Origin of the sequence: Stenotrophomonas sp. AS1, assembly GCF_048957655.1 — a bacterium.
GTDB lineage: Bacteria > Pseudomonadota > Gammaproteobacteria > Xanthomonadales > Xanthomonadaceae > Stenotrophomonas > Stenotrophomonas bentonitica_A.
This window is the reverse complement of sequence record NZ_JARVXM010000002.1, coordinates 1-55,097: the sequence shown is the minus strand read 5'-3', so window position 1 is coordinate 55,097 and position 55,097 is coordinate 1. Positions and strand designations below refer to the sequence as shown.

Genomic DNA, 55,097 nt, shown 5'->3' with positions numbered 1-55,097 from the left:
GTCACCCGGCTGGTGCATGACTTCTATGCGCGCGTCCGCGAGGAGCCGCGGCTGGGGCCGGTCTTCGCGGCACGGATTCACGACTGGGATGCGCACCTGGCCCAACTGGTCGATTTCTGGTCGGCGATGCTGCGCGGCACGCGCCGCTTCAAAGGCGCGCCGATGCCCAAGCACATGGCCATGGATGAGCTCGACCGCGATCTGTTCGACCGCTGGCTGGCCCTGTTCCGGCAGACGACCGCCGAATGTGGCAATCCGCCGATGCAGCGGCTGGCCGATGACGTTGCCGGGCGGATCGCCGATACGTTCTGGCGTCGCTTCCAGATGCTGCGTTGGCCCAGCCTGCCGCTGGTCGGCCGCCAGGGCCTGAATTGATCTGACGCAATGCGTGCGCGCCCGCGCGCGTGCACGCTGGTGGCATGGATACTTTCTCGCCTGCCGCCGCCGGGCTTGCCTGGCACTTCGACCCCGAGCTGCTGCGCCGCCACGACCGGCCCGGGCCGCGCTACACCTCCTATCCGACCGCGCCGCACTTCCATGACGGGTATGGCGAGCTGGCCCTGCGCGAGGCCATCGCCGGCAGCAACCGGCTCGGCCGGCCGCTGTCGCTGTATGTGCACGTGCCTTACTGCAGCAGCCCATGCTTCTACTGCGGCTGCAACCGTGTCATCACCCGCGACCACAGCAAGGGCATCAGCTACGTCGCCCGCGTGCTGAGCGAGGCGGACCTGATGGCGCCGCAGTTCGATCCGGCCCGCGAAGTGATCCAGCTGCACCTCGGTGGCGGCACGCCGAACTTCCTCGCGCCAGCACAGATGCGTGAGCTGCTCGAGGGGCTGCGCGAGCGCTTCAATTTCAGCACTGCGGCCGCACGCGATTTCTCCATCGAACTGGACCCGCGCTTCGTCACCCGCGCCGACATCGCCGGCTTGGCCGCGCTGGGCTTCAACCGCGCCAGCCTGGGCGTGCAGGATTTCGATCCGGACGTTCAGAAGGCGATCAACCGCGAGCAGGGCGTGGAGGCCACCCTGGACATCCTGCGCGCGTGCCGCGAGTACGGGCTGCGTTCGGTCAATGTCGATCTGATCTATGGCCTGCCGAAGCAGACGCTGGCCGGCTTCGCGCAGACACTGGAAACGGTGTTGCGTGAGCGCCCCGATCGCCTGGCGGTTTACGGCTATGCCCACCTGCCGCACCTGTTCCGCGCGCAGCGCCAGATCGCCGATGCGGATCTGCCCGGTCCCGACCAGAAGCTCGCCCTGCTCGGCCTGGCGGTGCAACGGCTTTCCGAGGCGGGCTATCAGTACATCGGCATGGACCACTTCGCATTGCCGGAGGAGGATCTGTCGCGGGCACAACGCGCGGGCCAGCTGCACCGCAACTTCATGGGCTACACCACGCATGCCGATACTGATCTGGTCGGCCTGGGCGCCAGCGCGATCAGCCACATCGGCGACACCTACAGCCAGAACCCGCGCGAGCTGCCGGCCTGGGAGGCGGCCGTCGATGCAGGGCGCCTGCCGGTCTGGCGTGGCCTGCAGCTGGACGAGGACGACGTACTGCGCGCCGAGCTGATCGGCCAGCTGATGTGCCAGGGCGAAGTGGATGGCGCCGCGCTGGCAGCACGGCATGGCGTGGACTTCGAGGCGTATTTCGCCGACGGGCTGCGCGCGCTGGCCACGCTGCAGGCCGACGGCCTGGCCGACTACGCGCACGGCGTGGTACGCGCCAGCGAACGCGGGCGCCCGCTGCTGCGGCTGCTGGCGATGTGCTTCGACCGTTATCTGGCGCAGCCGGACCAGCCGGTGCGGTATTCCAGGGCGATCTGAGTGCCATCGCCCCGGCGTGCGTGCATTCCAAAACCGGGCGCGATCAGGCACCCTATGCGCGCCGTTGCCCGGGTGGCGAAACTGGTAGACGCATCGGACTTAAAATCCGCCGGGGGCGACCCCATGCCGGTTCGATTCCGGCCCCGGGCACCAAGGCTTCCCCTTGGCGTGGGTTCTGATCGCGCCGCGATCGACGCACGCCGGTGATGATTCCACGCGAGGGCAGCCAACCGGCTGCCCTTGTTCGTTGCAGCCGGCGTTCCGGTGCAACGCAAACTTTACGCAGCCGGCCGCGCGCCGCCGTACGCTGCGCAGCAACTCACTTCGGAAAGGTCACATGGCCAACGCAGGACGTGCAGGGAACGCACTGGTGTGGGGCATGGCGGTGCTGCTCGGCGGCGCGGTCCATGCCAATGCCCAGGTCCATGCGCCGGCGCAGGAACCGGTACCGGTACCGGCGCAGGCGGCGGGCGAGGTGATCGACCTTGCCCCGGTGCTGGTCTCCGGCGTGCAGCCGGGGCCGGGCATGTGGCAGGTCCGCAACAGCCAGGGGCACACACTGTGGATTCTCGGCACCGTCTCGCCGCTGCCGGCCAAGCTGGACTGGCGCGCCGACGAGGTGCAGGCGGTGATCGCCAGTGCCCAGGAGGTGCTCGGCTCACCCGGCTGGACGCTGGATGCCGATGTGGGGTTCTTCCGCCGCCTGACCCTGGCGCCTGCGGCGATGAAGGCGGCGCGCGATCCGGACGGACGCACGCTGCGCGAGGTACTGCCGCCCGATCTCTATGCACGCTGGGCGCTGCTCAAGCAGCGTCACATCGGGCGCGACAATGGCATCGAGAAAGACCGCCCGCTGGTGGCGGCCACGCAGTTGTACGCCGCCGCCCTCAAGGATGTGGGGCTCGGCCGATCCTCGCCGGTCTCCAGGATCATCGAGAAGGCCAGCAAGACACACGGCCTCAAGCCGGTGTCGACCCAGGTCACCATCAAGATCGCCGACCCGCGGCAGGCGTTGAAGGAAGTGCGCGGGACGGCCCTGCAGGACGTGGAATGCTTCCGTCGCACGCTGGAGGTGATCGAGCACGGGCTGCCGCTGCTGGCCGAGCGGGCCAATGCCTGGGCCGTGGGTGATATCCAGGCGCTGCAGCGCCTTGCAGTGAAAGGGCAGTACGTGGCCTGCGTGGATGCGGTGGCCAACAGTGACTTCGGGCGCCGCCGCGGCCTTACCGACGTCGATGCCCAGGCTCACCGCAAATGGATCTCCATGGCCAGCGACGCGCTGGCACGCAACGCGGTGACCTTCGCGACGGTGCCGGTGACCTCGCTGGTCACGCCCGGCGGCTACATCGATCAGTTGCGCGAGCGTGGATTCGAGGTGCAGATCCCGGAATGAGGCGTGCGCCGACGCGCTTTTCCGGAACGGGATGGCAGACACAGTCGATGTCTACCCAGTGCGAATACTTCATGGCATAGTCAGCTTCAGTTCATTCCGGAAATCCTTCATGCCGCTGCATGCGGTCGCTTATGTCAGCGACGCTGTCGATGGAATCGAAACGTCTGATATCGATCAGATCCTGCGCGCGGCATCGGGATTCAATAAAGTGGCCGGCGTCACCGGCGTGCTGATGTTCGACGGGCGTCGGTTCCTGCAGTATTTCGAAGGTCCGGAGGATGGCGTGGATTCGGTATTCCAGCGTGTGTTCAACGCGCGCATCCATACCAACCTGCGCGAGCTTGCGCGCGGGTCGGTCGGTGCCCGCCACTTCCCCCGCTGGACGATGGCCTCCGCAGCAGTGGAGCCCGAAGCACTGGCGCGCATCATCGATGCGCCCTGGCACGGATTTCTGGCCGGCCTGCCCGCGGCGGGCGACACGCCTACGGGGTTTGGCTGTCTGCTTGCGGCGTGGACCGGTGTCTCCGGCGAGTTGGAACCGGCTGCGGTGACGCTGGGTTCGTAACGCAGAACAACGCTGCCCGTAACACAATGATCACGGTTGCCCGCCTATCCTCTTCCTACCAGCTGTGACCAGTCTTGCGGGGTTTGCCCTTGGAGGCTGTCTGAAAGGGTAGTAACCGCAGCTGGACCATTATTCCTTTGGCCGTCGTCCGTACTCTCCGCGGGCGGCGGCTTTGTTCTTTGTGGGGCAGGGGCAGGCGCGTTAGGCTTGCATGACCTGTATCCCGGCTCCGTATCGCATGACGTATCCCCTGATGACGCCCCGCCTGCTGGCAGGCCCGGTTCCGCGATGCGGAGCCGAGCGATGACCCAGGCCATTTCCGCCGCGGCCGCGCCGCGCATCGGCGTCATCGGGCTCGGCTATGTCGGGCTGCCGTTGACGGTGACCTTCGGCCGGCAGCAGGCCACGGTGGGCTACGACATCGATACCGCGCGGGTCGCCGAGTTGCAGCGCGGCCTGGACCACACGCTGGAACTGGAGGCCGAGGAGCTCGCTGCCGCTGTGCATGCGCGTTACAGCGCCGATCCCGCCGATCTGGCCGCCTGCAATGTGTACATCGTGACCGTGCCGACCCCGATCGATGCGCATGAGCAGCCCGATCTGGCGCCGCTGCGCAGCGCCAGTACCTTGATTGCCGGCCTGCTCAAGCGCGGCGACATCGTGATCTATGAATCCACGGTCTATCCCGGTACCACCGAGGAAGTCTGCGTCCCCCTGCTCGAGGAAGGGTCGGGGCTGCGCTTCAACGAGGATTTCTATTGCGGTTACAGCCCGGAGCGGATCAACCCGGGCGACCGCGAGCGGCGGCTGCCGGACATCCGCAAAATCACCTCCGGCTCGACGCCCGAGGTCGCCGCGGTGGTCGATGCCCTGTACAAGAGCATCATCACAGCAGGCACGTGGCCGGCACCGTCGATCCGCGTGGCCGAAGCCGCCAAGGTGATCGAGAACATCCAGCGCGACGTCAACATCGCCCTGGTCAACGAGCTGGCGCTGATCTTCGATCGGCTCGGCATCGATACCCAGGATGTGCTGGACGCGGCCGGCAGCAAGTGGAACTTCCTGCCGTTCCGGCCCGGCCTGGTCGGCGGCCACTGCATCGGCGTGGATCCGTACTACCTGCTGCACAAATCCGAGAGCGTGGGCTATCACCCCGATCTGATCCACACCGCGCGCCAGGTCAACAACCGGGTCGGCGAGCACGTCGCGCAACGCGTGCTGGCGCTGCTGGCATCGCGCCGCATCGATGTCGCCCAGGCCCGGGTGCTGGTGCTGGGCGTGACCTTCAAGGAGAACTGCCCGGACCTGCGCAACAGCCGCGCGCTGGAACTGGCGCAGCGCCTGCAGGCCAGTGGGGCCCGGGTGGACGTGCAGGACCCGTGGGTCGGTCCGGCGGCACTGGCCGATGCCGGCGTGCGTTGGGTCGAAGCCCCGGATGCGGGCGGGTATGACGCGGTCGTGCTGGCCGTGGCGCACGATCGTTTCCGTGCCCTGGATGCGGCGCAGGTGCGCGCGCTGTTGGCGCCGGGCGGCGTGGTGTACGACGTCAAATCCGTATGGCCCCGGGAAGTGGTGGACGACCGCCTGTAGACTCGTTGGCAGCTATTGATTGAGGAAAGCCATGCACCGCTATCTCGCGTATCTGCTCGCCATCCTGCTGTTCCCGGTCTGCCTGTGGTTGGCCACGATCTGGCCCGCCTGGTACTGGGGAGTGGGGGTGACGGCCCTGCTGGTGGTGCTGGGCACGTGGGACATGCTGCAGAAGCGCAGCACGCTGCGGCGCAACTACCCGGTGATGGCGCACTTCCGCTACGGGCTGGAATCGATCGGGCCGGAGATCCGCCAGTACTTCGTGCAGAGCGATCTGGAAGACGTGCCGTTCTCGCGCCAGCAGCGTGCCCTGATCTACCAGCGCTCCAAGAATGAAATGGACGTGGTGCCATTCGGTACGCTGCGCAGCACGTATGCGGTGGATTACGAATGGATCAACCACTCGCTGGCGCCGACCGAGATCGGCCACCACGATTTCCGCATCCAGATCGGGCCCAACTGCGCCAAGCCGTACTCGGCCAGCGTGTTCAACATCTCTGCGATGAGCTTCGGCTCGTTGTCGGCCAACGCGATCCGCGCACTGAACGAAGGCGCGCGCCGCGGCAGCTTCTACCACGACACCGGCGAAGGGTCGATTTCTCCCTACCACCGCGAAATGGGCGGCGATCTGGTCTGGGAAATCGGCTCGGGCTATTTCGGTTGTCGTGATGAGGCTGGCGGTTTCAGTGAAGAGAAGTTCGTCGCCAACGCGAACCATGATCAGGTCAAGATGATCGAGATCAAGCTCTCGCAGGGCGCCAAGCCTGGCCACGGCGGCGTCTTGCCGGCGGCCAAGGTCAGCGAAGAGATCTCGATCACCCGTGGCGTGCCGATGGGCGTGGATTGCGTGTCGCCCTCCAGGCACAGCGCGTTCAATACTCCGGTCGAGCTGCTGCAGTTCGTCGCGCGGCTGCGCGAGTTGTCCGGCGGTAAGCCGGTCGGGTTCAAGCTGGCCATCGGCCACCCGTGGGAGTGGTTCGGTATTGCCAAGGCGATGCAGGAAACCGGGCTGCTGCCGGACTTCATCGTCGTTGACGGCGCCGAGGGCGGGACCGGCGCCGCACCGGCCGAGTTCATCGATCACGTTGGCGTGCCGATGCACGAAGCCCTGCTGCTGGTGCACAACACCCTGGTCGGGCTGGACCTGCGCGACCGCATCCGCGTGGGTGCGGCCGGGAAGGTGACCAGCGCGTTCGAGATCGCGCGCACCATCGCGCTGGGCGCGGACTGGTGCAACGCCGGCCGTGGTTTCATGTTCGCGCTGGGCTGCATCCAGTCGTTGAGCTGCCACAGCGACAAGTGCCCGACCGGCATCGCCACCCAGAACCCCAATCGCTGGCGTCACCTGGATGCGGCCGACAAGGCCACGCGCGTGCACAGCTACCACGAGAACACGCTGCGCGCGTTGCGCGACCTGCTGTGCGCGGCCGGCCTCAACGATCCCTCCGAGCTGGGGCCGGAGCACATCCTGCGCCGGGTCTCGCCGGTGGAAATCCGTTCGCTGGCCTCGTTGTATCGCTATCTTGCGCCCGGTGAACTGCTGCGCAAGGTGCCAGACCACGCGGTCTTCCACGATTACTGGGCCGATGCGCGCAGCGACTCGTTCCAGCCACCAGCGCGCATCCAGGCGCTGCGCGCGAGCAAATCGCGATGACGGGCGATCGTGCAGTGCGCTTGCGGGTCGGCCGCGCCGACGAGGCGGACCGGCTGTGGGTACTGCGTACGCGCTGCGTCCGCGAACTGTGCAGTACGGCGTATCCGCCGGAGGTAATTGCCCCATGGTCGGCCTCGCCACCGCCGCAACATTACCGCGCGCTGCTCGCCGGCGGTGGCGGTGTGATTGCCGAAGACGCCGAGGGTGCGCTGCTGGGCTACGGCGTGATCGATCTGGCCGGCAACGAGATCGATGCATTGTTCGTCGATCCCGACTGCGGCGGCCGTGGCATCGGCCTGACCTTGATGCAGGCGATGGAGGCGTTGGCCGACCCTGCGCGGCCGCTGGTGCTCTCGGCCTCGCTCAACGCGGTGCCGTTCTACCAGCGCTGTGGTTTTGAGGCGCTGCGCGAGGAGAGCTACCCACACCCCAGCGGCGTCGCACTCGCGTCGGTGCGGATGCAGCGCACGCGTTGATGCCGGCCAGTGGCCGGCACCACCCGGATGCCGCGCTGAGCCGCGCCGAGCGCCTGTCAGGGCACGTCACTGGTAGTGCCGGCCGCTGGCCGGCACCTCGCGATCTATCCCTGCGCCAGCCAGGCCACCACGCCACGCCCGGCGCGCAGCCCGCTGGCGTAGCACGCGGTGAGCAGGTAGCCGCCGGTCGGTGCTTCCCAGTCCAGCATCTCGCCCGCACAGAACGTGCCCGGCCGTGCGCGCAGCATCAACTGCGTATCCAATGCCTCCAGGCGCACGCCACCGGCGGTGCTGATGACTTCATCGATCGGACGCGGTCGTTCCAGGGCCAGTGGCAGCCGCTTGAGCGCGTGCGCGATCTGCGCCAGCGGCAGCTGCCCGGCCTCGCGGCCCAGCACCTCGAACAGCAGGGCGGACTTCACCCCGCCCAGCCCGAGCTGGCGACGCAGGACCTCGCCGAAACTGCGGCCCTGGCGCGGCTTGCCCAGCTTCTCCAGCACCTGCGCTTCGGTCTGGCCCGGCAGCAGGTCCAGCTGCAGTTCCACCTGGCCGTCGCGGGCCAGGCTGTCGCGCAGATCGGCCGACAGCGCGTAGATGAGGCTGCCTTCGATGCCGGTCGCCGTGATCACGCACTCGCCCTGCAGTGAGCGCGGTTCGCCCTTCAGGTCGGTCCAGTGCGCCACCACCGGCTTGAGCGGGGCGCCGGCCTGGCGTTCGCTGAAGTAGGGCGTCCAACCGATGTCAAAGCCACAGTTGGCTGGCTGCAGCGGGGCGATGTCGATGCCGGTGGCGGCCATCGGCGCCACCCACGCGCCATCCGAGCCCAGTTCCGGCCAGCTGCCGCCGCCGAGCGCGAACACTACCGCGTCGGCCGTCACCGTCGTTTCGCCATCGGGCGTCTGGAAGCGCAGCGCGCCCGCGTCATCCCAGCCGGTCCAGCGATGCTGCACGTGGAAGCGCACGCCCTGTTCCTTCAGCCGGCGCACCCAGCCGCGCAGCAGCGGCGCGGCCTTGCGGTCCACCGGGAACACACGGCCGGAACTGCCCACGTAGGTTTCCACGCCGAAGTCCAACGCCCAGGCGCGCAGCGCCTCGGCATTGAAATCGGCCAGCCACCCGCCCACCGCCTCCGCGCGCTCGCGGTAGCGTGAAACGAACACGTCAGGCGCGTCGGAGTGGGTCAGGTTGAGGCCGCCCTTGCCGGCGATCAGGAACTTGCGACCGGGCGAGCCCTTGGCCTCGTACAGATCGACGGCGTGGCCGGCAGCGCGCGCGGTTTCAGCCGCCATCAGGCCGGCGGGTCCGCCGCCGATGATCGCGACCCGGCGTGGGGTGGTCAGGGCAATGCTCATGCAGGCAGGATCAACGCGGCTTGACGTCGAGCAGCTCGACATCGAACACCAGCGAGGAGTTCGGCGCGATCGGGCCGGCGCGACGGGCGCCATAGCCGTACTCGGCCGGAATCATCAGCGTGCGCTTGCCGCCCACCTTCATGCCCGCGAAGCCTTCGTCCCAGCCCTTGATGACCTGGCCCTGGCCCAGGTCGAAGCTGAAGGGCTCGCCACGGTCCACCGAGCTGTCGAACTTGTCACCGTGCTTGTCGGCGGTGCGCTCGTCGTAGATCCACCCGGTGTAGTGCACAGTGACCTTGCTGCCCGGCGTGGCCTCGGCGCCGGTGCCCGGCTGGGTGTCGATCTTCTCGAACTGCGCGATGCTGCCACCGGGCGGCGGGCCGGGCGGGGTGCAGGCGGCCAGCAGCGACAGCATCAGGGGGGCGAGCAGGTAACGCGGCAGACGGCGCATGGGCGGGCTCCGGATCCAAAAAACGGGGACGCAAGGGTAGCGCATCGCCGGGCGCTATCATGGGCGCATGTCGAAACTGCTGCTCAACCTGCGCAATGTCGCGGACGATGAAATCCAGGATGTCACCGCCCTGCTGGACAAGGCGGGCATCGCCCATTACCGCACCGAGCCCAGCCCGTGGGGCATCTCCTTCGGCGGCATCTGGGTGCGCGACAACGAGGATCACCCGCGGGCCAAGGCCTTGATGGCCGACTACCAGCAGGCGCGCGGTGAGCGCGTGCGCGGCGAGCGTGAGGCCGCGCTGCGCGAGGGCACAGCCGAGACCTTCGGCAGCCTGATCCGGCGCCGCCCGGTGTTCGTGGTCACGGTGCTGGTCGGGATGGCCGTCGCGGCGGCGCTGGTGCTGCTGCCGTTCGTGCTGCTGCGCGGCTGATTCCGGCGCGGCTCAGGCGTCGCGGCCGCCCAGCGGCTAAAATGGCGTGATGATCGCCAATACCGCCGCCTACCACTTCACCCCCGTCGCCGACCCGGACGCGCTGTGCGCGACCCTGCTGGAGCGGGCCACCGCCGCGCAGCTGCGCGGCACGATCCTGGTAGCGGGCGAGGGCATCAACCTGTTCCTGGCCGGGGCGGAGCAGGCAATCGATGGCTTCTACACCGCCCTGCGGGCCGATGCCCGGTTTGCCGGGCTGCGGGTGAAGACCAGCTACAGCCACATGCAGCCCTTTGCCCGGCTCAAGGCCAAGGTCAAGCCGGAGATCATCAGCTTCCGCATCGACGACGCCCAGCCGCTGGCCTACCCGCGCGCGCCGTCGATCGACCCGGCCACGGTGCAGCGCTGGTTGCGCCAGGGGCATGACGACGCCGGCAAGCCGGTGGTGATGCTGGACACCCGCAACACCCAGGAGATCGAGTACGGCACCTTCCAGGACGCGCTGGTGCTGCCGATCACCAAGTTCACCGATCTGCCCGACGCGCTGGCCCCGCACCGTGAGGCGCTCAAGGACAGCACCGTGGTCAGCTTCTGCACCGGCGGCATCCGCTGCGAGAAGGCGGCCCTGTGGATGTGCAATGACGGCATGGACAACGTGCTGCAGCTGGACGGCGGCATCCTGGGCTATTTCGAGGCCGTGGGCGGCGAGGGCTATGACGGCCGCTGCTTCGTGTTCGACGAGCGCGTGGCGCTGGACGCGGCCCTGCAGCCGCTGGTGGACCAGGACGCCGACGCCGCCTGAGCCGTCTTCACGGCGTTGATTGTCCTGAATCGTCGCGAGACGGAAATCAGCGTTTTGCCACCCGTGCCTTGTGGGCGGTGGCAAACCGCGCGGACAGCCCCATCTCAGTGAGATATCTCCTGGTTGGAACGAGCATTCATGATGCAGCTGTCGATTCTTGATCTGGCGCCGGTCTGCGAAGGCAGCGACACCACGCAGGCCTTCGCCAACATGCTGGACCTGGCCCAGCACGCCGAAGGCTGGGGTTTCCATCGCTATTGGCTGGCCGAGCACCACAACATGCCCGGCATCGCCAGCGCCGCCACTGCCGTGCTGATCGGCCATGTGGCCGGGGGCACCAAGCGCATCCGTGTCGGTGCCGGCGGCATCATGCTGCCCAACCACTCGCCGCTGCAGGTGGCCGAGCAGTTCGGCACGCTGGCTTCGCTGTACCCGGACCGCATCGATCTGGGCCTGGGCCGCGCGCCCGGCACCGATCAGCCGACCGCCCGCGCACTGCGCCGCTACTTCGACAGCGCCGACCAGTTCCCGCAGGACGTGCGCGAGCTGCTGCATTACTTCGAACCGGCCCAGAAGGGCCAGGCCGTGCGCGCCGTGCCCGGCGCCGGCATTCCGGTGCAGGTGTGGCTGCTGGGCTCGAGCCTGTTCAGTGCGCGCCTGTCGGCGGCGATGGGCCTGCCGTTCGCCTTCGCCTCGCACTTCGCCCCCGACGCGATGGATGAAGCGCTGGCGGTCTACCGCCGCGAATTCCGTGCCTCGCAGTATCTGCAGGCGCCGTACGCGGTGCTGGGCCTGAACGTGGTGGCCAGCGATTCGGAAGCTGACGCCAAGCGGCTGTTCACCACCCAGCAGCAGAGTTTCGTCAATCTGCGCCGTGGCCTGGCGGGCCTGATTCCGCCGCCGATCGACGACATCGAAGCGTTCTGGCAGCCGCACGAAAAGGCCGGCGTGCAGAACGCGCTGGCCTGCGCAGTGGTCGGTGACGTGAAGCAGGTGCAGGAAGGGCTGGCCGCATTCGTGGCACGACACAAGCCTGACGAAGTGCTGGTCACCGCCAACATCTACGACCATGCCGCGCGCAAGCGCTCGTTCGGGCTGGCGATGCAGGCATGGCGCGCACTGCAGGCGTAATGCACACGGCGCATGCGAAGAAGGTGTGACCGCGCGGTTCACGTCGCCGTAGCCGCCGATCGGCTGTGATGGTGGCTCCCCTTGCAGGAGTCACCCCATGGCCGAACACGATCGCCAGCAGCACATCAAACAACTGGCCGAACTGATCCGCGGCGTGGACATCGCGATGTTCACCACGGTCGGTGCGGACGGACGCTTGTTCAGTCGTCCGCTGGGCACGCAGGAAGTCGAGTTCGATGGCGACCTGTGGTTCGCCACCGGCGCCGACAGCCCGAAGATCGCGGAAATCACCGCCAACCCGCGCGTCAACGTGGCCTACGCCTCGCCCTCGGGCAATACCTATGTCTCGGTCTCGGGTACCGCGCGGGTGGTCCATGACCGCGCCAAGATCGACGAACTCTGGTCACCAGCGATGAAGATCTTCTTCCCGGGCGGCAAGGACGACCCGAACCTGCGCCTGATCCACGTCAGCGCCGAATCGGCCGAATACTGGGATGGCCCGGGTGGCCTGCTCGGCAAGGCCCTGTATTTCGTGCTGTCGGCCGTGACCGATGACCCGGGCGCGATGTCCGACACCGGCACGGTGGATCTCAAGCCCGGCGCGTAACCGGGCTCACAGGGCCGGCCCTGCGCCGGCCATTGTGGTGCTGAAGCCGGCCGCGGGGTCGGCTTTTTTCATGGCGCGTCGCGTGAAGGGGGGCCGGCCTCAGCCGAACCAGCGTTGGAACAGGTCCACCGTGTAGCCCACCAGGTGGCCCGAACTGAAGCCGAAGAACAGCACGGCAGCCACCGCGCCGACCCAGTTGACCAGCATCAGCACGCCGTCGCGTTCCAGCAGCGCCAGCGCGAACAGCAGCAACTGGAAGCCGAACAGATAGTTGGTGAGCGGGATCGGCAGCGACAACAGCACGCCGATCAGGATCAGCAGCAGGCCGCTGAAGGCATGGGCGGGCAGCGGCACCAGCAGTCCGGCCATCCGCGGTTTGAGCAGGCGGTCCAAGCGCCGCAGCGGGCCGTCAATGCGCTCCAGGAAGCGATGCATGGTGCCGCGCTTGGGCCCACGGTTGCGGATGAAGCCCGGCAGCCATGGCCGGCGCATGCCGCACAGCATCTGCGCACCGATCAGGACCACCAGCGGCCCACTGACCGCGCCGCCGATCCCCGGAATCGGAATGAAGGCCGGCAGGATCGCCACGAACAGGAACACACCGAACGCGCTCTGCTGCAGATCCTGCAGGATCTGGCCCAGCAGCAGCCGTTCCTCCGGGTCACCGTGGTCGAACATCGCCAGGAGGGTACGGATACCCTCGTTGCGGTACTGCGGCCGCGTCGGATCCGGCGGCGTCGGCTCAGCCGGTGATGTCATCGGTTTCGTCTTCGCTCAGGGTGCGCAGCAGCAGCTTGTCGACACGTGCACCGTCGAGATCGACGATCTCGATGCGCCAGCCGGCCCAATCGAAGTACTCGCCCGCATGCGGGATGCGGCCGAAATAATGGATGCACATGCCAGCCAGCGTGTAGTAATCGCCATCGTCGGCATCGGGCAGCTCGGCGTTGCCCATCAGTTCGCGCAGGTCCTCGATCGACAGCGAGCCATCGACCAGGAACGAGCCGTCCTCACGGGTCACGACCAGTGCGTCCTCGTCCACGTTCTCCACCGACTGCAGGCGGCCGACCACCGCGCCCATCAGGTCGCTGATGGTGACCAGGCCCTGGATCTCGCCGTACTCGTCCACCACCAGCGCCATCGACTGCTGCTCCTCGCGGAAGATCTCCAGCAGCTTCATCGCGTGGGTGGACTCGGAGACGTACAGCGGCTCGCGCAGGTTCTGGAACAGCGAATGGTCATCGCGCACCAGGCGCGTCACCAGGCTTTTGACTTCCAGCACCCCGACGATGTCCTGGTCGTTGTCGCGGAACACCGGGTAACGGGAGAACTCGTTCTCGCGCATGGTGGCGATGTTCTTCTCCGGCGCGGCCTGCGTATCCAGCCAGGCGATCCGGTTGCGCGGGGTCATCAGGCTGTCGGCGGTGCGGTCGCCCAGGCGCATGACGCGGTTCATCATGTCGCGCTCGTGGGCGTCGATCACGCCGGCTTCGTGGCTCTCGGCCACCAGCATGCGGATCTCTTCTTCGGTGACCGAGGCGGCCTCATCCTTGCCCAGGCCGAGCACGCGCAGCACCAGTCGGGTGCTGTGGGAGAGCAGCCACACGAACGGGAAAGCGATCCGGGACAGCCAGCCCATCGGCCAGGCGACCAGCCCGGCGATGTCTTCCGAACGGGTAATGGCCAGTCGTTTGGGGACCAGTTCACCGAAGATCAGCGTCAGGAAGGTGATCAGGGCAACCGCCAGCGCCTTGCCCACTTCACTGGAGTAGGCGAAGGCGGGGACGATGCCGTGCAGCCACTCGGCGATGGCCAGGCCGATCGCCTCACCGCCGAACACACCGGTCAGGATGCCGATCAGGGTGATGCCGATCTGGACCGTGGACAGGAAGCTCTCGGGCTTTTCAGACAGTTCAAGCGCGCGCTCGGCGCGTTTGCTGGTGGCGGCCATCTGCTTGAGGCGGCTCTTGCGCGAGGTCATGACCGACATTTCGGACATGGCGAAGAAGCCGTTGAGCAGGATCAGGGCAAGGACGATAAGCAGTTCAAACACGGGCTTCATCCCCGGTTGGTGGCAGGGAGGGCGTGTTCAAGCGATGTCGGCTACCGGAGGGCGCGTAAGCGCGGCGGTGCGGCGGGGGGTAAGGGTCGTCGTCCATAGAGTGCACCCGAAGGTGCCCGCGCATCTTAACAAAAGGCCGGGGCAGGGATGCAATCAGGGTCGTTCAGGCAGGGCCGTGGGAGCGTGAAGATGACAGGGAGTACCCGGATTGGACATCAAACCGTCATAATTCCGCCCGGTGCCGTCCTTCCTCGACGGCGAATAGGTTTCTCAATGTTCTCTCTGCAGACCATTTTTGGCTCCGGCAAACAGTTCTACACCCTGCTGGACGAGGCTGCCCAGGCCGCCCAGGACAGCGCCAAGGCGCTGCACGCGATGCTGCGCGAAGCGGACCGCCAGCCGGCGCTGGACGCCTTCAAGCTGGCCCGCCTGCGCGAGCGCGCCGCCTCGGACAAGATCAGCCAGGCGCTGGTCGACAGCTTCATGACCCCGATCGAGCGCGAAGACATCGAAGCGCTGGGCTCGGCGCTGTACAAGATTCCCAAGCAGATCGAGAAGTTCGCCGATCGCTATTCGCTGGCCACCCAGCACCTGGAACACATCGATTTCGCGCCGCGCGCGGCGATGCTGGAGCAGGCCGCCAGCGTGGTGGTGGAGATGGTGGGCGACCTGCGCCACATGAACCTGGACCGGATGACCGCGCTCAACGAGAAGCTGCGCTCGCTGGAGAACGAAGCCGACCGCCTGATGCTCGAGCTGTACCGCGACATCTATTCCGGCCGCCTGGACAGCCTGCAGATGTTCCTGCTCAAGGAGTTCTTCGAGATCCTGGAAAAGGCCATCGATCGTTGCCGCGAGGCCGGCGTGGTCGCCTACCAGATCGTCTTGAAGAACAGCTGACGGACGCCACAGCATGCTGACCCTTGTCCTGGTGGTGATCCTGGCCGCGCTCGTCTTCGAGTTCATCAACGGCTTCCACGATACCGCCAACTCCATCGCCACCGTGGTGGCGACCAAAGTGCTCTCGCCCGGCTGGGCGGTGATGCTCGCCGCGTTCATGAACTTGATCGGCGCGCTGACCGGCACCGCCGTCGCGCTGACCATCGCCTCGGGCCTGCTCAACACCAACGTGGTCGATGTGACCCCGCAGGTGATCCTGTGCGCGCTGCTGGGCGGCATCATCTGGAACCTGATCACGTGGTGGAAGGGACTGCCGTCCTCGTCCTCGCACGCCCTGATCGGCGGCCTGTGCGGCGCCGGCCTGGCCGCGGCCCATAACAACTGGGACGCGCTGATCTGGTCCGAGCGCATCGGCACCTGGGCCCAGAACAAGGGCCTGCTGTGGAAGGTGTTCCTGCCGATGATCACCTCGCCGATCGCCGGCTTCCTGCTCGGCATCGCGGTGATGCTGCTGCTGTGGGCGATCATCGCGGGCATGGCCAAGGTGGGCGGGTTCATCGGCCGGCTGGCGCGCCCGCGCATCGTCAATGCGTTCTTCGGCAAGGCCCAGATCGCCTCGGCGGCCTACATGGGCTTCGCCCACGGCCACAACGATGCGCAGAAGACCATGGGCATCATCGCCATGACGCTGATCGGTGCCGAAGCGACCGGTGCCCTGAACGACCTGCCGTCCTGGCTGGCCTTCATGCACCCGGACGCGAGCGCCGGCGACGGCATCGCCATGTGGATCGTGTTGACCTGCGCCGTGGTGATGGCCGCCGGTACCGCCTCGGGCGGCTGGAAGATCATCAAGACCCTGGGCCACAAGATGGTCAAGCTGCACCCGATCCACGGCTTCGCCGCGGAAACCAGCTCGGCCACCATCCTGACCCTGGCCGCGCACTTCGGCATGCCGGTCTCGACCACCCACAGCATCTCCACCGCGATCATGGGCGTGGGCTTTGCCAAGAACCCGCGTTCGCTGCGCTTCGGCGTGATCGAGCGCATCGTGTGGGCGTGGATCCTGACGATCCCGGCCGCCGGCGGCTGTGCGTACCTGATCCTGCGCCTGTTCGAACTGTTCGGCTGGGCCTGACCGGTCCGCACGGTTGAACATCGAAAAGCCCGCCGCAAGGCGGGCTTTTTCGTGGGAGGGAGCGTGCCGGACGGGGCGGGGCGAGGCCGGTATACGCAGGATGGCGCCGCGCCCGTTCTAACGCGGCGCCGGGTCGGCCCGATCCTGCCACTCGCGTGCCAGCAGGCCGTAGACGGCTGAATCGGAGACCTCGCCGGCAACCCGCCAGCGCTCCCGCAGCAGTCCTTCGCGCTGGAACCCGATCCGCTCCAGCACCTTGGCCGACGAGACGTTGCGCGGATCGATCTCCGCTTCCAGCCGACGCATGCGCAGTTCATCGAACAGGTAGGCCGCGAACCGTGACAGCGCCTCGTGCATGTAGCCCTGGCCCTGTGCCGACGGCGCCAGGTGATACCCGATCTCCGCGCGCCTGGACGTCTCGTCGATCGCGAACACGACCACGATGCCCAGCAGCGGTCCGTCCACGTGCTCACGGATCGCCAGTTTCAGTTGCGTGCCTGCCTCCAGCGCGGCGAGATCGTCGAGGATCTGTACGTAGGCCTGCTTGAGGTCGGTCCACGCCGGAGGGTTCCAGTAGCGCATGCCGACACGGTCGGACTGGATCGAGAACAAGGCCTGCACGTCCGTGGCGCGGATCGGTGTCAGCACCAGGCGCGCACTGTCCAGTTGCAGGGTGGGATCGAACGGCATGGGGGTTCCTGCGAATGCGGTGACGCCACGGTAATCCTTCCCGCTGCATGCATCCATGCCTGGTGGCACAGGCAAGAAAAAACCCGCCGGAAGGCGGGTTCTTTCAGTGCCACTCGAGGCGGATCAGACCTCCAGCGAAGCCAGGTCGCCCTTCTTTTCCAGCCAGCCCTTGCGGTCGCTGGCGCGCTTCTTGGCCAGCAGCATGTCCATCAGCGAATGGGTCTGCTCGCCATCATCGATGGTCAGCTGCACCAGGCGACGCGTATCGGGATGGATGGTGGACTCGCGCAGCTGCTGCGGGTTCATTTCACCCAGCCCCTTGAAGCGGGTCACGCTGACCTGTCCCTTGATCTTCTCGCGCTCGATCTTGTCCAGCATCGTGCGCTTCTCTTCCTCGTCCAGGGCGTAGAACACCTGCTTGCCCACGTCGACACGGAACAGCGGCGGCATCGCCACGAACACGTGGCCGGCATCGACCAGTGCCGGGAAGTGCTTGAGGAACAGCGCGGTCAGCAGGGTCGCGATGTGCAGGCCGTCCGAGTCGGCGTCGGCCAGGATGACGACCTTGCCGTAGCGCAGGCCGGCGATGTCTTCCTTGCCCGGGTCGCAGCCGATCGCGATGGCCAGGTTGTGCACTTCCTCGGAGGCCAGCACGCTGCCCGAGGACACTTCCCAGGTGTTGAGGATCTTGCCGCGCAGCGGCAGGATCGCCTGGAAGTCCTTGTCGCGGGCCTGCTTGGCACTGCCGCCGGCGGAGTCGCCTTCGACCAGGAACAGCTCGGTGCGCGACAGGTCCTGGCTGATGCAGTCGGCCAGCTTGCCGGGCAGGGCGGGGCCCTGGGTGACCTTCTTGCGGGTCACCAGCTTTTCGGTCTTCAGGCGCGCACTGGCGCGCTCGATCGCCAGCTGGGCGATCTGCTCGCCCAATGCGACGTTCTGGTTCAGCAGCAGGCTGAAGGCATCATGCGCAGCGCCCTCGACGAAGCCGGCGGCCTGGCGCGAGGACAGGCGTTCCTTGGTCTGGCCGCTGAACTGCGGGTCGGTCATCTTCAGCGACAGCACGAACGACACGCGGTCCCAGACATCCTCCGGGGCCAGCTTGACGCCACGCGGCAGCAGGTTGCGGAAGTCGCAGAACTCGCGCAGCGCCTCGGTCAGGCCGGTGCGCAGGCCATTGGCGTGGGTGCCGTGCTGGGCGGTCGGGATCAGGTTGACGTAGCTTTCCTGGACCAGCTCGCCTTCGGGGATCCAGGCCAGGGCCCAGTCCACCACCTCGTTTTCCTTCTTCAGGTGGCCCACGAACAGGTCGGCCGGCAGCATCTCGCGCTCGCCGAGCTCGGCCTTGAGGTAATCGCTCAGGCCGTCTTCGTAGTACCAGGTGTCCTGCTCGCCGGTGGCTTCGTCGTGGAGCTTCACGGTCAGGCCCGGGCACAGCACGGCCTTGGCACGCAGCAGGTGGCGCAGCGCGCGCAGGTTGTACTTGGGCGTGTCGAAGTACTTCGGGTCGGCCCAGAAGCGCACGCGGGTACCGGTGTTCTTCTTGCCGACGCTGCCGACCACTTCCAGCGGGGTGGCGCGGTCGCCGTTGCGGAAGGTGATGCGGTGTTCGCTGCCGTCGCGCTTGATATGCACTTCGACCAGGGTGGACAACGCGTTGACCACGCTCACGCCAACGCCATGCAGGCCGCCGGAGAAGGTGTAGTTCTTGTTGTTGAACTTGCCGCCCGCGTGCAGGCGGGTCAGGATCAGTTCGACGCCGGGGATCTTCTCCTCGGGGTGGATGTCCACGGGCATGCCGCGGCCGTCATCGCTGACCTCGCAGCTGCCGTCCTTGAACAGCGTGACTTCGACCGTGTGGGCATGCCCGGCCAGGGCTTCGTCGACGGCATTGTCGATGACTTCCTGCGCCAGATGGTTCGGGCGCGCGGTGTCGGTGTACATGCCGGGGCGGCGCTTGACCGGGTCCAGGCCGGACAGGACTTCAATATCGGCGGCGTTATAGCGGGCGTTCATCTGTCTTCATAAAGCGCAATGCGACGGCGAAGTTTGCGGTCTGGACGGGTTTTTTGCACGCCACACGTTCAGGGGGCGGCCGACCGGGGCGCGATAGACTGTGCTGGATGGGAAACCGGAGCCTCCGGCGCCCCATTCCATGCCATACCGCGAGGAGCACCCCATGAAGAAGTTGCTGACCATCGTTGCCATCGCCGCCGCCGTGGTGGCCGTGCCCATGGCACTGGCCCAGAACGCCGGACAGGGCCAGCCCACGCCGCAGCAGGGCGAACAGGCCAACAAGGCGCAGGCCGAGGCGGACGCCAAGGCCAAGCGCCGCGCGGCCGCCACGGCCGAAATGAAGGCCAGGGGCGAGCAGGCCCCGCAGAAGGAAGAGGAAGAAGAAGCGCGGAAGAAGCGATAAGCGCTTCGCGCTGACGCTTCCCCACGGTTTGCGCGGCAAACCGTGGGCCCCGCTCACCCTCTCTTCCACATCCCCGCGCCTGTCGGCGCGCCCCCTTGAACTCCAAGGGGGCTCTCCACCAGAGAGACCTGGGGATCTGAAAAAGTAGTCAACATGAGCCCCGGTATCGCGCCGGGGCTCTTCTTTTTATGTGAAGACCGTCATCCGCCCCTTGGGCTGGAGGCCGTCAATCTGTAAACTATGGCTTTCCGGGAGTAGTGCGTGTCATCCATCAGCGAATGGACTGGCCTGATCGTGCGCGATCGCCAGCAGGGTAGGCAGGAGGTGACGGTCCAGACAGTGGCTGGCACGGCTGACCCGACGTCGCTGACCCACTCCCGCACCGCATCCCCCCTGATCCCGGCCCTGGCGCGTGAACGCCCCGCAGCCGCCCGGATCGCTCCGATTTCCCCCTTCACGTCGTCCGTCGCCCTGCGCGTCGGCGCCGTTTCCCCCTTCCTGACAGGACACCCCCAGCCATGACTCCCTTGATCTTCGTAACCGGCGGCGTAGTGTCCTCGCTCGGCAAAGGTATTGCCGCCGCGTCGCTTGCCGCCATCCTCGAGGCCCGCGGCCTGCGGGTGACGATGATGAAGCTCGATCCGTACATCAACGTCGACCCGGGCACCATGAGCCCGTTCCAGCACGGTGAGGTCTACGTCACCGATGACGGCGCCGAGACCGACCTGGACCTGGGCCATTACGAGCGCTTCGTGCGCACCCGCCTGAGCCGCAAGAACTCGGTCACCACCGGCCGCATCTACGAGAACGTGATCCGCAAGGAGCGCCGCGGCGACTACCTGGGCGCCACCGTGCAGGTCATTCCGCACATCACCGATGAGATCCGCCGCTGCATGGACGAGGCCACCGAAGGCTTCGACGTGGCGCTGGTGGAGATCGGCGGTACGGTGGGCGACATCGAGTCGCTGCCGTTCCTGGAGGCGATCCGCCAGGTGCGCACCGAGCGCGGCCCGGAGAAGGCGCTGTTCATGCACCTGACCCTGGTGCCGTACATCGCTGCCGCCGGCGAGTTGAAGACCAAGCCGACCCAGCACTCGGTCAAGGAGCTGCGTTCGATCGGCATCCAGCCGGACGTGCTGCTGTGCCGTTCCGAGCAGGTCGTGCCGGATTCGGAGCGCCGCAAGATCGCCCAGTTCACCAACGTCTCCGAGCGCGCCGTGATCAGCGTGCCGGACGTGGACGTGCTGTACCGCATTCCGATGGGCCTGCACGCGCAGGGCCTGGATGACATCGTCATCAACCAGCTCAAGCTCGGCGACAAGGCCGGCCCGGCCGACCTGCACGAGTGGGAAGCGGCGGTGGACGCCACCCTGCACCCGCTGGACGAGGTCACCATCGCGGTGGTCGGCAAGTACGTCGACCACCAGGACGCCTACAAGTCGGTCGGCGAAGCGCTCAAGCACGGCGGCCTGCGCCAGCGCACCAAGGTCAACCTGAAGTGGCTCGAAGCGCAGGAGCTGGAAGACAGCGACCTGGCCGCGCTGAAGGATGTCGACGGCATCCTGGTGCCGGGCGGCTTCGGCGACCGTGGTTTCGAAGGCAAGGTGCTGAGCTCGCAATTCGCCCGTGAGCAGCAGGTGCCGTACTTCGGCATCTGCTACGGCATGCAGGCCGCAGTGGTCGATTTCGCCCGCCACGTGGCCGGCCTGGACGGTGCCAACAGCACCGAGAACGATCGCCAGTCGCCGAACCCGGTGATCGGCCTGATCACCGAATGGCGCACCGCCACCGGCGATGTCGAGAAGCGTGACGACAAGAGCGACCTGGGCGGCACCATGCGCCTGGGCCTGCAGGAGCAGCGCCTGAAGCCGGGCACGCTGGCCCGCGAGCTGTACGGCAAGGACGTGGTCGCCGAGCGTCACCGCCACCGTTACGAGTTCAACAACCGCTATCGCACCCAGCTGGAAGATGCCGGCCTGGTGATCGCGGGCAAATCGATGGATGACACCCTGGTGGAAGTCATCGAACTGCCGCGCGACCAGCACCCGTGGTTCCTGGCCTGCCAGGCGCATCCGGAGTTCCTGTCGACCCCGCGCGACGGCCACCCGCTGTTCATCGGCTTCATCCGTGCCGCGCGCGAGCGCAAGGCCGGTGGCAAGCTGGCCCAGGACGCGGCCGCCTGATCGGCACGCCGCACTTGCAGTGGGGGCCACGTGCCCCCATTGCAGAGCGCTAATCACCCACGGCGGCTGGCCTGGCCAGTGTTCGCCGGACAACAAGGAAACGCCATGAAACTGTGTGGATTCGACGTCGGGCTGGACCAGCCCCTGTTCCTGATCGCCGGCCCGTGTGTGATCGAGTCGATGCAGCTGCAGCTGGACGTGGCTGGCAAGTTGAAGGAAATCACCGATCGCCTCGGCATCAACTTCATCTTCAAGTCGAGCTTCGACAAGGCCAACCGCACCTCGGGTACCGCCTTCCGCGGCCCGGGCATGGAAGAGGGCCTGAAGGTCCTGGCTGAGGTGAAGAAGCAGATCGGCGTGCCGGTGCTGACCGACGTGCACGAATACACCCCGATGGACGAAGTGGCCTCGGTGGTGGACGTGCTGCAGACGCCGGCGTTCCTGGTGCGTCAGACCGATTTCATCACCAAGGTGTGTGCGGCCGGCAAGCCGGTCAACATCAAGAAGGGTCAGTTCCTGTCGCCGTGGGACATGAAGCCGGTCGTCGAGAAGGCCAAGGCCACCGGCAACCAGGACATCATGGTCTGCGAGCGCGGTGCCAGCTTCGGCTACAACAACCTGGTCAGCGACATGCGTTCGCTGTCGGTGATGCGCGATACCGGTTGCCCGGTCGTGTTCGATGCCACCCATTCGGTGCAGCTGCCGGGCGGGCAGGGCAACAGCTCCGGCGGCCAGCGCGAGTTCGTGCCGGTGCTGGCGCGCGCGGCAGTGGCGGTCGGTGTCTCGGGCCTGTTCGCCGAGACCCATCCGGATCCGTCCAAGGCGCTGTCCGATGGCCCCAATGCGTGGCCGCTGGATCGCATGGAAGAACTGCTTGAAACCCTGATGGAACTCGACGCGGTCACCAAGAAGCACGGGTTCTCGCGCTTCGCATGATGGCCGACGTGCCGGCGTCACCCGCGGTGCGCCGCGGCTGGCGCGGTTGGGCTTGGGGCTGGATCGCGCTGGGTGCGGCGATGACCGCCTGGGGCGGTGTGTTCGTGCTGGTGCTGCTGGTATTGGCCAGCGTCGGCTCGCCGGGCGATGGCGACAACGCGCTGCGCTCGGTGCGCCCGTTGCTGCTGGTCACGCTGTCGCTGACCGGGACCGTCGCGCTGGTCTGTGTCACTGCCAGCGTGCTCGCATTCCGGCTGCGCCGGCAGGCGGCTGGCGGCGGTGGCGCACTGCTCCTGCTGGCGCTGTTGATGCTGGTGTTGTTGATCCCATCGCTGGTCTCGCGCCAGGCCACCGTGGCCGGGGTGCTGCCGTCGGCCACGCCGATTTGGCAAGTGACGGGTGTGCAGGGATAATCACGCGGCATGTTTTTTTCGGCGCTGCATTGGCGGCGCCTCCCCTCTCTGACTGGTAACCGGCCCGCTATGACCACGATCCGCAGCATCCACGCCCGTGAAATCCTCGACAGCCGTGGCAACCCCACGCTGGAAGCCGAAGTCATCCTCGAGGACGGCTCGTTCGGTCGTGCCGCGGTGCCGTCGGGCGCCTCGACCGGCACCAAGGAAGCCGTGGAACTGCGTGACGGCGACAAAACCCGTTACCTGGGCAAGGGCGTGCGCAACGCCGTGTCCAACGTCAACACCACGATCGCCACGGCACTGAAGGGCTTCGACGCCGCCGACCAGGAAGGCCTGGACCGCCGCCTGATCGATCTGGACGGCACCGAGAACAAGGGCCGCCTGGGCGCGAACGCGCTGCTGGGGGTTTCGCTGGCCAACGCGCATGCCGTGGCCGCCTCGAAGAAGCAGGCGCTGTGGCAGCACCTGGCCAATGGCCGCGACGTGACCCTGCCGGTCCCGATGATGAACATCATCAACGGCGGCGCACATGCCGACAACAACGTCGACTTCCAGGAGTTCATGGTGCTGCCGGTCGGCTTCACCTCGTTCTCCGAGTCGCTGCGTGCCGGCACCGAGATCTTCCATTCGCTCAAGTCGGTGCTCAAGGGCCATGGCCTGAGCACGGCGGTGGGCGATGAGGGCGGCTTCGCGCCGGACTTCCGCAGCAACGTCGAAGCGCTGGACACCATCCTTGAAGCGATCGGCAAGGCCGGCTACACCGCCGGTGAAGACGTGCTGCTGGGCCTGGACGTGGCCTCCAGCGAGTTCTACGAGAACGGCAAGTACAACCTGGTCGGCGAGAACAAGCGCCTGACCTCCGAGCAGTTCGTCGACTTCCTGGCCGACTGGGCCGCGCAGTACCCGATCATCACCATCGAAGACGGCCTGGCCGAGAACGACTGGGCCGGCTGGAAGCTGCTGACCGACCGCATCGGCAACAAGGTGCAGCTGGTCGGTGACGATCTGTTCGTCACCAACCCGAAGATCTTCAAGGAAGGCATCGAGTCCGGCACCGCCAACGCGATCCTGATCAAGGTCAACCAGATCGGCACCCTGACCGAGACCCTGGAAGCGATCGCCATGGCGCACGCGGCCAACTACGCCTCGATCGTCTCGCACCGTTCGGGCGAAACCGAAGACACCACCATCGCCGACATCGCCGTGGCCACCACCGCCACCCAGATCAAGACCGGCTCGCTGTGCCGCAGCGATCGCGTGGCCAAGTACAACCAGCTGCTGCGGATCGAGGAAGCCCTCGGTGCCGGCGCGCGTTACGCTGGTCGTGACGCGTTCGTGTCGCTGAAGCGCTGATCGCATGCGCAACTGGCGCTGGCTGCTGCTGGTGCTCGCGCTGCTGCTCGCGTGGCTGCAGTACCGCTTCTGGTTTGGACCGGGCAACTCGGGCGAGGTGATGATGCTCGAAGCCCAGGTCGAGAACCAGAAGCGGGACAACGCCGGCCTGCAGCAGCGCAATGACGCGCTGGCTGCCGAGGTCAAGGACCTCAAGGAAGGCGAGGCGGCCATCGAAGAACGCGCGCGCAGCGAGCTGGGCATGATCAAGCCCGGCGAGAAGTTCTACCGCGTGGTCGAAGACGCGCCGGTGCCGCCGCCGCGTGCACCGACGGCCGTTCCCGATCCGGACGCGCCGCACCAGGACGTGCCCTGATGGCCGGCATCTGGGCGGTGGTGCCCGCCGCTGGACGTGGCACCCGCTTCGGCGGGCCCACGCCCAAGCAGTATCTGCTGGCCGGCGACCGCGTGTTGCTGGCCCATACCCTCCAGGCGCTGCTCTCGCACCCGGTCGTGGCCGGGGTGATGGTGGTGGTCGCCGAGGATGACGCCGACTGGCCGGGCTGGCAGTCGCTGGCGGACAAACCCATCCTGACCTGCATCGGCGGGGCGACCCGTGCCGGCTCGGTACTGGCCGGCCTGCATGCCTTGCCCGATGACGTGCGGGCCGATGATTTCGTGCTGGTCCACGATGCCGCCCGCCCCAACCTGGCCGCTGCCGATCTGGGCCGCCTGCTGGAAGTGGGGCGTGCCGACCCGGTCGGCGCGATCCTCGCCGCCCCCGTCCGCGACACCCTCAAGCGTGCCGGCGACGACGGCGGCATCGATGCCACCGAGCCGCGTGAGCGCCTGTGGCGCGCGCTGACCCCGCAGCTGTTCCGCCGCCACCAGCTGGCGCGCGCGCTGCAGGAGGCGGCCGATGCCGGCGTGGAGGTCACCGACGAGGCCATGGCCATGGAGCGCCAAGGGCTGCGCCCGCTGCTGGTGGAAGGCAGCGAAGACAACTTCAAGGTCACCACCCCGGCTGATCTGTCCCGTTTCGAATTCGTGTTGTCGCGTCGCGAACCCTGACGTCCGCACGCGCCACACCCAACCGCAGGTTCTTGCAATGACCACGCCACAGTTCCCTCCCTTCCGCATCGGACAGGGCTACGACGTCCATGCCTTCGGCGAGGGCGACCACCTCATGCTCGGTGGCATCCGGGTCGAACACAGCTGTGGCGTGCTTGCGCACAGCGATGGCGATGTGATCCTGCACGCCCTGTGTGATGCGATGCTCGGCGCGCTGGCGCTGGGTGACATCGGCGTGCATTTCCCGCCGACGGACATGCGCTGGAAGGGCGCGGACAGCGCGCACCTGCTTGCGCATTGCAACGGCCTGCTGCGCGAGCGCGGCTGGCAGGTCGGCAACACCGACATCACCGTGATCTGCGAGCGGCCGAAGGTCGGCCCGCACGCCCTGGCCATGCGTGAGCGCATCGCCACCGTGCTGGGCATCGCGCTGGACTGCGTGAGCGTCAAGGCGACCACGTCGGAAAAGCTGGGCTTCACCGGCCGCAGCGAGGGTATCGCCGCCCAGGCCAGCGTACTGCTGGTGGCGCTGTGATCCCGTTGCCGCTGGCGTTCGGCGCGCCGTTGCTCACCGCGAAGATCCGCACCACGCCTGAGGATTTCCAGGTCGACGAACTGCCGGCGTTCGAGCCGAGCGGCGAGGGCGAGCACCTGCTGCTGACGATCCGCAAGCGTGGCGCGAACACCGTGCACGTCGCCAAGGTGCTGGCCAAATGGGCCGGGCTGCCGGACATGGCGGTCAGCTACGCCGGCATGAAAGACCGCCATGCGGTCACCACCCAGCGCTTCAGCGTGCACCTGCCCAAGCGCGTGGCGCCGGATCCGGCGCTGCTGGCTTCCGATGAGATCGAGGTGGTCGAGTCGACCTGGCACAACCGCAAGCTGCAGCGCGGTGCTTTGGCCGGCAACCGCTTCAAGCTGGTCCTGCGCGATGTGCAGGGGGATGCTGCGGCCATCGAAGAGCGACTTTCCCATATCGCCTCGCGCGGCCTGCCGAACTGGTTCGGTGAACAGCGTTTCGGTCGCGATGGCGGCAATGTGCCGGCGGCGCTGGCGATGTTCGGTGGCCGCCGCATGCGTCCGGACCAGCGCTCGCTGCTGCTCTCGGCCGCCCGTTCGGCGCTGTTCAACCAGGTGTTGGCGGCGCGCGTGGAGCAGGGCAACTGGGACGCGCCGCTGGACGGCGAGGTCTGGATGCTCGATGGTAGCCGCAGCGTGTTCGGCCCGGAGCCGTGGACGGATCTGCTGGCCGATCGTCTCGGCCGCTTCGACATTCATCCCAGCGGCCCGTTGTGGGGCGAGGGCGAACTGCGCAGCACCGGTGCCGCCGCCGAGCTGGAGCTGGGCGCGGTCGCCGATGCGCAATCGCTCGCACTGCGCGCCGGCCTGGAAAGCGCCCGCCTGAAGCAGGAGCGCCGCGCGCTGCGCCTGCGCCCGGCGATGCTGCAGCACCAGTGGCTGGCTCCCGAGGTGCTGGAACTGAGCTTCGCGCTGCCGCCCGGCTGCTACGCCACCGCGGTGCTGCATGAGCTGGGGCCGGTAGAAGACGCCAGCCAGTCCGACACCCAGGCCGCGTAGAGCCGACCGTTGGTCGGCTGCCGTCCGTCCAGGCACCACAAATTGCGTAGAGCCGACCGTTAGTCGGCTGCCGTCCGTCCAGGCACCGCAAATTGCGTAGAGCCGACCGTTGGTCGGCTGCCTTCCTCAGCCGACCAACGGTCGGCTCTACCCCGCGCGCGTGGGCGGGGCCGGCGTTATCGGTTGCTCAGCAGCACCAGCACTGCGCCGGTGCCGCCCTGGCCGGCGGGCGCGGAATGAAACGCGAGCACGTCGTTGCGCAGGCGCAGCAGACGATCGACCAGATTCTTCAGCACCGGTGCGCCGCCATCGGATTGCAGTCCCTTGCCGTGGATGATGCGCACGCAGCCGTACTCATGGGCATGCGCTTCCACCAGGAACTGGCGCACCAGTGTCTCGGCCTGGGCCACCGTCGCGCCATGCAGGTCCAGTTCGTCCTGCACGGAGTACTGTCCGCGCTTGAGCCGCTGGAACATCCGCGGCGGCAGATTCTCGCGCCGGTAGCTGGCGGTATCGCCGGCCTCCAGTGGGCTGCTGTCGCGCAGCAGCCGGGCGAATTCCCCGCGGGCCTCCTGTTCATCCTGTTCGGCCATGCGCGCACGCGGCTTGGGCCGCGGCGTGGCCGGCGGCGGGGTGACCACCTTGCGCAGCGGCTTGACCTCGCCGATGGCGGCCCGGAACAGGGCCGCGGGATCTTCGTCTTCAGAATGTGACATGCGTACAGCCTAATGGGCGGGAGGGGCGATGCCTACCGTTATCGGGGTAGGACGATCTGTCCGCTTGCGGCACAATAGCTGACGCACTTGCGCGGTCGTCGGGCTCCGGAAGGGGCAGGGCCACCGCCGCCAACAGTGGGAAGTGATGGAATCGAAGTCTTGAAAAATCAAGCGGTTAAATCGCAGATGCGGATTCTGGTCAGCAACGACGACGGTGTCGATGCGCCGGGCATCAAGATGCTCGCCACGGTATTGCGTGACGCAGGTCATGAAGTGACCGTGGTCGCCCCCGATCGCGATCGCTCAGGCGCCAGCAATTCGCTGACCCTGGACCTGCCGATCCGCATGAAGCGCATCGACCACTACACCTGCTCGGTGGCTGGCACCCCGACCGACTGCGTGCATCTGGCCCTCACCGGCATGCTCGAGTACGAGCCGGATATCGTCGTGTCGGGCATCAACAACGCGGCCAACCTCGGCGACGACGTGATCTATTCCGGCACCGTCTCGGCGGCGATGGAAGGGCGCTTCCTGGGTCTGCCCGCCGTGGCGATGTCGCTGGTCACGCACAACCACGAGCCACGCAACTTCGAAACGGCCGCCCGCGCTGCGGTGGAGATCGTCACCCGGCTCAAGGCCGATCCACTGCCCGCCGACACCATCCTCAACGTCAACGTGCCGGACCTGCCGTGGAGCGAAGTGCGCGGCTTCGAAGTGACCCGCCTGGGCAACCGTCACCGCGCCGAAGGCTGCATTGCCCAGCGCGACCCGCGCGGCAACCAGGTGTACTGGATCGGCCCGGCCGGGCGCGAACAGGACTCCGGCCCCGGCACGGATTTCCACGCGGTGCGCAACGGCTATATCTCGATCACCCCGATCCAGGTCGACCTCACCCGCTACCAGGCGCTGGAGAAGGTGGCCAGCTGGGTCGGCGGGCTGACCGCCGCGCTGGATCGGCCGGCATGAGCCCACGCCTGCGCCTGCAGCCCGAAGCGGTCGGCATCGGCATGACCTCCCAGCGCGTCCGCGACCGCCTGGTCGACCGCCTGCGCGATGCCGGCATCGCCGACGAAGCCACCCTCAATGCCATCCGCGTGGTGCCGCGCCATCTGTTCATCGATGAAGCACTGGCCTCGCGTGCCTACGAAGACACCGCCCTGCCGATCGGCCACGGCCAGACCATTTCGCAACCCTGGGTGGTTGCGCGCATGACCGAAGCGGTGCTGCAGTCGGCGCCGACGAAGGTGCTGGAAGTCGGCACCGGCTCGGGTTACCAGGCCGCCGTGCTGGGGGCGATCGGGCTGGAGGTCTACACGGTCGAGCGCATCGGCGATCTGCTGCGCCAGGCGCGCAAGCGCTTCCGCGCGCTGGGCATGAACATCCGCAGCAAGCATGACGACGGGCGCGTCGGCTGGGCCGAGCACGGCCCTTACGATGCAATCGTGGTGACGGCGGCGGCACCGGCGCTGGTCGATGCGCTGGTCGAGCAGCTGGCCGTGGGTGGGCGCCTGGTGGCGCCGGTCGGCGGCCCGGGCGCGCAGTCGCTGATCCAGTTGACCCGTCGCGATGACGGCAGTGTCGAACAGCAGGTACTGGCACCGGTCACGTTCGTACCGCTGCTGTCTGGCATGCTGGACTGATTCCAAGGAGCGTTGCGTCATGAAGATTTTTGGTCCGCTGTACGAGCGGGCAATGAAGTGGGCCGCGCACGAGCGCGCCCCGACCTATCTGACGGTGTTGAGCTTCATCGAAGCGATCATCTTCCCGGTGATGCCCGAGGTGATGCTGGCGCCGATGTGCGTGGCCCAGCCCAAGCGCGGCTGGTGGTTCGCCACGCTCAGCCTGGCCGGCTCGATGGCCGGTGCGCTGGTCGGCTATGCGCTGGGTCACTTCGCCTTTGAAGCGCTCAAGCCGGTGTTCGCCGCGCTGGGCATGCTGGGCAGCATCGAGGGCGGTATCGCCATCGTGCAGGCCAAGATGGCCGAGTCGCCGTGGGCAGTGTTCACCTTCCTGGTGCTGGGCGGCTTCATGCCGATCCCGATGAAGGTCTTCACATGGGCATCGGGTATCGTCGGCGTGCCGTTGCCGCAGTATTTCCTGAGCATGTTGATCGGCCGTGGCAAGCGCGTGTACGTGCTGGCGGCGGTCATTCGTATTGGCGGGCCGCGCGCGGAAGCTGCGCTGCGCCGTTGGATTGAACCGCTGGGCTGGATCGCGACCGCGCTGGTGGTCGTGCTGGTCGCCTGGCTTGTATGGAGGTCGAAGTTCGCATGAGTGCTGATCGTTTGAGCAAGGGAGTGCGCAGCGGCGCGCTGCTGTTGGTGGTGTCGGCGCTGAGCGCCTGCGGCACTGCCACCGTGGTGCGGCCCTCGGGCTCGGGCGGCGGCGTGGCCCACAGCACGCCGCAGACCTCGGTGGCCAAGCCCGGCCAGACCGCGGTCGTCCGTCGCGGCGACACGCTGTATGCACTGGCCCGCATCCACAACATCACCCCGCGCGATCTGGCTGCCTGGAACGGGCTGGCCGAGCCGTACACGATCTATCCCGGCCAGTCGCTGCGCCTGTACCCGGGCGGCAGTGGCAGCCCCGGCCGCGCCCCGACCACCGTGGTCACCGCGCCGCGTCCGGGCAGCACGGCGCCGGCGGCCACCCCGGCCCCGACCACCGCCATCAAGAGCAACATCAGCTGGCGCTGGCCGGCCGATGGCGCGATCGTTGGCCGCTTCGTCGCCGGTGAGGCGACCAAGCAGGGCGTGGACATCGCCGGCGCCAGCGGCCAGCCGGTCCGTGCGACCGCCGCCGGCGTGGTGGTGTACTCCGGTGCCGGCCTGGTCGGTTTCGGCGAGCTGATCATCATCAAGCACAGCGACCAGTGGCTGTCGGCGTATGGCCACAACCGCAAGCGCCTGGTCAGCGAAGGGCAGAGCGTGAAGGCCGGCGAGCAGATCGCCGAAATGGGCCGCACCGGCGCTGCGCGCGACATGCTGCACTTCGAGATCCGCTACAACGGCAAGCCGGTCGATCCGCTGCTGTACCTGCCGCCGCGGTAATCAATGCAGCCGACCAACGGTCGGCTCTACCCCGCACAGCCCGTAACCGGGTGGTAGAGCGACGCCATGCGTCGCTGTCGAGCCCGGGACGCAGGCACAAAAAAGGCCGCCCCAGGGGCGGCCTTTTCTGAACGGAAATCCCGGTCTCACCCCTTCAGGATGAATGCCGCCGCCACCTTGCGCCCCTCGCTGGCGAGGATGTTGAAGGTCCGTGCGGCCGCCGGGTTGTTCATCACTTCCAGGCCGATCCCCCGGGTCAGGCATGCGGCCATGACCGCAGCGGGCGGGAACACCTGGGTATCGCCGGTGCCCAGCACCACCAGTGCGGGGTTCAGCGCCAGCACCGGCGCCAGGTCTTCCGGGGTGAGGCGGGCGATATCGGCCACCGGCCAGGCTTCGATCAGCGTGTCCGGAGCCAGGATGAAACTGGCGGCCAGGGTCCGGTCATTCACCTTCGCGCTGCGGCCATCGGCGGCACGCAGTGCGTAGGCGTAATCGGGGATTTCGTGGCTCAGCTGCATGGGCGTTCCGGGATCAGCCGCGCGGCAGGACGATCTGGCGCTGTTCCTTGCTCGGGCGGTACAGCACGGCCACGTGGCCGATGCGCTGCACCAGCGCGCTTTCACTGGCACTGACCAGCTCGGCGATGAGGGCGTCGCGGGCCTCGCGGTCTTCGGCGGCGACCTTGACCTTGATCAGCTCGTGGCGTTCCAGCACCTCTTCCAGTTCAGCCAGGAAGGCCGGTGTCACCCCCTTGCCGCCGATCTGGAGCAGGGCTTTCAGATCATGCGCGTGACCGCGGAGGAAACGGGTTTGGGAAGACGTCAGGGCGATAGCCATTCAGGAACAAGCGGTTAACTGGGGCGATCAGGGTATCATGACCTCCCCATCGGACCCGCATCTCAATGGCAACCCGCAGCAAAAGCAGTCAACGTTGGTTGAAAGAGCACTTCGCCGACCCCTTCGTGAAGAAGGCCCAGGCCGAGGGCATGCGCTCGCGCGCGGCCTACAAACTGGAGGAGCTGCTGGAGCGGGATCGGCTGCTGAAGCCGCACATGGTCGTGGTCGACCTGGGTGCCGCCCCGGGCGGCTGGTCCCAGCAGGTCCGCCGTCAGATCGGCGACACCGGGCGGGTCCTGGCGCTGGACATCCTGGAGATGCCGCCGCTGGCCGGCGTGGAGTTCCTTCACGGTGACTTCAGGGAACAGGCCGCCCTATCGGAGTTCGAAGCCATGCTGGGGGATCAGCCGGTAGACCTTGTGCTCTCGGATATGGCCCCCAATAAGAGTGGAATGGACGCGGTGGACCAACCGCGGATGATGCACCTGGCGGAGTTGGCGTTGGAGTTTGCCGACAACCATCTCAAGCCCGGTGGCGCGTTCCTGATCAAGCTGTTCCAGGGCGTGGGCTTTGACGACTACGTGCGCGAAATGCGCCGCCGGTACGACAAAGTGGTGATCCGCAAGCCTGAAGCGTCCCGTAAGCGCTCGCCCGAGGTGTACGCCTTGGGGCAGGGAAAACGCGCGCAGATCAAGTAAGCTCAACCATACGAATCGCGTCAGGAATTAGAGGAACACCGGAGCCAATGAGGATGAACGACTTGACCAAGAACCTCCTGCTATGGGTGGTCGTCGCCGTCGTGCTGATGGTGGTCTTCCAGAGCTTCTCGCCGAAGAGCAGCGGAGCCGGCGCGCAGGGTGCGACGTATTCGCAGTTCCTCGACCAGGTGGACAGCGGCAACATCCAGAAAGTAGTGCTGGGCGAAATGCGCGGCGGTGCCAATGATGTGACCTACACCACCCGCAGCGGCCAGACCAGCACCATCACCGCGCCCTACGATCGCGACCTGATCAACGTGCTGCGCGGCAAGAAGGTGGAATTCGAGCAGGCGCCGCCGTCCAGCGGCATCTCGCTGGGCGCGATCCTGATGAACTTCCTCCCGGTGATCCTGATCATCGGCTTCTGGATCTTCATCATGCGCCAGATGCAGGGCGGTGGCGGCGGGGCCAAGGGCGCGATGTCCTTCGGCAAGTCGCGCGCCAAGCTGCAGGGCGAAGACCAGATCAAGGTCACCTTCGCCGATGTCGCCGGCTGCGACGAGGCCAAGGAAGAGGTTGGCGAACTGGTCGACTTCCTGCGCGACCCGACCAAGTTCACCAAGCTGGGCGGCAAGATTCCGCGCGGCGTGCTGATGGTCGGCCCGCCGGGTACCGGCAAGACCCTGCTGGCCCGCGCCATTGCGGGTGAGGCCAAGGTCCCGTTCTTCTCGATCTCCGGTTCGGACTTCGTGGAAATGTTCGTCGGCGTCGGCGCCAGCCGCGTGCGCGACATGTTCGAGCAGGCCAAGAAGCAGGCCCCGTGCATCATCTTCATCGATGAAATCGACGCCGTCGGCCGTCATCGTGGCGCCGGCCTGGGCGGCGGTCACGACGAGCGCGAGCAGACCCTGAACCAGCTGCTGGTCGAAATGGACGGTTTCGAGGGAGGCGAGGGCGTGATCGTCATCGCCGCCACCAACCGTCCGGACGTGCTGGATCCGGCGCTGCTGCGCCCGGGCCGTTTCGACCGCCAGGTCGTGGTCGGCCTGCCGGACGTCAAGGGCCGCGAGCAGATCCTCAAGGTGCACATGCGCAAGCTGCCGCTGGCCGACGATGTCGAGCCGATGGTGATCGCGCGCGGTACCCCGGGCTTCTCCGGTGCGGACCTGGCCAACCTGGCCAACGAAGCGGCGCTGTTCGCGGCGCGTGGCGGTGAGAAGGAAGTCCGCATGGACCACTTCGACCGTGCCCGCGACAAGATCCTGATGGGTGCCGAGCGCCGTTCGATGGCGATGAGCGAAGAAGAAAAGACGCTCACCGCGTATCACGAAGCCGGCCATGCCATCGTCGGCCGCCTGGTGCCCGAGCACGATCCGGTCTACAAGGTCACCATCATTCCGCGCGGCCGTGCGCTGGGCGTGACGATGTACCTGCCGGAAGGCGACAAGTACTCGATGAACCGCGTGGCGATCGAATCGCAGCTGTGCTCGCTGTACGGCGGCCGTGTGGCCGAGGAGCTGATCTTCGGCACCGACAAGGTCACCACCGGTGCCTCCAACGATATCGAGCGCGCCACCAAGATGGCCCGCAACATGGTCACCAAGTGGGGCCTGTCCGACGAGCTCGGCCCGATCGCCTACGGTGAAGAGGACGATGAAGTGTTCCTCGGCCGTTCGGTGACGCAGCACAAGAGCGTGTCCGACGATACCGCGCGCCGCATCGACGAAGTGGTCCGCAGCATCCTGGACAAGGCTTACGCCCGTACCACCGAGCTGCTGACCGCCAACCTCGACAAGCTGCACACGATGTCCCAGCTGCTGCTGCAGTACGAGACCATCGATGCGCCGCAGATCAACGCCGTGATGGAAGGGCGCGATCCGCCGCCGCCGGCGGGCTGGGGCAAGTCGGCCAGCAACAAGGATGGCGGCAACAACGACAAGGGCGGCGATGCCCGTCCGGTCGCCCCGATCGCCGGCCCTGCCGAACAGATCTGAGTGTTGCCCACGTAAGTGACGAAGGCCGGGGAAACCCGGCCTTCGTCGTTTCCGGCGGGTCATAATGTGGCTCTGTTTTCGTTCCCGTTCTGGAGTCGCCATGTCCGCACCCCCACCGCAGCCGATCTCGCACACCACTGAAATGGTGATCGCCACGATCATTGGCGTGGCCATCGGCCTGACCCGCGACAACTTCCTGCTCGGCGCCGGCATCGGCATCGCCGTCGGCGTGCTGATGAGCATCGCCAAGACGGTCTACGTGGAGCGCAAGCGCCGCCAGCGCTGAGGGCAGGCTTCGTCAGCGCGACCGGCAGGCGCTCGCGTGGTCCGGCGTAAACTACGCGCTGGCGTACTTCGTGGATCTGCCCATGTTCGACATTTCTCCCCAGCTCGATTGCGGCGGCCGCCTGCTGCGGCTGGATCGCCCGCGGGTCATGGGCATCGTCAATGTCACCCCGGATTCGTTTTCCGACGGCGGTGAGCACGACAGCGTCGAGGCCGCGGTCGCACACGGCCTGCAGCTGGTGGCCGAAGGTGCCGACCTGCTCGACATCGGCGGCGAGTCGACCCGGCCCGGCAGTGCGCCGGTGCCGCTGGACGAAGAACTGCGCCGGGTCATCCCGGTGATCGAGCGCCTGGCGCGCGAAACTTCCGTGCCGATCAGCATCGACACTTTCAAGCCCGAGGTGATGCGTGCCGCCGTCGCCGCCGGTGCCGGCCTGATCAATGACATTCATGCGCTGCGCCAGCCCGGTGCGCTGGAGGCTGCCGCCGAGCTCGGCGTGCCGGTGGTGTTGATGCACATGCAGGGCGAGCCGGGCAGCATGCAGGACACCCCGCACTACGACGATGTCGTCGCCGAGGTGCATCGTTTCCTGACCGAGCGCATGTTCCAGGCCGAGATGGCCGGCGTCGCCAAGAAGCATCTGGTCATCGATCTGGGCTTCGGCTTCGGCAAGACCACCGAACACAACATGATCCTGCTGGCGCGCTCGGACCGTTTCCTTGAGCTCGGTGTCCCGATGCTGGCTGGTCTGTCGCGCAAGCGCAGCATCGGTGAGCTGACCGGTCGTGAACAGCCGCGTGACCGCGTGGCCGGTTCGGTCGCCGCGCACCTGATCGCTGCCCAGCGCGGCGCAATGCTGCTGCGCGTGCACGATGTCGCGGCCACGGTCGATGCCCTGAAGGTGTGGGCGGCGGTAGATGCCGTGCCGATGCCGCGGGCGCCGGCCGCACCGGCGATGCCGCGCTGGTCGGACGAGGACTGATGGCCGTCGACCAACGCCCGCTTGCGATCGCGGTGATGGGGCCGACCGCGTCGGGCAAGACCGCCACCGCGATCGCGCTGGCCCAGCAGTTGAACGGTGAGATCGTCAGCGTCGATTCGGCCCTGGTCTACCGCGGCCTGGATATCGGTTCGGCCAAACCCGACGCCGCCGAGCGCGCCCAGGCCCCGCATCATCTGCTCGATGTGCGCGACCCGTGGCAGACCTATTCGGCGGCAGAGTTCGCCGGCGACGCTGCCCGGGCCGTGCGCGACATCATTGCGCGCGGCCGCACGCCGATTCTGGCCGGTGGCACCGGGCTGTACTTTCGTGCCCTGCTGCAGGGCCTGTCGCCGATGCCTGAAGCCGATCCGGCGATGCGCGCGCAGATCGCCGCCGAGGCGGGCGGGCAGGGCTGGGCGGCGATGCACGCCCAGCTCGCCGGCATCGATCCGGCAGCGGCGAAGCGCATTCACGCGACCGATCCACAGCGCATCCAGCGGGCGCTGGAAGTCCATCGCCTGACCGGCACCCCGATCAGCGAATGGCAGAAGCTGCCTGGTGTGGACCGGCTGCCGGTGCGGGCGCTCAAGCTGGTGTTGGCCCCCCGCGAGCGCAAGGTGCTGCACCAGCGCATCGAAACCCGGTTCGACGCGATGCTGGATCACGGTTTCCTGGACGAAGTCCGCGCGCTGCGCGCCCTGCCGGCCATGGCCGGGGTGGCCGCGCCGCTGGATCTGCCGGCCGTACGCGCGGTCGGCTACCGGCAGGCATGGGAATACCTGGACGGGCAGGGGACGGCCGCCGAGTTCCGTGAGCGGGGTATCCAGGCCACCCGGCAGCTGGCCAAGCGGCAGCTGACCTGGTTGCGCGGGGAGCTTGATGCGCGCTGGTTCGATCCCCATTTAGAGAAGGCTTCCCTGGCGGATGCGGTGTCGACCTTCGTCGCACGCTGAGTCCACGCCGCCACCCACCCGCCCCGTGTACCATCAAGGGTTCCGGCGGGCGGCGGGGGCCGTGGCAACTGCCGGAAGACCATAAAAACAATAATCAGGAGTGTGCAATGTCCAAGGGGCAATCGCTGCAGGATCCGTTTCTGAATGCACTTCGGCGCGAACGTGTGCCGGTGTCGGTGTATCTGGTCAATGGCATCAAGCTGCAGGGGACGATTGAATCGTTCGACCAGTTCGTGGTGCTGCTGCGTAACACGGTGAGCCAGATGGTGTACAAGCACGCCATTTCGACCGTGGTACCGGCACGCAATGTGAAGGTCGGGCCCGGTGGTGGCTATGTGCAGTCCAATGATGGCGCCGAAGGCGTCCAAGGTGATGACGACGTTGAGTGACAGTGTGAAAATTTCTGGAGAACTGCGTGTTTGACCGTTCCAAGCGAGGCGAACACGCACTCCTGATCCAGCCGCATGCCGGCCGGCTTGAAGATGACGTGCTTGAAGAGTTCACCGATCTGGCCCGCTCCGCCGGGGCCAGCATCGCGGCCACGTTGACCGCGCGCATCGATCGGCCCAATCCGTCGATCCTGATCGGCAGCGGCAAGCTGGACGAGGTCAAGGCCGCGGCCGAGGCCACCGGCGCTGATCTGATTCTGGTCAACCACGCCCTGTCGCCGGGGCAGGAGCGCAACCTGGAGCGGTTCCTGGAGCGGCGCGTGATCGATCGCACCGGGCTGATCCTGGATATCTTCGCCCAGCGTGCGCGCAGCCATGAAGGCAAGCTGCAGGTGGAACTGGCGCAGCTGCGCCACATGTCCACGCGGCTGGTCCGCGGCTGGACCCATCTGGAGCGCCAGCGCGGTGGTTCCATCGGCCTGCGTGGCCCGGGTGAAACCCAGCTGGAAACCGATCGCCGCCTGCTGCAGAAGCGGGTGGAGCAGCTGCAGAAGAAACTGGAAAAGGTGGAAGTGCAGCGCACCCAGATGCGCCGTGCCCGCCTGCGCAGCGAACTGCCCCGCGTCGCCCTGGTGGGTTACACCAACGCCGGCAAGTCGACCCTGTTCAACGCGTTGACTGGCGCCGAGGCTTACGCGGCGGACCAGCTGTTCGCGACGCTGGACCCGACGGTGCGCCGCATCGCGCTGCCCGGTGGCAGCGTCGTGCTTGCCGATACCGTCGGTTTCGTCCGCGACCTGCCGCATGACCTGGTGGCTGCGTTCCGCTCGACCTTGTCTGAAGCCCGCGAAGCGGACTTCCTGCTGCACCTGGTCGATGCCGCCGATCCGCACCGTGAGGAGCGCATCGCGCAGGTCGATGAGGTGCTGACTGCCATCGGCGCGGGCGATCTGCCGCAGCTGCTGGTGTTCAACAAGATCGACCGCATCGACGGGGCCGAGGTGCGCCACGATGGCCAGGACGGCATTCCCGACAGCGCCCGTCGCGAACGGGTCTGGATTTCCGCCCGCGACAACGTGGGCCTGCCGCTGCTGCAGTCCGTGCTGGGCAAGCGCCTGGGCCTGCAGCACGTCAGTGGCGAGCTGCGGCTGCCGCCAAGTGCCGGTCGCCTGCGGTCGCGTCTGCACCAGCTGGAGGTCGTGCGCAGCGAAGCAACCGATGAAGACGGTTGGCTGCTCCAGGTTGAGATTCCGATCGCCGAGGCCGAGAAGCTGGCGGCCGGCGAGGACGGCGAACCGATCCGCGCCATGCTCCCGGAAAAACTTCCGGAGTGGTGAGGGGGGCGCCGGCCGCTGGCCGGCACCCACGATCCTGAGGTAGTGCCGGCCGCTGGCCGGCATCGCATGATCCTGAGGGAACGCGACCCTCCGTCGCACCCGGCGACACACGACATCACCCACGATTTCGGCTAAAACTGGGGGCGTTCGTTCCCCCCGTTGATCCAGGATTCCCCATGACCGTTCCTTCCGACGCCGAGCTCGGCGCCCTCGCCAGTGACGTGGGCCAGCGGCTGCAGCAGGCCTCGCTGCAACTGGTGACCGCCGAGAGCTGCAGTGGCGGCTGGATCGCCAAGGCGATGACGGATATCGCCGGTTCCTCGGCGTTCTTCGATTGCGGCATGGTGGTGTACAGCTACGAAGCCAAGCAGCGTCTGCTTGGCGTGCGTGCGCAGACGCTGGAGCAGTTCGGCGCGGTCAGCCGCGAGACCGTGCTGGAGATGGTCTCCGGCGCATTGATCAATTCCGGGGCGGGCATCGCCGTGGCGGTGACCGGGATCGCCGGGCCGGGCGGCGGCAGCGAGGACAAGCCGGTCGGCAGCGTCTGGATCGGCTGGAAGGGCCGGGGCGGCTACGCCCGTGCGCAGTTGTTCCAGTTCGACGGCGACCGCGAAGCCATACGGCGGCAGACCGTACAGCAGGCGCTGACGGGAATCTTCCCCCTGTTGTGACATCCTGACCGCGTGTGCTGACAGGAGAGTGGGCCGATGTGGGAAACGCTGGGTACTGTGCGTGACCTGGGGCGATTGCAGGAAATCGCGTCGGTCCTGATCCGCTATGGCTTTGGCGACCTGGTGCGCCGGATCGGCCTGGCCGATGTGCTTGAGCGTGCCGGCCGCCTGCTGCACTGGAACGACACCCAGCAGATGCTGCGGATGACCGCGCCGGTGCGCGTGCGCCGCGCGATGGAGGATCTGGGTCCGACCTTCGTCAAACTCGGCCAGGTGCTGGCCACCCGCGTGGACCTGTTCCCGCCCGACTGGATCGCTGAATTTTCCGAACTCCAGAACGCGGTACCGGCGCTGCCGTACGCGCAGGTGCGCGACCAGCTGGAGCGCGACCTGGGCGCGCCGGCGACGGAGGTGTTCGCGTGGCTGGATGAAACCCCGATGGCCGCCGCTTCGCTGGCACAGGCCCATCGCGCGACCCTGCATGACGGCACTGCCGTGGTGCTGAAGATCCGCCGCCCCGGCATCCGCGACGTGATTGAAGCCGACCTGCGCCTGCTGGCGCGGCTGGCCGAGATCGTGGAGGCGCGGCTGCCCGATCTGCAGCGCTACCGCCCGGCCGAGGTGGTGCAGCAGTTCCAGGTGTCACTGCGCCGCGAGCTGGATTTTGCCGCCGAATGCCGCAATGCCGAACGCATCGCGCGCAACTTCCAGGGCCGCAATGACATCCTGATTCCCAATGTGCACTGGCAGTGGACCTGCGAAAGCCTCAACGTGCAGGACTTCGTTGATGGTATTCCTGGCCGCGACCTGGCCGGTGTCGATGCAGCCGGCCTGGACCGTGTGCAGCTGGCCCGGACCGGGGCGCGCATCGTGCTCAAGATGGTGCTCGAGGATGGCTGTTTCCACGCCGACCCGCACCCGGGCAACATCATCTACCTGCGCGACGGCCGGATCGGCGTGATCGATTTCGGCATGGTCGGCGCGATTTCCGAACAGCGCCGCTTCCAGGTCGCCCAGCTCCTGCACGGCCTGGTCACGCAGGAGCCTGAGCAGGTGGCCGACGTCCTGCTGGACTGGGCCGGTGGCGTGGAGGTGGACGAATCGCGGCTGCAGCAGGACATCAGCACGTTTGTCGACCAGTACCGCGGGGTGCCGCTCAAGGACCTGCACATGGGCCTGATGCTGGGCAACATCACCCAGCTGCTGCGCCAGTACGCGCTGACCCTGCCGGCCGATCTGGCCCTGATGATCAAGACCTTCCTGACCCTGGAAGGGATGGGCCGCCAGCTTGACCCGCAGTTCGACATGGCCAGTGCCGCGCGTCCGTACCTGGAACGGGTGATGTGGCAGCGTTACTCGCCCGGCGCCATGCTCAAGCGCGGCAAGCGCAGCCTGGTGGGAGTGATGGACCTGGTCGGCGACCTGCCGCGCGATGTCCGCCGACTGCTGCAGATGGCGCGCCGCGGGCGGCTCCAGCTCAAGGTCGAGACCACCGCGCTGCAGGGCTTCGGCGACCAGGTCAACCGCGCCGCCAATCGGCTGGTGATGGGCATCGTGACCGCTGCGCTGATCATCGGCTCCTCCATCGTCATGCACAGCGTCGGCGGCGTCTCCAGCCGCTGGCTGCTGGCGCTGGGCGTGGCCGGGTTCATCGGTGCCGGCTTCTGCGGCGTGTGGATACTGTTCTCGATCTGGCGCAGCGGCAAGAACCCCTAGGGTTCTTGCCGCTGGGATCCGAAGGATCCCCGCAACGTGCCGCCAACGCCGCACGTCGCGCGTAGAGCCGACCGTTGGTCGGCTGCTCTTGGCTGGCTAGCTGCCTGGCTCGGCCGGTCATCGTTTGCCCCAGGTAGCGCCACGCCATGCGTGGCTGCTCCCCATCCGGCGCCAGGAATGCCTGACCCAGGAAATGGCAGAGGCTCAACGCCGGAGGGATGGCCGCAAGCGACACGCGCCCGCAGCGCCAGGCATTGCCGTGCTGCGCGCGGTCACCGACCAACGGTCGGTGGCTACAGGCGTCGCCGGCGGCTTCGGCCGGGGCCCGGACCGCCGTCCTTGTAATGGCTCTTGCTCTGCGGGCACTTGCGTGCCCGCATCGTTAGTAGTAATACTACTAACCATGGACCTGACCGATACCCAGCAGGCGATCCTGCAGTTGATCGCCGAGCGTATAGAGACCGATGGCGCACCGCCGTCGCAGACCGAAATCGCCCGCGCGTTCGGCTTCAAGGGCGTCCGCGCGGCCCAGTACCATCTGGAAGCGCTGGAGCAGGCCGGGGCGATCCGCCGCATTCCGGGCCAGGCCCGCGGCATCCGCCTGGTCCAGGCACCGGCGCTGCAGAGCGGCCTGCCCGAATCGCTGCCCGCCTCGGCGCTGCCGGACCACGTCCTGCGCCTGCCGGTGCTGGGCCGGGTCGCGGCCGGTCTGCCGATCGGTGCGGACATCGGCTCGGATGACTTCGTGGTCCTGGACCGGGTGTTCTTCTCGCCCGCGCCGGATTACCTGCTGAAAGTGCAGGGCGATTCGATGATCGACGAGGGCATCTTCGACGGCGACCTGATCGGCGTGCACCGCACCCGCGACGCGCGCTCCGGCCAGATCGTGGTGGCCCGCATCGATGACGAGATCACGGTCAAGCTGCTGAAGATGGGCAAGGACCGGATCCGCCTGCTGCCACGCAATCCCGATTACAAACCGATCGAAGTGCTGCCGGACCAGGACTTCGCGATCGAAGGCCTCTATTGCGGGTTGCTGCGGCCCAACCGCTGACCCTGTTTCCCCTGAATCACGCGCGGTCTTTTGTGGCACATCTCTGGTTTTGCTGAGGTTGGTACGGATGTCCGATAATTTTTTTCCGAACGCGGGGCAGAATCTCAGCCCGTGCGATACGCCAGCCTTAAAGTGAACCCATGGCCAAGAAGACTTCCAAAGACAGCACCTCCACCGATACGACCTCTGCAAGGACCACTCCGATGGACGAAAACAAAAAGCGCGCCCTCACCGCCGCGCTGAGCCAGATCGAAAAGCAGTTCGGCAAGGGCGCCGTGATGCGCATGGGCGACCGTGTCGTCGAGGCGGTCGAGGTCATCCCTACCGGTTCGCTGATGCTGGATATCGCACTCGGCATCGGCGGCCTGCCCAAGGGCCGTGTGGTGGAGATCTACGGTCCGGAATCGTCGGGCAAGACCACCCTGACCCTGCAGGCTATCGCCGAATGCCAGAAGAAGGGCGGTACCGCCGCCTTCATCGATGCCGAGCACGCGCTGGACCCGATCTACGCCGCCAAGCTGGGCGTCAACGTGGACGACCTGCTGCTGTCGCAGCCGGATACCGGTGAGCAGGCGCTGGAAATCGCCGACATGCTGGTGCGCTCCAGCTCGGTGGACATCGTGGTGGTCGACTCGGTCGCCGCGCTGACCCCGAAGGCTGAAATCGAAGGCGAAATGGGCGACCAGCTGCCGGGCCTTCAGGCCCGCCTGATGAGCCAGGCGCTGCGCAAGCTGACCGGCAACATCAAGCGCTCCAACACCCTGGTGGTCTTCATCAACCAGCTGCGCATGAAGATCGGCGTGATGATGCCGGGCCAGAGCCCGGAAGTGACCACCGGCGGCAACGCGCTGAAGTTCTACGCCTCGGTCCGCCTGGACATCCGCCGTATCGGCGCGATCAAGAAGGGCGACGAGATCATCGGCAACCAGACCAAGATCAAGGTGGTCAAGAACAAGCTGGCGCCGCCGTTCAAGCAGGTGATCACCGAAATTCTGTACGGCGAAGGCATCAGCCGCGAAGGCGAGCTGATCGATATGGGCGTGGAAGCAAAGCTGGTCGAGAAGGCCGGCGCCTGGTACAGCTACGGCGAAGAGCGCATCGGCCAGGGCAAGGACAACGCCCGCGGCTATCTGCGCGACAACCCTCAGGTTGCCCAGCGTCTGGAAGCCGAGCTGCGCGAGAAGTTCCAGCCGGAAGAAGCCGTGCGTGAAGGCGGCGACGACGCCGAAGACGACGCCGAGTGAGTTTCCTGCGGGGCAGGGCGGCGCCGTCAGTGACGCCTGCCCTGGCCCGCAGTTCCACGAATCCCCGACGGGATGGCGCCAAGGATGGCGCACTGTAATGAAAGGCGGCCATGCACGATTCCGATCCCCCCGCACCCCGGCGCAAGCGCCGTGTCCAGGAACAGACGCCGGTCCAGCGGGCGTTGGGGTTGCTGGTGCGCCGCGAGCATTCGCGCAAAGAGCTGACCCGCAAGCTGCAGGCCCGGGGCATCGAGAACGAGGCCGCCGAAGCGGCGGTCAGCAAGCTGGCCGAGGCCGGCTGGCAGGACGACACCCGCTTTGCCGAGAATCTGGTCCGGATCCGGGCCAATACCGGCTATGGGCCGATCCACATCCGCGCCGAACTGGGCACACATGGCCTGGACAGTGATCAGATCGCTGCCGCCATGGATACTTTCGAAGGCGACTGGACCGAGAACGCCCGCGACCTGGTCTGCCGCCGTTTCGGCGAGGCCGGCCCGCAGGAACTGCCACAGCGGCGCAAAGCGGCCGATCTGCTGGCCCGCCGCGGCTTCCCCGGCGACAGCATCCGCCAAGCCACCCGTTACGACCCTGAGGACTGAGCGGCCCGGGCCTGATACCCTTTGTGGTTTCGGCGGTCCTGCAGTTGACACCCGGCCATTGGGGCTGCGTGCCAGGGACTGACCGGCCCGCACAAAGCCAGCCCCCCCATGAACGCATCCGTCAAATTCACTACCTCCCAGATCCGCAGCGATTTCCTTGAGTTCTTCAGGGGCAAGGGTCATACGATCGTGCCGTCGGCGCCGTTGGTGCCGGGCAATGATCCGACCCTGCTGTTCACCAATTCCGGCATGGTGCAGTTCAAGGACGTGTTCCTTGGCGCCGAGAAGCGCAGCTACGTGCGCGCGGCCGACGTCCAGCGCTGCCTGCGCGCCGGTGGCAAGCACAACGACCTGGACCAGGTCGGTTACACCGCGCGCCATCACACCTTCTTTGAAATGCTGGGCAACTGGTCCTTCGGCGATTACTTCAAGAAGGATGCCATCGCCTGGGCATGGGAGCTGCTGACCCAGGTCTGGAAGCTGCCGGCCGAGCGCCTGCTGGTCACCGTCTACCAGACCGATGACGAGGCCTACGCGCTGTGGCGCGACATGGTCGGCATTCCGGAATCGCGCATCGTGCGCATCGGCGACAACAAGGGTGCGCCGTTCGCCTCGGACAACTTCTGGCAGATGGCCGAGACCGGCCCGTGCGGCCCGTGTACCGAGATCTTCTATGACCATGGCGACCACATCGCCGGCGGCCCCCCGGGTTCGCCGGATGAAGACGGCGATCGCTTCATCGAGATCTGGAACCTGGTCTTCATGCAGTTCGACCGCCAGCCCGACGGCACCCTGGTGCCGCTGCCGGCGCCGTGCGTGGATACCGGCATGGGCCTGGAGCGTCTGGCCGCGATCCTGCAGCACGTCCATACCAATTATGAAATCGACCTGTTCCAGGCGCTGATCCGCAAGGCCAGCGAGCTGACCGGCATGGCCGATCTGGAGAACAAGTCGCTGCGCGTGATCGCCGATCACATCCGCGCGTGTTCGTTCCTGATCGTCGATGGCGTGCTGCCGTCCAACGAAGGCCGCGGCTATGTGCTGCGCCGTATCATCCGCCGCGCGCTGCGCCATGGCTGGATGCTCGGCGTGCGCCAGCCGTTCTTCAGCAAGCTGGTGCCGACCCTGGTCGAGCAGATGGGCGTGGCCTATCCGGAACTGCCGGCCCAGGTCGACACCGTCGTGCGCGCCCTGCAGGCCGAGGAAGAGCGTTTTGCTGAAACGCTGGATTCGGGCATGAAGATCTTCGACGACGTCGCGGCCAAGGTCAGCAACGGCGTGATTCCGGGCGTGGATGCGTTCCGCCTGTACGACACCTACGGCTTCCCGCTCGATCTCACCCAGGACATCGCGCGCGAGCGTGACCTGACCGTGGACATCGACGGCTTCAACGCCGCGATGGAGACCCAGCGCGAGACCGCGCGCGCGGCCGGCAAGTTCGGCGGCGGCGTGACCCTGTCGGCCGATCTGGTCGCCACGCTCAAGCCGACCGTGTTCCTCGGGTACGACCGCCTGCAGGCAGACGACCTCACCGTGGTCGCCATCCTCAAGGACGGCCGCCCGGCGGAGACCGCCCAGGCCGGTGACGACGTCATCGTGCTGACCAACCAGACCCCGTTCTACGCCGAATCCGGCGGCCAGGTCGGCGACAACGGCACCCTGACCGGCGCGGGCGTGCAGGTGGACATCCGCGACACGCAGAAGTTTGCCGGCCAGTTCCATGGCCATGTGGGCACGCTCACCCAGGGCAGCCTGAAGGTCGGCGACGTGCTGTCCGGCCAGGTCGATGGCCAGCGCCGCGGCGCCACCATCCTCAACCACTCGGCCACCCACCTGCTGCATGCCGCCCTGCGCGAAGTGCTGGGCACCCACGTGCAGCAGAAGGGCTCGCTGGTTGCGCCTGATCGCCTGCGCTTCGACTTCTCGCACTTCGCGCCGATCAGCGCCGAGGACCTGGCGATCATCGAGCGCAAGGTCAACGAGCAGGTGCGTGCCAACAACGCAGCCGAAGTCCACAACATGGGCATGCAGGAAGCGCTCGACTTCGGCGCGATGGCACTGTTCGGCGAGAAGTACGGCGAGCACGTGCGCGTGCTGAAGATGGGCGACTACTCGACCGAACTGTGTGGCGGTACGCATGTCTCGCGCACCGGCGACATCGGTCTGTTCAAGATCACCGCCGAAGGTGGCGTGTCCTCCGGCGTGCGCCGTATCGAAGCGGTGACCGGGCAGGGCGCCCTGGATTACGTGGCCCATGAAGAAGCCCAGCTGAGTGAAGCGGCCGCACTGCTCGGCGGTAACGCCGGTGACGTGGTCGACAAGATCCGCCAGCTCGGCGAGCGCCAGAAGAAGCTCGAGCGCGAACTCGACGCGCTCAAGGCCAAACAGGCCGCGGGCGCGACCGCCGATCTTGGCGCCGGCGCAGTGGAGGTCAAGGGCGTCAAGATCCTGGCCGCGCGCCTGGAAGGCTTCGATGCCAAGGCCCTGCGCGATGCCATCGACCGCCTCAAGCAGCAGCTCGGTGATGCGGTGATCGTGCTGGCCGGCACCCAGGACGGCAAGGCGGCCCTGGTCGCGGGCGTGAACGGCAGCGCAATGGGCAAGGTCAAGGCCGGGGAACTGTTGGCCCATATCGCCAGTCAGATCGGGGGCAAGGGCGGCGGCCGCCCGGACCTCGCCCAGGGTGGTGGTGAGGACGGGCCCGCCCTTGCTTCTGCACTGGCCGCCGTCGTCGACTGGGTCACCCCCCGTATCTGAACAACCTGACGGTTCCTGCTCCTTGAAGGGGCGGGAGGCCTGACGGTACTATGGCGAATCTTTTCCCGTTGTCGTGGGGCGCTCTTGCCGGGGCGCCAAGCCGGTGGGGAAATGCCACCACCGGTTCCCTGGAGACTTGAACAAATGTTGATCCTGACTCGCCGCGTAGGCGAAACCCTGATGATCGGTGACTCGGTCAGCGTGACCGTGCTCGGCGTCAAGGGCAACCAGGTGCGTATCGGTATCACCGCTCCGAAGGACGTGGCCGTGCACCGCGAAGAGATTTACCAGCGCATCCAGCGCGGTGATGAGCCGAATGCATCCGGAAGTGAAAATTCTTCGGATTAAGGCTTTACCTGAGGGCGCGGAAAACGTTATTATTCGCGCCCCCGCTGAGATGATTCATCGCAGTGGCGGACCAAGAACACTGGAGCGGTGCCCGAGTGGCTGAAGGGGCTCCCCTGCTAAGGGAGTATAGGGCTTAAAACTCTATCGAGGGTTCGAATCCCTCCCGCTCCGCCAGTTGTAGAAAAGGCCTTCGTACGCAAGTACGGAGGCCTTTTTCTTTGTGCGATCCGGTTGCGCGATCTGGTTCACTCCACCGACTTGCAGACCGCTTCGATGCGATGCCCGTCCGGGTCGATCAGGAAGGCGGCGTAGTAGTGATCGTCATACTCTTCGCGCAGCCCCGGCGCCCCGTTGCAGGTGCCGCCAACCGCCAGTGCATCGCGGTGGAACGCGTCCACCGCCTGGCGCGAGGGCGCCCCGAAGGCCACGTGGAATCCGGCGCCCGGGGGCGAGGCATCGGCCCGCAGCTTCAGGCACAGAAGATCCTCATCTTCGACATATCCATATCCGATCGCGTCGTCGTCTTCGAAGACGCGGCGCATGCCCAGCGCACCGAGCGCGGCATCGTGGAAGGCGGCGGCACGCGCGAGATCGCGCACGCCCAGTGAAAGGTGATGCAGCATGGTGGCGCGCTTCCGTGTGGGATATGGCGCGCAGCGTCGCATGAAACCGGCGGAACGCGCGTCGGCCGACGCATTCGGATGGCGAATGCAGTCGATCCCCAATCTTCATTGGTGCCGGCGCGGCGGCTCGGCTACGGTCGTTCTCCAGCGGCGCCCACCGGGCGCCCCCGTGGAAGGAGCAGGAACATGTCGATGGGAAGGAGGTCGCTACGCGGCTGGGTGGTCATGAGCCTGCTGATGGGCATGGTCATGCCGGCCGGTGCCGCTTCGTTGGATGAGCGGCTGCATCGGGCAGCGGAGAAGGGCGATGCCACTGCAGTGCGTACGCTGCTGGGGCAGGGCGCCAGAGTGGATGCGCGCGGCGTGGCGAAGGCGACACCGTTGCTGGTTGCGACCCACCACAATCACGTGGAGGCCGCGCTTGCGCTGATCCAGGCGGGTGCCGACGTCAATGCCAAGGATGCGATCCAGGACAGCCCCTATCTCTACGCCGGTGCCCGCGGGCATCTCGAGATCCTGCGCGCGACCCTGGCGGCCGGTGCGGACCTGAAGAGCACCAACCGCTACGGTGGCACTGCACTCATTCCGGCGGCCGAACGCGGGCACGTGGAGACCGTGGCGACGCTGATCGCTGCCGGCGTCGAGGTGGATCATGTCAACAACCTGCAGTGGACCGCGCTGCTGGAGGCGATCATCCTCGCCGATGGCGGCCCGCGGCATGTCGAGATCGTCCGTCAGCTCATCGCGGCGAGCGCGGATGTGAACCTGCCCGACGGTGACGGCGTGAGCCCGCTGCAGCATGCACGCCAGCGCGGGTACCGCGCGATCGAGACGCTGCTTCTCGCCGCCGGCGCTGCCCAGGGCTGAGCATCCGCACGGCGGGGGGGGGGTAGCAATGTTGCCGCTGCCTTGACGCGGCAACGGCATGCTCTGCACCAGCGTTCTGCGACGCTGTGCGCTTCCCCCGCAGAATCAGGAGTCGCCGTGAACGCACGTCGCCACTTCCTCTCCGTTGCCGCCGCCGGCACCGCCGCCTTCGCCGCTTCACCGTTGATGGCGCAGTCGTCCGGCCCGGGCAGCGTCCTGCCCACCCGTGGCCAGGCCTCGACGAAACCCTTGCCCGGCAACCCGGCGCAGCAGGGCAGGCGCTATCGTCCGCAGACCCGTCTGGGCCTGGGCGGTGTCGCGATCGGCAATGGCTTCGCGGCCGCCAGCGACGCACAGAGTGAAGCCACGCTGGCAGCGGCCTATGCGGCAGGCGTGCGCTATTACGACACGTCACCCTGGTACGGGCTCGGCCTGAGCGAGCGCCGCTACGGCCATCACCTGCACAACCACCCGGCGCGCGAGTACACGCTGTCGACCAAGGTCGGCCGGCTGCTGACCGCGACCGCCGGAGAGCTGCAGGAGGTGATGTGGAAGGATCCCTCGCCGTTCCATTACCGCTACGACTATTCCGCCGACGGCACGCGGCGTTCGGTGGAGGACAGCCTCAACCGGCTTGGTGTGTCGCAGCTGGACGTGGTCTTCATCCATGATCTGTCGCCGGACAACGAGAAAGATCTCGGCATGCCGTGGGAGCAGCGCTTCGCGGAAGCGGCGAAGGGCGCGATGCCAGCGCTGACCCGCATGCGCGAGGAGGGCTTGATCAAGGCGTGGGGCTTCGGTGTGAACCGTCCCGAGCCCGCCCTGCGTGCGGTGGCCGAGGCGGATCCGGACATCTTCCTGCTCGCCTGCCAGTACTCGCTGCTCGACCACGAGCAGGCCCTGCATGACACCTTCCCCAAGATCGCCGCACACGGAGCATCGGTAGTGGTCGGCTCGCCGCTGCTGGCCGGCTACCTGGCTGGGCGCGATCGCTATCTGTATGACGGCAAGGTGCCGTCGTGGGCGCCGGAAAAGCGTGCCAGGGTGCAGGCCATCTGTGATCGCCATGGCGTGGACCTGCGCACCGCGGCGCTGCAGTTCGCCGATGCGCCGGAGGTGGTCTCGGCGGTCATTCCGGGCGCGCGCACGCCCGAACAGGTGCTGGCCAACGTCGCTTCCATGTCCGTTGCGGTGCCGGGCGCCTTCTGGGCAGAGCTCAAGCAGGAAAAGCTGATTGCCTCCGATGCGCCGGTGCCGCGCGGCTGACCAGGCGGTAGCGCCGGCAGATCGCTTGAGCTGATCGGCACGCCTACCCGACCCACCACGCCCCGCGCCCAGTGGGGTGTGGGCGGGCGCCGTCCGCGTCCCTGGGCGGGCTGGCCTTCCGCTGGCCCTCCGGATGCGGCATCATGCCGCCCATTCGTTCCCTCCAGCCGCCGCCAGAGGAGTCCCTTCCTGCCTGGAGGCATTGCCGTGTCCGTCGTTCCGTTCCGTGTTGCCCCGATCCATTCGGGTCGCCGTCGTACTGTTCCCTCGATCTCCCCGCTGATGCAGGCGATGGGCTGCGTGCTGGGCCTGGCCCTGTCCGCGTCTGCCGTGCAGGCCGAAGCGGCGCCGGCGGGCGAGGCACCTGCCAAGGACGGCGCACAGACCCTGCAGACCGTGCAGGTCACCGCCAACCAGCTCGGCACCGTGACCGAGGGCAGTGATTCGTACACGCCCGGCACGATCGCCACCGCGACCCGCCTGGTGCTCAGTCCGCGCCAGACGCCGCAGTCGATCAGCGTGATCACCCGTCAGGAAATGAACGACTTCGGCCTCAATGGCATCGATGACGTCATGAAGGTCACGCCCGGCGTGAGCATCGTCACCTACGACAGCGAGCGCACCGAGTACTACGCGCGCGGCTTTGCGGTGCAGAACTTCCAGTACGACGGCATCCCGATGGCGCGCGATTCGGCCTACTCGGCCGGCAACACGCTCAGCGACATGGCCATCTATGACCGCATCGAAGTGCTCAAGGGCGCCACCGGCCTGCTGACCGGCATGGGCGACCCGGGCGCGACCATCAACCTGGTGCGCAAGAAGCCGACCCGCGAACTGGCTGGCAGCGCCACGCTGGGCGTGGGCTCGTGGGACAGCTATCGCGCCGAGGTCGATGTCGGCGGGCCGCTCACTGAAAGTGGCCGCGTGCGCGGCCGCGTCGTGGGCGCCTACCAGGACAAGCATTCCAATGCCGACCACTACCAGCGCAGCAATGAAGTCTTCTACGGCATTCTCGAGGCCGACATCGGCGAGAGCACCCTGCTGACTGTCGGTGCCGATTATCAGGACAGCGATCCGGAAGGCTCCAGCTGGGGTGGCATTCCGCTGCTGGACAGCGAGGGCAACTTCAACAGGATGCCGCGCTCGTTCAACAACGGCGCACGCTGGAGCCGCTGGGGCCAGTATGCCCGTACCGGCTTCGCCACGCTGGAGCACACCTTCGCCAATGACTGGGTCGCCAAGTTGCAGCTCAATCACCGGTCAACGGGTATGACGCCTCGCTGGGCGCGGCGGCCGGTGGCAATCCCGATCCGGTCACCGGTGAGGGCGTGAGCATGTGGCTGGGCCAGTACATCGGCAAGACCACCAGCAATGCGGCCGATCTGTACGTCAGCGGAAAGTTCGAGTGGTTCGGCCGGCAGCACGAGCTGGTCGTCGGTGGCAGCGTGTCGCGCAAGCGCTGGGTCAACAACGGCTACTCGCCGCAGCCGGGCTATGTCAGCAGCGTTGCCGACTACTAGCCTGGACCGGCGATGTGCCCGAGCCGGATTGGCAGTGGGGCTACGGTGACAACCAGGTCACCCGCGAAAGCGGTGCCTACGTGGTGGGCCGTTTCGACCTGGCCGATCCGCTCAAGCTGATCCTCGGCAGCCGCATCGCCAACTACAAGTCTCCGGATACCGACGAGAGCGGCGTGGTCGTGCCGTATGCCGGCCTGGTGTACGACCTCAATCGCAACTTCTCTGTGTTCGCCAGCTACAGCACCATCTTCAAGCCGCAGGGCAACCAGGACGAACAGGGCCGGGTGCTGGATCCGATGGAAGGGCGCAGCTACGAGGCCGGCCTGAAAGCGGAGTTCTACGACGGCCGACTCAACGCCAGCGCGGCGGTGTTCCAGCTGGAGCAGGACAACTACGCGCAGCCGACCGGCGGCAGGACGCCGAGTGGCGGGATCGCCTATGAAGGCCTGATGGGCGTGCGCACCAAGGGATATGAGCTGGAGGTGTCCGGTCAGCTGGCGCCGGGCTGGCAGGTGCAGGGCGGCTACGCGCACAAGATCGCGCGCCAGCAGTCCGCCAAGGTCTCCACGCTGGAGCCGGAAGACCAGTTCAGCGTGCACACCAGCTACCGGCTCACCGGTGTGGCTGATGGCTGGAGCCTCGGCGGTGGCGCGCGCTGGCAGGGCAGCACCTTCGGCACCATCACCAACCCCGCCACCGGCGGGAGCCAGCTCCATCGCACCGAGCCCTACTGGCTGCTCGATGCCATGGCGCGTTACCAGTTCAATGACCAGCTCTCGGCGACGCTCAACGTCAACAACCTGCTGGACAAGCACTACTACACGATCTTCAGCTGGTACAGCACCTACACCTGGGGTGAGCCGCGCAACGTCCGGCTGACGCTGAACTACAGATTCTGATCCACGCAACGAACGACACCCCGGGCAACCGGGGTGTCTGCGTTTCCGCGCCTGGTGATTACAGCGCGACGTCGAACACGATGACTTCCGCATCATTGGCGTTCTCCAGCGTCAGCTGCGCTTCGTCGCTGACCTGCAGCGCATCGCCGGTTTCCAGGGTGATGCCGTTGACCTGCAGCTGCCCGCGGGCCACCTGTACATAGGCGCCGCGGCCCGGGGCCAGCGGCAGGTGGACGCGGTCGTCACCGTCCAGGATCGTGGCGTAGAGGTTCGCGTCCTGGTGGATCAACAGCGAGCCGTCACGGCCGTCGCGCGAGGCGATCAGGCGCAGCTGGCCGCGCTTGGTCTCCGGCGCGAAGTGGGTCTCCTGGTAGCTCGGGGTGATGTTCTCCTGATCGGGGAACAGCCAGATCTGCAGGAAGTGCACCGCCTCGTCGGCCGAGTGGTTGAACTCGCTGTGGCTGACGCCGCTGCCGGCGCTCATGCGCTGCACATCGCCGTAGCGCAGCACCGAACCGGTACCCATCGAGTCCTTGTGCTCCAGCGCGCCGCCGAGCACGTAGGAGACGATCTCCATGTTGCTGTGGCTGTGGGTGCCGAAACCCTGGCCGCCCTGGACGCGGTCTTCGTTGATCACCCGCAGCGGCCCGAAGCTGACGTAGCGCGGGTCGTAGTAGTTGGCGAAGGAGAAGGTGTGCATGGAGTTCAGCCAGCCATGGTCGGCCTTGCCACGGGTGTTGCTCTTGCGGATCTGCAGCATGGGAATCTCCTGGGTGTTCGATGGTTTCGATGGCGGTCCGGGGTGGTCGCTGCCGTTCCCTTCCCTGTTGCGGCCAGTATCCGCTTGCTCCGGCCGCTTGAAAAACGGATAGTTTCGCAAGCCATCATCGAAAATTTCGAATGCTCAAGCTCAGCCTCGACGCCCTGCAGATCCTGGATGCCATCGACCGCCGTGGCTCGTTCGCCGCGGCCGGCAAGGCCCTGCACAAGGTGCCCTCGACCATCTCCTACACGGTCGCCAAGCTGGAAGAAGACCTGGGCGTGCAGCTGTTCGACCGGGTCGGGCCGCGCGCGCACCTGACCCCGGCCGGGGAGGCGCTGCTGGAAGAGGGGCGCCATCTGCTGCGGGCCGCCCGCGAGCTGGAGATGCGGGTGCGGCGCGTCGCCTCCGGCTGGGAAGCCGAGCTGACCGTGGCGGTCGATTCGATGTTCGTACCGGCGCTGCTGGCCGAGGACGTACGAGCCTTCAATGCGGTGGCCGAACAGACCCGGATGCGGCTGATCACTGAATCGCTCTCGGGCACGTGGGAGGCATTGCTGGACCGGCGCGCGGACCTGCTGGTGGGCGCGGCGGGTGAGGGGCCCAGTGGCGGCGGCTATGTAGTCGAGCCGATGGGCGTGGTGCGCTTCGTGTTCGCCGTGTCGCCCTCCCATCCATTGGCGGCCGCGCCCGAACCGTTGGGCCGTGAGCAGCTGGCCACCCACTGCGCGATCGCCGTGGCCGATTCGGCACTGCGGCTGCTGCCGCGTACGGTGGGCCTGCTGATGGGGCAGGAAACGGTCACCGTGCCGGACATGGTCAGCAAGTTCCGCCTGCAGTGCGCCGGGCTCGGTTTCGGTTTCCTGCCCGAGCCGTATGTGCAGCAGGCGGTGCGGGACGGCCGGCTGGTGATCAAACAGGTCGAGGAACCCAAACCGGACGAAACGTTCTGGCTGGCCTGGCGCACCGGCGAGGAGGGGGCCGCATTGCGCTGGTGGCGGGAGCGGCTGCAGCGCCCGGAGGTGCTGGCGGGCTGGTGGCCCACCATGGAAGGCTGGCTGGGCTGATCGCAGGCCGGGCAGGGGCCTGCGGCGATGCCGCTGCCCGTCCGTTCAAGCTGAATGTTGGCTTGGCTGTCATGGGATGGTCATCTGGATGCGATAGAGCGGCGCTTGCGTGATCGGTACCCTGCGCGACTCGTCTGGTTTTTCCGATTCTGCCCATGAAGCGCTTGCTGCTGTTGCTGCTGGCCGGGGCTGGCCTGTGGCTGGCTGCCTGCTCTTCCTTGACCTCCACCGCTGCCTCGACCTCGTTGAGTGATCGCCTGATCGCGCCCGGCGGCGTATCCACGCTGCTGGACATGCCGCGCATCGCCGAAGCGGTGGAGAGCGTGCCCAACCGGCATGGCCGGGTGACCGGGCGCGCGGGCGTGCCGATCTTCTGGCGTGCGTTCGACCCGGGTCAGTACGGGCTGCATTACCAGTACCTGGCCCAGCAGCACGACAACGGCGAGCCGCTTCGCACCGGCATGGCGCTGGACCTGCCGCACCCGTTCCGGGCGCAGGCACCGCGCGGCACGGTGGTGCTGCTGCACGGCTGGATGATGAACGGTGATGCGATGCTGCCGTGGTCGCTGCAGCTTGCGCAGTCCGGCTACCGCGTGGTCACCATCGACCTGCGCAACCACGGCCATTCGGGTGCGGGACCGTCGGGCTACGGCACCTTCGAATCGGACGACGTGGTCGATGTCATCGCGGCGCTGAAGGCGCGTGGTGAAGTGGTCGGGCCGTTGTACCTGTTCGGGGTGTCCTATGGCGCTGCCACTGCGCTGTTCACCGCCGACAAGCTCGGCGACCAGGTCACCGGCGTGGTGGCGATGGAGTCTTTCGCCAATGCCGGCGATGCCATTCGCAGCATGATCCCGCACCTGATGTCACTGCAACCGACGGCATGGAAAGCGCAGGCGATGGCCGCCTACGGACGTTGGCGCTATGGCGGTCAGGATATCGACCAGGTGATCGCCGCCGCCAGCGAGCGGCTGGACCTGGATCTGGACCGCGTCGATGTCACCCGCGCGCTGGCCGACAGCCGCGCCTGCGTGCTGCTGTTGCATGGCCAGGACGATCAGCATGTACCGGTCGGGCAGGGGCGCCGCCTGGCGGCCGCCAGCCCGCGCGTGCACTACATCGAGCTGCGTGGCGAAGACCACATCACGCTGCCGCTGCGCGTGGATCTGCTGGGCAGTGTGGTGGATGACTGGCTGGCGCATGACGACCACGCCGGTGGTGCGTGCCCCGCGCCGGAACTGCCGGGTGAAGCCGACCTGATGGCGATGCAGGCGGCCCGGGCACCCGCACCGCAGGGTTGACCTCCCGGTAGTGCCGGCCGCTGGCCGGCTCCAGGTGATCGTCCAACATTCATGAGAGCCGGCCAGCGGCCGGCACTACCCGTCACTGTCGAATGGCAGCCGGCGCCAACGCAAAAAAAAACAGCAACCGATGGCTGCTGTCTTCGTCGATGCAA

At 67.0% G+C, this 55,097-nt stretch carries 55 protein-coding genes, 2 tRNA genes and 1 pseudogene (1 of these 58 running past the window's edge); 47 read left to right on the top strand and 11 right to left on the bottom strand.

Going from position 1 to position 55,097, the window contains the following annotated elements:
- The 8 genes from PV764_RS03710 to PV764_RS03675 form a co-directional block, all read left to right on the top strand.
- On the top strand, positions 1–375 hold the 3' portion of the coding sequence (locus PV764_RS03710) for a group III truncated hemoglobin (protein WP_019183360.1). The gene continues 69 nt to the left of window position 1, outside the view; the window shows 375 of its 444 coding nt (coding positions 70–444); the start codon falls outside the window, past its left edge; the stop codon is at positions 373–375.
- A gap of 44 nt (positions 376–419) precedes the next feature.
- Entirely contained in the window at positions 420–1,829 is a 1,410-nt protein-coding gene (gene hemN / locus PV764_RS03705; protein WP_019183359.1) for an oxygen-independent coproporphyrinogen III oxidase, read from the top strand.
- A 66-nt stretch (positions 1,830–1,895) separates the two neighbouring features.
- Positions 1,896–1,982 (top strand) — tRNA-Leu (locus PV764_RS03700).
- Between the two features lie 184 nt (positions 1,983–2,166).
- Positions 2,167–3,222, top strand: coding sequence for a TraB/GumN family protein (locus PV764_RS03695; protein WP_284128097.1), 1,056 nt, complete (start codon positions 2,167–2,169; stop codon positions 3,220–3,222).
- 109 nt (positions 3,223–3,331) lie between these two features.
- Positions 3,332–3,787, top strand: a complete 456-nt coding sequence (locus PV764_RS03690) for a BLUF domain-containing protein (RefSeq protein WP_421116209.1) — start codon at positions 3,332–3,334, stop codon at positions 3,785–3,787.
- Between the two features lie 303 nt (positions 3,788–4,090).
- A complete protein-coding gene (locus PV764_RS03685) occupies positions 4,091–5,377 on the top strand; it encodes a nucleotide sugar dehydrogenase (RefSeq protein WP_421116208.1) in 1,287 nt (428 codons plus the stop codon).
- A 31-nt stretch (positions 5,378–5,408) separates the two neighbouring features.
- Positions 5,409–7,031, top strand: coding sequence for an FMN-binding glutamate synthase family protein (locus tag PV764_RS03680; RefSeq protein ID WP_019183355.1), 1,623 nt, complete (start codon positions 5,409–5,411; stop codon positions 7,029–7,031).
- Positions 7,032–7,045: 14 nt separating this feature from the next.
- Positions 7,046–7,507, top strand: coding sequence for a GNAT family N-acetyltransferase (locus PV764_RS03675; RefSeq protein WP_421116232.1), 462 nt, complete (start codon positions 7,046–7,048; stop codon positions 7,505–7,507).
- 104 nt (positions 7,508–7,611) lie between these two features.
- Here the strand turns inward: PV764_RS03675 and PV764_RS03670 are convergent, their stop codons facing one another.
- A complete protein-coding gene (locus tag PV764_RS03670; protein WP_421116207.1) occupies positions 7,612–8,859 on the bottom strand; it encodes a TIGR03862 family flavoprotein in 1,248 nt (415 codons plus the stop codon).
- A 10-nt stretch (positions 8,860–8,869) separates the two neighbouring features.
- Positions 8,870–9,310 (bottom strand): FKBP-type peptidyl-prolyl cis-trans isomerase, encoded by a 441-nt coding sequence (locus PV764_RS03665; protein WP_019183352.1) that lies wholly within the window; start codon positions 9,308–9,310, stop codon positions 8,870–8,872.
- 67 nt (positions 9,311–9,377) lie between these two features.
- Here PV764_RS03665 and PV764_RS03660 point away from each other — a divergent pair, with 67 nt between their 5' ends.
- The 4 genes from PV764_RS03660 (at position 9,378) to PV764_RS03645 (ending at position 12,283) form a co-directional block, all read left to right on the top strand.
- On the top strand, positions 9,378–9,743 hold the full coding sequence (locus PV764_RS03660; RefSeq protein ID WP_019183351.1) for a DUF6164 family protein: 366 nt from the start codon (positions 9,378–9,380) through the stop codon (positions 9,741–9,743).
- Between the two features lie 49 nt (positions 9,744–9,792).
- Complete coding sequence (locus PV764_RS03655; RefSeq protein ID WP_421116206.1) at positions 9,793–10,545, top strand: sulfurtransferase; 753 nt, start codon at positions 9,793–9,795, stop codon at positions 10,543–10,545.
- Between the two features lie 138 nt (positions 10,546–10,683).
- On the top strand, positions 10,684–11,676 hold the full coding sequence (locus PV764_RS03650) for an LLM class flavin-dependent oxidoreductase (RefSeq protein WP_421116205.1): 993 nt from the start codon (positions 10,684–10,686) through the stop codon (positions 11,674–11,676).
- Between the two features lie 97 nt (positions 11,677–11,773).
- Positions 11,774–12,283 carry a pyridoxamine 5'-phosphate oxidase family protein gene (locus tag PV764_RS03645; protein ID WP_019183348.1) on the top strand — a complete coding sequence of 170 codons (510 nt, stop codon included), beginning with the start codon at positions 11,774–11,776 and terminating at the stop codon, positions 12,281–12,283.
- 99 nt (positions 12,284–12,382) lie between these two features.
- Here the strand turns inward: PV764_RS03645 and PV764_RS03640 are convergent, their stop codons facing one another.
- Together PV764_RS03640 and PV764_RS03635 are read right to left on the bottom strand one after the other, a co-directional pair.
- Complete coding sequence (locus tag PV764_RS03640; RefSeq protein WP_019183347.1) at positions 12,383–13,042, bottom strand: exopolysaccharide biosynthesis protein; 660 nt, start codon at positions 13,040–13,042, stop codon at positions 12,383–12,385.
- A complete protein-coding gene (locus PV764_RS03635) occupies positions 13,026–14,336 on the bottom strand; it encodes a hemolysin family protein (RefSeq protein ID WP_026069803.1) in 1,311 nt (436 codons plus the stop codon). The genes PV764_RS03640 and PV764_RS03635 overlap by 17 nt, the downstream gene beginning before the upstream one ends.
- Before the next feature lie 282 nt (positions 14,337–14,618).
- On the opposite strand from PV764_RS03635, the gene PV764_RS03630 reads away from it, so the two are divergent.
- On the top strand, positions 14,619–15,245 hold the full coding sequence (locus PV764_RS03630) for a DUF47 domain-containing protein (protein ID WP_019183345.1): 627 nt from the start codon (positions 14,619–14,621) through the stop codon (positions 15,243–15,245).
- Positions 15,246–15,258: 13 nt separating this feature from the next.
- Complete coding sequence (locus PV764_RS03625) at positions 15,259–16,380, top strand: inorganic phosphate transporter (protein ID WP_019183344.1); 1,122 nt, start codon at positions 15,259–15,261, stop codon at positions 16,378–16,380.
- A 117-nt stretch (positions 16,381–16,497) separates the two neighbouring features.
- Here the strand turns inward: PV764_RS03625 and PV764_RS03620 are convergent, their stop codons facing one another.
- Complete coding sequence (locus tag PV764_RS03620; protein ID WP_421116204.1) at positions 16,498–17,070, bottom strand: GNAT family N-acetyltransferase; 573 nt, start codon at positions 17,068–17,070, stop codon at positions 16,498–16,500.
- Between the two features lie 123 nt (positions 17,071–17,193).
- Positions 17,194–19,083 (bottom strand): DNA topoisomerase IV subunit B, encoded by a 1,890-nt coding sequence (parE, locus tag PV764_RS03615; protein ID WP_046273688.1) that lies wholly within the window; start codon positions 19,081–19,083, stop codon positions 17,194–17,196.
- A 163-nt stretch (positions 19,084–19,246) separates the two neighbouring features.
- Here parE and PV764_RS03610 point away from each other — a divergent pair, with 163 nt between their 5' ends.
- From PV764_RS03610 to truD, 9 genes are all read left to right on the top strand, one after another.
- Positions 19,247–19,486: a hypothetical protein gene (locus PV764_RS03610; protein ID WP_019183341.1), complete on the top strand. Its 240-nt coding sequence runs from the start codon at positions 19,247–19,249 to the stop codon at positions 19,484–19,486.
- A gap of 518 nt (positions 19,487–20,004) precedes the next feature.
- A complete protein-coding gene (locus PV764_RS03605) occupies positions 20,005–21,669 on the top strand; it encodes a CTP synthase (protein WP_019183339.1) in 1,665 nt (554 codons plus the stop codon).
- A gap of 105 nt (positions 21,670–21,774) precedes the next feature.
- The gene (kdsA, locus tag PV764_RS03600) at positions 21,775–22,605 is read left to right on the top strand and encodes a 3-deoxy-8-phosphooctulonate synthase (RefSeq protein ID WP_019183338.1); all 831 of its coding nucleotides are present in this window, start codon (positions 21,775–21,777) and stop codon (positions 22,603–22,605) included.
- On the top strand, positions 22,602–23,018 hold the full coding sequence (locus tag PV764_RS03595) for a hypothetical protein (protein ID WP_421116203.1): 417 nt from the start codon (positions 22,602–22,604) through the stop codon (positions 23,016–23,018). The genes kdsA and PV764_RS03595 overlap by 4 nt, the downstream gene beginning before the upstream one ends.
- A 69-nt stretch (positions 23,019–23,087) precedes the next feature.
- The gene (eno, locus tag PV764_RS03590; RefSeq protein ID WP_019183336.1) at positions 23,088–24,374 is read left to right on the top strand and encodes a phosphopyruvate hydratase; all 1,287 of its coding nucleotides are present in this window, start codon (positions 23,088–23,090) and stop codon (positions 24,372–24,374) included.
- A 4-nt stretch (positions 24,375–24,378) separates the two neighbouring features.
- The gene (gene ftsB / locus PV764_RS03585) at positions 24,379–24,729 is read left to right on the top strand and encodes a cell division protein FtsB (RefSeq protein ID WP_019183335.1); all 351 of its coding nucleotides are present in this window, start codon (positions 24,379–24,381) and stop codon (positions 24,727–24,729) included.
- Positions 24,726–25,424 (top strand): 2-C-methyl-D-erythritol 4-phosphate cytidylyltransferase, encoded by a 699-nt coding sequence (gene ispD, locus PV764_RS03580; RefSeq protein WP_026069800.1) that lies wholly within the window; start codon positions 24,726–24,728, stop codon positions 25,422–25,424. Before ftsB ends, ispD begins: the two co-directional genes overlap by 4 nt.
- A 37-nt stretch (positions 25,425–25,461) precedes the next feature.
- Positions 25,462–25,959 carry a 2-C-methyl-D-erythritol 2,4-cyclodiphosphate synthase gene (ispF, locus tag PV764_RS03575; protein WP_421116202.1) on the top strand — a complete coding sequence of 166 codons (498 nt, stop codon included), beginning with the start codon at positions 25,462–25,464 and terminating at the stop codon, positions 25,957–25,959.
- Positions 25,956–27,002 (top strand): tRNA pseudouridine(13) synthase TruD, encoded by a 1,047-nt coding sequence (gene truD / locus PV764_RS03570; RefSeq protein ID WP_070427086.1) that lies wholly within the window; start codon positions 25,956–25,958, stop codon positions 27,000–27,002. The genes ispF and truD overlap by 4 nt, the downstream gene beginning before the upstream one ends.
- Positions 27,003–27,178: 176 nt before the next feature.
- Here the strand turns inward: truD and PV764_RS03565 are convergent, their stop codons facing one another.
- Positions 27,179–27,718, bottom strand: a complete 540-nt coding sequence (locus tag PV764_RS03565) for a Smr/MutS family protein (RefSeq protein WP_070427087.1) — start codon at positions 27,716–27,718, stop codon at positions 27,179–27,181.
- A gap of 186 nt (positions 27,719–27,904) precedes the next feature.
- Here PV764_RS03565 and surE point away from each other — a divergent pair, with 186 nt between their 5' ends.
- From surE to PV764_RS03545, 4 genes are read left to right on the top strand one after another with little or no spacing between them, the layout of a single operon-like run.
- Positions 27,905–28,684 (top strand): 5'/3'-nucleotidase SurE, encoded by a 780-nt coding sequence (surE, locus tag PV764_RS03560; protein WP_019183330.1) that lies wholly within the window; start codon positions 27,905–27,907, stop codon positions 28,682–28,684.
- The gene (locus tag PV764_RS03555) at positions 28,681–29,358 is read left to right on the top strand and encodes a protein-L-isoaspartate(D-aspartate) O-methyltransferase (RefSeq protein WP_070427088.1); all 678 of its coding nucleotides are present in this window, start codon (positions 28,681–28,683) and stop codon (positions 29,356–29,358) included. The genes surE and PV764_RS03555 overlap by 4 nt, the downstream gene beginning before the upstream one ends.
- A 19-nt stretch (positions 29,359–29,377) precedes the next feature.
- On the top strand, positions 29,378–29,992 hold the full coding sequence (locus PV764_RS03550) for a YqaA family protein (RefSeq protein ID WP_019183328.1): 615 nt from the start codon (positions 29,378–29,380) through the stop codon (positions 29,990–29,992).
- Positions 29,989–30,768, top strand: coding sequence for a peptidoglycan DD-metalloendopeptidase family protein (locus PV764_RS03545; protein WP_421116201.1), 780 nt, complete (start codon positions 29,989–29,991; stop codon positions 30,766–30,768). Before PV764_RS03550 ends, PV764_RS03545 begins: the two co-directional genes overlap by 4 nt.
- Before the next feature lie 146 nt (positions 30,769–30,914).
- On the opposite strand, the gene PV764_RS03540 is transcribed toward PV764_RS03545, so the two are convergent.
- Both PV764_RS03540 and yhbY read right to left on the bottom strand, forming a co-directional pair.
- Positions 30,915–31,289 carry an Mth938-like domain-containing protein gene (locus tag PV764_RS03540; RefSeq protein WP_019183326.1) on the bottom strand — a complete coding sequence of 125 codons (375 nt, stop codon included), beginning with the start codon at positions 31,287–31,289 and terminating at the stop codon, positions 30,915–30,917.
- Positions 31,290–31,302: 13 nt separating this feature from the next.
- Positions 31,303–31,608: a ribosome assembly RNA-binding protein YhbY gene (yhbY, locus tag PV764_RS03535; protein ID WP_019183325.1), complete on the bottom strand. Its 306-nt coding sequence runs from the start codon at positions 31,606–31,608 to the stop codon at positions 31,303–31,305.
- Positions 31,609–31,673: 65 nt separating this feature from the next.
- Between yhbY and rlmE the strand changes: the two genes are divergently transcribed.
- The 15 genes from rlmE to PV764_RS03460 all read left to right on the top strand — a co-directional run bounded on the left by rlmE (position 31,674) and on the right by PV764_RS03460 (position 46,813).
- Positions 31,674–32,306 (top strand): 23S rRNA (uridine(2552)-2'-O)-methyltransferase RlmE, encoded by a 633-nt coding sequence (gene rlmE, locus PV764_RS03530; RefSeq protein WP_421116200.1) that lies wholly within the window; start codon positions 31,674–31,676, stop codon positions 32,304–32,306.
- Between the two features lie 53 nt (positions 32,307–32,359).
- The gene (ftsH, locus tag PV764_RS03525) at positions 32,360–34,300 is read left to right on the top strand and encodes an ATP-dependent zinc metalloprotease FtsH (RefSeq protein ID WP_019183323.1); all 1,941 of its coding nucleotides are present in this window, start codon (positions 32,360–32,362) and stop codon (positions 34,298–34,300) included.
- Positions 34,301–34,400: 100 nt separating this feature from the next.
- Positions 34,401–34,586, top strand: coding sequence for a hypothetical protein (locus PV764_RS03520; RefSeq protein WP_019183322.1), 186 nt, complete (start codon positions 34,401–34,403; stop codon positions 34,584–34,586).
- Between the two features lie 82 nt (positions 34,587–34,668).
- On the top strand, positions 34,669–35,568 hold the full coding sequence (gene folP / locus PV764_RS03515) for a dihydropteroate synthase (RefSeq protein ID WP_046273633.1): 900 nt from the start codon (positions 34,669–34,671) through the stop codon (positions 35,566–35,568).
- Positions 35,568–36,521 (top strand): tRNA (adenosine(37)-N6)-dimethylallyltransferase MiaA, encoded by a 954-nt coding sequence (gene miaA, locus PV764_RS03510; protein ID WP_421116199.1) that lies wholly within the window; start codon positions 35,568–35,570, stop codon positions 36,519–36,521. The genes folP and miaA overlap by 1 nt, the downstream gene beginning before the upstream one ends.
- Before the next feature lie 107 nt (positions 36,522–36,628).
- On the top strand, positions 36,629–36,910 hold the full coding sequence (gene hfq / locus PV764_RS03505) for an RNA chaperone Hfq (RefSeq protein WP_019183319.1): 282 nt from the start codon (positions 36,629–36,631) through the stop codon (positions 36,908–36,910).
- 26 nt (positions 36,911–36,936) lie between these two features.
- Positions 36,937–38,247: a ribosome rescue GTPase HflX gene (hflX, locus tag PV764_RS03500; protein WP_019183318.1), complete on the top strand. Its 1,311-nt coding sequence runs from the start codon at positions 36,937–36,939 to the stop codon at positions 38,245–38,247.
- A 176-nt stretch (positions 38,248–38,423) separates the two neighbouring features.
- A complete protein-coding gene (locus tag PV764_RS03495; RefSeq protein WP_019183317.1) occupies positions 38,424–38,918 on the top strand; it encodes a CinA family protein in 495 nt (164 codons plus the stop codon).
- A 36-nt stretch (positions 38,919–38,954) separates the two neighbouring features.
- Complete coding sequence (gene ubiB / locus PV764_RS03490; protein WP_019183316.1) at positions 38,955–40,634, top strand: 2-polyprenylphenol 6-hydroxylase; 1,680 nt, start codon at positions 38,955–38,957, stop codon at positions 40,632–40,634.
- Between the two features lie 403 nt (positions 40,635–41,037).
- Entirely contained in the window at positions 41,038–41,688 is a 651-nt protein-coding gene (lexA, locus tag PV764_RS03485; RefSeq protein WP_019183315.1) for a transcriptional repressor LexA, read from the top strand.
- Between the two features lie 203 nt (positions 41,689–41,891).
- Positions 41,892–42,932 (top strand): recombinase RecA, encoded by a 1,041-nt coding sequence (gene recA / locus PV764_RS03480; RefSeq protein WP_026069798.1) that lies wholly within the window; start codon positions 41,892–41,894, stop codon positions 42,930–42,932.
- A 110-nt stretch (positions 42,933–43,042) separates the two neighbouring features.
- The gene (recX, locus tag PV764_RS03475) at positions 43,043–43,534 is read left to right on the top strand and encodes a recombination regulator RecX (protein WP_019183313.1); all 492 of its coding nucleotides are present in this window, start codon (positions 43,043–43,045) and stop codon (positions 43,532–43,534) included.
- Between the two features lie 108 nt (positions 43,535–43,642).
- The gene (gene alaS, locus PV764_RS03470; RefSeq protein ID WP_421116198.1) at positions 43,643–46,291 is read left to right on the top strand and encodes an alanine--tRNA ligase; all 2,649 of its coding nucleotides are present in this window, start codon (positions 43,643–43,645) and stop codon (positions 46,289–46,291) included.
- Positions 46,292–46,435: 144 nt separating this feature from the next.
- The gene (csrA, locus tag PV764_RS03465; protein ID WP_019183311.1) at positions 46,436–46,639 is read left to right on the top strand and encodes a carbon storage regulator CsrA; all 204 of its coding nucleotides are present in this window, start codon (positions 46,436–46,438) and stop codon (positions 46,637–46,639) included.
- 81 nt (positions 46,640–46,720) lie between these two features.
- A tRNA-Ser gene (locus PV764_RS03460) sits at positions 46,721–46,813 on the top strand.
- A 71-nt stretch (positions 46,814–46,884) separates the two neighbouring features.
- On the opposite strand, the gene PV764_RS03455 is transcribed toward PV764_RS03460, so the two are convergent.
- Positions 46,885–47,262: a VOC family protein gene (locus tag PV764_RS03455; protein WP_421116197.1), complete on the bottom strand. Its 378-nt coding sequence runs from the start codon at positions 47,260–47,262 to the stop codon at positions 46,885–46,887.
- A gap of 186 nt (positions 47,263–47,448) precedes the next feature.
- On the opposite strand from PV764_RS03455, the gene PV764_RS03450 reads away from it, so the two are divergent.
- The 3 genes and pseudogenes from PV764_RS03450 to PV764_RS03440 all read left to right on the top strand — a co-directional run bounded on the left by PV764_RS03450 (position 47,449) and on the right by PV764_RS03440 (position 51,814).
- Complete coding sequence (locus PV764_RS03450) at positions 47,449–48,129, top strand: ankyrin repeat domain-containing protein (RefSeq protein ID WP_421116196.1); 681 nt, start codon at positions 47,449–47,451, stop codon at positions 48,127–48,129.
- Between the two features lie 117 nt (positions 48,130–48,246).
- Positions 48,247–49,395 carry an aldo/keto reductase gene (locus PV764_RS03445; RefSeq protein ID WP_046273628.1) on the top strand — a complete coding sequence of 383 codons (1,149 nt, stop codon included), beginning with the start codon at positions 48,247–48,249 and terminating at the stop codon, positions 49,393–49,395.
- Between the two features lie 282 nt (positions 49,396–49,677).
- Positions 49,678–51,814, top strand: a pseudogene (locus PV764_RS03440) (TonB-dependent siderophore receptor).
- A 58-nt stretch (positions 51,815–51,872) separates the two neighbouring features.
- On the opposite strand, the gene PV764_RS03435 reads toward PV764_RS03440, so the two are convergent.
- Entirely contained in the window at positions 51,873–52,574 is a 702-nt protein-coding gene (locus PV764_RS03435) for a pirin family protein (RefSeq protein WP_070427099.1), read from the bottom strand.
- 140 nt (positions 52,575–52,714) lie between these two features.
- Between PV764_RS03435 and PV764_RS03430 the strand changes: the two genes are divergently transcribed.
- Both PV764_RS03430 and PV764_RS03425 read left to right on the top strand, forming a co-directional pair.
- The gene (locus PV764_RS03430) at positions 52,715–53,641 is read left to right on the top strand and encodes a LysR family transcriptional regulator (RefSeq protein ID WP_421116195.1); all 927 of its coding nucleotides are present in this window, start codon (positions 52,715–52,717) and stop codon (positions 53,639–53,641) included.
- 155 nt (positions 53,642–53,796) lie between these two features.
- Complete coding sequence (locus PV764_RS03425; RefSeq protein WP_421116194.1) at positions 53,797–54,942, top strand: alpha/beta fold hydrolase; 1,146 nt, start codon at positions 53,797–53,799, stop codon at positions 54,940–54,942.
- Positions 54,943–55,097 lie beyond the last annotated feature (155 nt).

Excerpts from the sequence above, each read along its gene's own strand:
- PV764_RS03450 (WP_421116196.1), top strand. The coding sequence starts at position 47,449 with ATGTCGATGGGAAGGAGGTCGCTACGCGGCTGGGTGGTCATGAGCCTG.
- ispF (WP_421116202.1), top strand. The coding sequence starts at position 25,462 with ATGACCACGCCACAGTTCCCTCCCTTCCGCATCGGACAGGGCTACGAC.
- PV764_RS03670 (WP_421116207.1), bottom strand. The coding sequence starts at position 8,859 with ATGAGCATTGCCCTGACCACCCCACGCCGGGTCGCGATCATCGGCGGC.
- alaS (WP_421116198.1), top strand. The coding sequence starts at position 43,643 with ATGAACGCATCCGTCAAATTCACTACCTCCCAGATCCGCAGCGATTTC.
- kdsA (WP_019183338.1), top strand. The coding sequence starts at position 21,775 with ATGAAACTGTGTGGATTCGACGTCGGGCTGGACCAGCCCCTGTTCCTG.
- PV764_RS03595 (WP_421116203.1), top strand. The coding sequence starts at position 22,602 with ATGATGGCCGACGTGCCGGCGTCACCCGCGGTGCGCCGCGGCTGGCGC.
- PV764_RS03550 (WP_019183328.1), top strand. The coding sequence starts at position 29,378 with ATGAAGATTTTTGGTCCGCTGTACGAGCGGGCAATGAAGTGGGCCGCG.
- PV764_RS03650 (WP_421116205.1), top strand. The coding sequence starts at position 10,684 with ATGATGCAGCTGTCGATTCTTGATCTGGCGCCGGTCTGCGAAGGCAGC.
- PV764_RS03690 (WP_421116209.1), top strand. The coding sequence starts at position 3,332 with ATGCCGCTGCATGCGGTCGCTTATGTCAGCGACGCTGTCGATGGAATC.
- PV764_RS03455 (WP_421116197.1), bottom strand. The coding sequence starts at position 47,262 with ATGCTGCATCACCTTTCACTGGGCGTGCGCGATCTCGCGCGTGCCGCC.
- PV764_RS03495 (WP_019183317.1), top strand. The coding sequence starts at position 38,424 with ATGACCGTTCCTTCCGACGCCGAGCTCGGCGCCCTCGCCAGTGACGTG.
- PV764_RS03655 (WP_421116206.1), top strand. The coding sequence starts at position 9,793 with ATGATCGCCAATACCGCCGCCTACCACTTCACCCCCGTCGCCGACCCG.
- PV764_RS03565 (WP_070427087.1), bottom strand. The coding sequence starts at position 27,718 with ATGTCACATTCTGAAGACGAAGATCCCGCGGCCCTGTTCCGGGCCGCC.
- PV764_RS03555 (WP_070427088.1), top strand. The coding sequence starts at position 28,681 with ATGAGCCCACGCCTGCGCCTGCAGCCCGAAGCGGTCGGCATCGGCATG.
- recX (WP_019183313.1), top strand. The coding sequence starts at position 43,043 with ATGCACGATTCCGATCCCCCCGCACCCCGGCGCAAGCGCCGTGTCCAG.
- lexA (WP_019183315.1), top strand. The coding sequence starts at position 41,038 with ATGGACCTGACCGATACCCAGCAGGCGATCCTGCAGTTGATCGCCGAG.
- PV764_RS03610 (WP_019183341.1), top strand. The coding sequence starts at position 19,247 with ATGAAGAAGTTGCTGACCATCGTTGCCATCGCCGCCGCCGTGGTGGCC.
- surE (WP_019183330.1), top strand. The coding sequence starts at position 27,905 with ATGCGGATTCTGGTCAGCAACGACGACGGTGTCGATGCGCCGGGCATC.
- PV764_RS03640 (WP_019183347.1), bottom strand. The coding sequence starts at position 13,042 with ATGACATCACCGGCTGAGCCGACGCCGCCGGATCCGACGCGGCCGCAG.
- PV764_RS03680 (WP_019183355.1), top strand. The coding sequence starts at position 5,409 with ATGCACCGCTATCTCGCGTATCTGCTCGCCATCCTGCTGTTCCCGGTC.
- eno (WP_019183336.1), top strand. The coding sequence starts at position 23,088 with ATGACCACGATCCGCAGCATCCACGCCCGTGAAATCCTCGACAGCCGT.
- PV764_RS03545 (WP_421116201.1), top strand. The coding sequence starts at position 29,989 with ATGAGTGCTGATCGTTTGAGCAAGGGAGTGCGCAGCGGCGCGCTGCTG.
- PV764_RS03540 (WP_019183326.1), bottom strand. The coding sequence starts at position 31,289 with ATGCAGCTGAGCCACGAAATCCCCGATTACGCCTACGCACTGCGTGCC.
- parE (WP_046273688.1), bottom strand. The coding sequence starts at position 19,083 with ATGAACGCCCGCTATAACGCCGCCGATATTGAAGTCCTGTCCGGCCTG.
- recA (WP_026069798.1), top strand. The coding sequence starts at position 41,892 with ATGGACGAAAACAAAAAGCGCGCCCTCACCGCCGCGCTGAGCCAGATC.
- yhbY (WP_019183325.1), bottom strand. The coding sequence starts at position 31,608 with ATGGCTATCGCCCTGACGTCTTCCCAAACCCGTTTCCTCCGCGGTCAC.
- ftsB (WP_019183335.1), top strand. The coding sequence starts at position 24,379 with ATGCGCAACTGGCGCTGGCTGCTGCTGGTGCTCGCGCTGCTGCTCGCG.
- PV764_RS03625 (WP_019183344.1), top strand. The coding sequence starts at position 15,259 with ATGCTGACCCTTGTCCTGGTGGTGATCCTGGCCGCGCTCGTCTTCGAG.
- miaA (WP_421116199.1), top strand. The coding sequence starts at position 35,568 with ATGGCCGTCGACCAACGCCCGCTTGCGATCGCGGTGATGGGGCCGACC.
- PV764_RS03620 (WP_421116204.1), bottom strand. The coding sequence starts at position 17,070 with ATGCCGTTCGATCCCACCCTGCAACTGGACAGTGCGCGCCTGGTGCTG.
- csrA (WP_019183311.1), top strand. The coding sequence starts at position 46,436 with ATGTTGATCCTGACTCGCCGCGTAGGCGAAACCCTGATGATCGGTGAC.
- PV764_RS03605 (WP_019183339.1), top strand. The coding sequence starts at position 20,005 with ATGACTCCCTTGATCTTCGTAACCGGCGGCGTAGTGTCCTCGCTCGGC.
- PV764_RS03695 (WP_284128097.1), top strand. The coding sequence starts at position 2,167 with ATGGCCAACGCAGGACGTGCAGGGAACGCACTGGTGTGGGGCATGGCG.
- ftsH (WP_019183323.1), top strand. The coding sequence starts at position 32,360 with ATGAACGACTTGACCAAGAACCTCCTGCTATGGGTGGTCGTCGCCGTC.
- folP (WP_046273633.1), top strand. The coding sequence starts at position 34,669 with ATGTTCGACATTTCTCCCCAGCTCGATTGCGGCGGCCGCCTGCTGCGG.
- PV764_RS03630 (WP_019183345.1), top strand. The coding sequence starts at position 14,619 with ATGTTCTCTCTGCAGACCATTTTTGGCTCCGGCAAACAGTTCTACACC.
- hfq (WP_019183319.1), top strand. The coding sequence starts at position 36,629 with ATGTCCAAGGGGCAATCGCTGCAGGATCCGTTTCTGAATGCACTTCGG.
- PV764_RS03435 (WP_070427099.1), bottom strand. The coding sequence starts at position 52,574 with ATGCTGCAGATCCGCAAGAGCAACACCCGTGGCAAGGCCGACCATGGC.
- PV764_RS03685 (WP_421116208.1), top strand. The coding sequence starts at position 4,091 with ATGACCCAGGCCATTTCCGCCGCGGCCGCGCCGCGCATCGGCGTCATC.
- PV764_RS03425 (WP_421116194.1), top strand. The coding sequence starts at position 53,797 with ATGAAGCGCTTGCTGCTGTTGCTGCTGGCCGGGGCTGGCCTGTGGCTG.
- PV764_RS03660 (WP_019183351.1), top strand. The coding sequence starts at position 9,378 with ATGTCGAAACTGCTGCTCAACCTGCGCAATGTCGCGGACGATGAAATC.
- ubiB (WP_019183316.1), top strand. The coding sequence starts at position 38,955 with ATGTGGGAAACGCTGGGTACTGTGCGTGACCTGGGGCGATTGCAGGAA.
- hemN (WP_019183359.1), top strand. The coding sequence starts at position 420 with ATGGATACTTTCTCGCCTGCCGCCGCCGGGCTTGCCTGGCACTTCGAC.
- PV764_RS03645 (WP_019183348.1), top strand. The coding sequence starts at position 11,774 with ATGGCCGAACACGATCGCCAGCAGCACATCAAACAACTGGCCGAACTG.
- PV764_RS03520 (WP_019183322.1), top strand. The coding sequence starts at position 34,401 with ATGTCCGCACCCCCACCGCAGCCGATCTCGCACACCACTGAAATGGTG.
- PV764_RS03665 (WP_019183352.1), bottom strand. The coding sequence starts at position 9,310 with ATGCGCCGTCTGCCGCGTTACCTGCTCGCCCCCCTGATGCTGTCGCTG.
- rlmE (WP_421116200.1), top strand. The coding sequence starts at position 31,674 with ATGGCAACCCGCAGCAAAAGCAGTCAACGTTGGTTGAAAGAGCACTTC.
- PV764_RS03430 (WP_421116195.1), top strand. The coding sequence starts at position 52,715 with ATGCTCAAGCTCAGCCTCGACGCCCTGCAGATCCTGGATGCCATCGAC.